The organism is Arthrobacter sp. P1_B4 (genome assembly GCF_056406555.1).
Window position 1 is genome coordinate 1 of record NZ_JBFTZW010000013.1, and the last position, 55886, is coordinate 55886.

The window sequence follows — 55886 nt, forward strand, 5'->3', positions numbered from 1 at the left end:
CCATCGCCCTGGACGGTTTCGACGATCACCGCTGCGGGCTTATCGATGCCCGATCCCCTGTCCTCCAGGGCTTGCCGGAGCCACAGAAAGTCCGGCATCTGACCATTGAAGAACCCGTCATAGGGCATGCTCGATGTGTTCGTCAGCGGGACGCCGGCTCCCTGCCGTTTCATTGAATTGCCCGTGACCGACAACGATCCCAGGGTCATCCCGTGAAACGCGTTGGTGAAGCTCAGGACATGCTGCCTGCCGGTAACCTTCCGGGCAAGCTTCAGGGCTGCCTCCACCGAGTTTGTTCCCGTCGGTCCGGGGAACATGACTTTGTAGTCCAAATTCCTGGGCTCGAGGATCAACTCCCGGAAGGTTTCCAGGAATTGCCGCTTGGCCGGTGTTTTCATGTCGAGTGAATGAACGATTGCGCCGGAGAGAAGATAGTCCACCAGCGGCTGCAGCAGCACCGGGTTGTTGTGCCCGTAGTTCAGTGCTCCGGCGCCGGAAAAGAAGTCCAAATATTCTCTGCCGTCTTCACTGTAGAGGCTGCTGCCGGACGCACGTTCAAACACGGTGTCCCAGCTGCGGCAGTAGCTGCGGACCTCGGACTCCAAGCTTTCGAAGATATCCATCTGTCGATGTCCCCCGTACTTCCGACTGGCGAAGATGCCCGAGCGCAAACACAACCCGGGTTTTCCGGATGACGGGCGCGGGAAGGGGACAGTGCAGCGCCTGCGGCGCACTGACGGTTGCTTTCACGGGGCCCGTATGTACTCCCGTATAGAGGTGCTCTAGGCGGGAACTGGGCAGATCCTAGACGCCTGCCCAAATGCTTTTCCGTTTCTTATCGTAAACTCAGGAAACTCACAGCACCTGAGTAGCGGGTACCTGTCTTTTCCCCTCAAACGGCTGATTAACTACCCGATTCGGCAGCGTTTCTCACCTTCGGCAACCCCGGGCTACTCGGAAAAATGCGGGCCGCCGGGCATCCGGCGGACATGGGCGCCGGCGCCATGGACATCCGACTTCCTCGGCCAACGGGGACGGCGAACGCGGCGAGGGACGGGACACCGTTTTGAGAGTCGTTTGATTTGATAGTCGTTTGAAAGGCGAAGCTGGTGTTTAGCCGGTCTTGGCCATCGCGTAGGCCACGGTGCCGTAGGCCAGGGCGCCGGACATTTCGGTGAGCAGTTCCGGGTTGGTGTTGGCGATCGTGTCACAGGCCTCGTGGTAGCAGGGATCAAGTACCTTGCCGGCCGCCCCGCCAAAGGACTGTGCCTGGGCCTGGGTCTTCTTCTCGACATCGCCGGTGAACAGCCCGCCGCCGGGAATGCCGGCCGAGAGGAAGGCGTCGTAGTCCGAGCCGCCGTCAAAGGGCGTGGTCTCGGCCGGCAGCGCGTTCTCCTGGAAGTAGCGGAAGAAGACGTCCTCGATCGCCTTGGACCCGGCCGGGCCGGCGTCGCCGAAATCCGATCCGTCCCCGTCATGAACGGACCGCACACCGTTCGGCGAGGCCGCCATGTCCACGTTCAGGTTCGCCGCGGTCTGGCCGATCTCGGCCGCACTGAGTTCATCGACGTAGTGCTGGGACCCGTACAGGCCGTCCTCCTCGCCGCCCCAGAACGCGAACCGGACCCGGTTGGCCGGGGTGATCCCGGCCTCCTTCATCCACCGCGCGGTCTCCAGGACCGCCGCAACCCCGCTGCCGTTGTCGTTGATGCCCGGGCCCTCCTGCACGGAATCCAGGTGCGCGCCCACCACCACGGTGTGCCCGGCATCGCCAACCGTGTCGGCGAGGATGTTGAAGGACTCTACCCGCGCCTTGCCCCGGCCATCACGCCGAAAAGAGAAGCTCTGCCGCACCGGTGAGTATCCGGCCGCCCGCAGCTGTTCCTCGACGTAGCGGGCCGACTCCTCATACCCCGAGGTCCCCGCGGCCCGGTTCCCGCCGTTGGCGTCAGCCACCCGCTGCAGCGCCTGCAAATGCCCCACCATGTCCCGGGACTTGAAATCCTCCAGCACGGCACGCGCATCCACCGGACTCGCCGGGGCCAGTACGGTAGGTGCCGAACATCCCGAAACCAAAAAGCCGATTGCCACCAGGACAGCCGCGGCCGCCGTCCGCCCCCGCTGGTACCTCCGCCTACCCGTCACGCTAAGAACATACTTCCTCAGTCGCCGGGGAGGAAGGCCACCCCTAGTGCGAGCCGGCCCTAAGCGGTGCGGCGGCCACGGCCGCCGGATCGGAGAAGGCCAGACGGGGCACCATCACCAGCGCGGCAGCCGCAGCAAGCCCGGTGACCCCGCAGATGGTCCATACCGTGAGGTAGCCGGCGAGCGGCGCCGCGGTCTGACCGGCGTCCCCCGCGCCGGCCCCGGCCTCGGCCAGGACGTGGCTGACCAGGGCGATGCCGAACACCGCGGACGCGAAGGCTCCGCCGATGGTCTTGGTGGTGTTGGTCAAACCCGTGGCCATCGCGGTCCGGTTGAGGGGGGCGGCCGCGGCGGCCGCCGAAGGCAGCGCCGCCACGAGGGCCCCGGAGCCGACACCGGCGATCGCCATGTTGGCCAGCGCCTGGATCAGACTGCCGTGGAACGGCAGGAACAGCAGGTAGCCCAGGCCCACGAGCGTGGCGGCGCCCACGAGGGTCCAGCGCGGAGTGAGCCGGCGGGTCACCACCGGGTACAGCAGCGCGCCCACCAGCAGCGCCAGCACATAGACGCCGATGATGATGGAGACGTGCCCGGCGCGCAGCCCGAGGCCGTAGCCGTGCAGCGCGGGATCTGTCCGGGCGAAGGTGGACAGCGGGGCCTGCGCGCCGAGCACCGAGACACCAAAGAGCCCGGCGGTCAGCTGGACGGGCCACATGGACTTACCCCGCAGCATTCGGATGTCGACGAGCGGATCGGCCGCGCGCAGCTCGAACCGCGCGAACGGAACGAACACCAGAATTCCGGCTCCCACCAGCGCCCACGGCCACCACGCGCCGGCCCCGTTGAGGCGCATGAAGGTCAGCCCGGACGTGATGAGCAGCAGCCCGAGGGCGAGGAGCGTGAAGCCACGGGTGTCCACGCGTCCGCCGCTGCGCTCCCGCGACTCCGGCACGCCAAACCTGACGGCGAACCAGCATGCGGAGACGGCCACCGAGGGGACCAGGAGCACCAGCTGCAGCTGGCCCGCGAACACTTCCACGAGCGCACCGGCGGCGAGCGCCCCGGCGATGACACCGGCTTCCAGCGCCCCGACGAGGACGCCGGCCGCGCGCCGCGTGCGGGCGGCGCCGTCGGGCAGCTGATGGACGCGGCTGAAGATCAGGGCAATTTCCAGGGGCAGCCAGACCACGTAGAAACCCTGGAACGACCACGCGGCCAGGAAGGTCCAGAAGTCCGGGGCGAGCGCGACGACCCAGGAGGCCATGGCGGTGACCAGCGTGGAAACCAGCAGGATCCTCTTGTGCCCGTACATGTCCCCCAGCTTGGCCAGCACCGGCACGGCGAGGGCGCTGACCATGAGCTGCGCGGCCTCGAACCAGTTGACGTCGGCGTCGTGGATTCCCAGGTGCCGGGCGATATCGGTGAGGATGGGCGTGTAATAGCCCTGCAGGATTCCACTGGTGAGCTCCACCAGACACAGAAAAGCTACAACACGGCGCATGGCGGCCTTCCGGGAGGGCGGGCACCTCGCGGCCAGCCGACTGATTGCATCCTAGGCCCGCGCCGTCGCCGAAGGCGGGAACGCGGCCGGCAACGCGGCCGGGAAGACGGGGCGGGAAACCCCGGCGGAACGGCGCGGGAATATTCGTCCGCGACGGGCGTTATACCGGTCGATAGATGCAAATGCATCTAAATCGGCTATAGTAGAACCAGATCCCGGATCCACCCCGGCCACGGAAAGGCACACCATGCAGATCGGCGTATTCAGCGTCAGCGACATCACTACCGACCCCACCACGGGCCGCACCCCGACTGAGCACGAGCGCATCAAGGCGTCCGTGGCGATCGCCAAGAAGGTCGAAGAGATCGGCATGGATGTCTACGCCCTCGGCGAGCACCATAACCGGCCGTTCTTCTCGTCCTCCCCCACCACCACGCTGGCGTACATCGCGGCCCAGACCGAGCGCATCATCCTGTCCACGACCACGACCCTGATCACCACGAACGACCCCGTGAAGATCGCAGAGGACTTCGCGATGCTCCAGCACCTCGCGGACGGACGCGTGGACCTGGTCCTGGGCCGCGGCAACACCGCCCCCGTCTACCCCTGGTTCGGCAAGAACATCCAGGACGGGATCGAACTCGCGATCGAGAACTACTCCCTACTGCGCCGCCTCTGGGACGAGGACACCGTCAACTGGTCCGGCAAGCACCGCACCCCGTTGCAGAACTTCACCTCCACCCCCCGCCCGCTCGACGGCGTCGCCCCCTTCGTGTGGCACGGCTCGATCCGCACGCCGCAGATCGCCGAAGTGGCGGCGTACTACGGTGACGGTTTCTTCGCCAACAACATCTTCTGGCCCAAGGAGCACTACCAGCAGCTGATCGGCCTCTACCGCGAACGCTATGAGCACTACGGCCACGGCAAGGCGGACCAGGCGATTGTGGGCCTCGGCGGCCAGTTCTTCATGCGGAAGAACTCCCAGGACGCCGTCAAGGAGTTCCGTCCCTACTTCGACAACGCCCCGGTCTACGGCCACGGCCCCTCGCTGGAGGACTTCACGTCCCAGACCCCGTTGACCGTCGGCAGCCCGCAGGAAGTGATCGAAAAGACCCTGTCGTTCAGGGAGTACTTCGGCGACTACCAGCGCCAGCTCTTCCTGATCGACCACGCCGGCCTGCCGCTGAAGACCGTCCTGGAACAGCTGGACCTGTTCGGGGAGGAAGTGCTGCCGGTGCTGCGCAAGGAATATGCCGCGCTCAAGCCGGCGCACGTTCCCGAACCGCCGACGCACGCCGGCCGTGTTGCCGCCGCGCTGGCAGCGGGCACCGTCGACGCCGCCGCGGAGACCACCATTCAGGGCTCATGATGCCCGCCAAGACTACCGAATCGCCGGTACGCCTGGCCGCGGAAACCTGGGAATCCCTGTTCCGGGCCCAGGTGGCGGTGATGCGCAAGCTGCAGGCGGCGCCGGCATTCAAAGCCCTGGCGCTCAATGAGTACGACGTCCTGTTTACGCTCTCCCGCTGCCCCTCCGGGTGGCTGCGCCTGAACGAGCTCAACGACAACGTGCTGCTGAGCCAGTCCAGCCTGAGCCGGCTGGTGGAGCGGCTCGAAAAGCGTGGGCTCGTTGAACGGACTCCAGCCCCGGAGGACGGCCGCGGGATCCTCATCCGGCTCACCGATGCCGGACGGGACCTGCAGAAGCAGATCGGCCGGGAACACGTGCGCGACATCGCCGCGCTCGTGGGCCCGGCCCTCTCCGCCGCCGAACAGCAGGAGCTGCTGCGGCTGACCGAGAAGCTCCGCGCCGCGGTCTCCGTGCGCTAAGGCCGTGCCCTTGACAGCCCGGCCGTGCGCTGCCTAGTGGATCGCGACGAGCTGCGCCGGGTCTTCCTGTGGCAGGTTATCGACGACGGCGGTGACGCTGAGTTCCTTCAGGGACAGGCTGCCGCCCACGGTGGACAGGAAGGCGGTGTCCGAGGAATCGCGTCCTGCCGTGATCCGCAGCATGCTCTCCCGTGGCGCCAGCCCCGTGGGGTCGATGACGTGCCAGGTGCCGTTGATGTGCGCCTCGGCCACGGCGTGGAAGTCCATCGGGGTCAGTCCCGGGGCGTAGACGGCGGCCAGCCGGGCCGGGACGTTCTTGGAACGCAGCAGGGCAATGGCGAGGTGGGCAAAGTCCCGGCAGACGCCGCGGCGGTGCAGCAGTGTTTCGACCGCGCCGTCGGTCCCCCGCGAGGATCCGCTGACGTAGCGCAGCTCGTTGAAAACCCAGTCCCGGACCGCGTGGAGCAGCTCCTCGCCCTGGAGCCCGCCGAATTCGGCGTAGGCGGTGGGCAACAGCCGGTCCGATTCCGCGTAGCGGCTGGGCCGGACATAGCGGATCAGTTCCATGAGCCCGGGTTCCTCGGGCTGCGCGAAGCCGGTGACGGTGGCCGAATACTCAACCAGGACGTCGGTGGGTTCGGCGAATTCCATGTAGTGGAAGCGGCCGCCGTGATGGTCCGAGAGCTCGGTCAGCGGCACGTCCCCGCCTCCCGCGGTCACCCTGAGCGATTCGTCAATCGAGTCGTAGCCGGCGTTCCGGGCCACGGCCACGGCGAGAGCCACCTTGGTTTCGGCAACGGTCTTGAAGGCCAGGCGGGCGGCTACGGCGCGTTCCATGTATCTCTGTCTCCGGGATGTGGGATTGAGGTGGGTGCAGGGGAAGCCGCCGTCAACGGCCCGGGGATGTGCGGGGCGGGCGGGACTAGTTTTTGATCTTCAGAGACATTAGCATCCGCTGGACGTTCGCGAATTCGGACCCCTCGTTGACGTACTTGGCCGCCTGGTCGAGAGTGTCGAACGCCTTGGCGGGGGCAACCTTTTGGTCCGGCGCCAACGCCTTGAGCACTGTCAGGTCCCCGAACGAATAGTCCCCCTTGCCGGCCGGGCCACGGACCACGTTCTGCAACGCGCAGCTCTTGCCGCCCGCGCCGCCCACCACGTTGGTGATGCCGTAGGAGCCGAAGTACTTGTAGCCCTGGACCACCCGGAACACCACGTGCGGGTCAATGGTGCCCCCGCCGCCGGCGTGCGGCAGGTCAACCGGCACGCTGCTGACCACGACGTAGTTGCGGGCGGCGTCGTCCGGGCAGGCCGCGGCAGGCTGCGGGGGCAGGCCGGTCTGCAAGGTGGCCAGGTAGGCGCCGCCGGCGTCCTTGACGGTGATCTTCAGCGCCCCGGGCAGAGCACCGGCGTCGGGAGCTACGGACTGGACAATCCAGTCCTGCGGCACCTCAAAACTGACGGACTTTGCCGGGTCGGTAAAGACCTTCCAAGCCGCTGCGCTCGAGCCCGGGGTGGGGGAAGCGCTGGCCGAGGCGGCGGCATCAGTGGTGGCAGACGGCGTCGCACTCTCACTCGCACCGGGACCCGCACTGTCGGCCGGGCTGCTGCCCGCGGTCCAGACCGGCGTCCCCTTGCCGTCGCTGCTGCAGCCCGAAAGGGCTGCCACCGCGACTGCGAGCGCCGCGCCGGTGCGCAGCACAGCGCCCCGGATTCCTGCGGTGCCTGTTGAAGAAGGGGCCGTCCCAGTCATGGTGCCAGCGTAGCCGGGGCGCCGCATGACTCAGAGCTCCCGCATCAGTGTTTCGTAGAACCGGACCCCCTGCTCCAGCGTCTCCAGCCCGATCTTTTCGTCAACGGTGTGGATCGAGCCGCGGGCCCTGACGTCCATGAAGAAGGGCGCGAAGCGGTACACGGCACCGCAGATCCCGGTGAAACGGCGCGAGTCGGTGCCRCCCATCATGATGTAGGGGGTGATGATCGCCTCGGGGAAGACCTGCCCGATGCAGTCCGCCAGCAGGTCCCACTGGGCCCCCGAGGACGGCGACACCGGAGACGGGTCGTTGCCCTCCACGACGCGCAGTCCGACTTTCGGGTCGCGGATGATTTTCCGCAGCAGTGCCATGGTGCCCTCGACCGTCTCCCCCACCGCCACCCTGATGTTGGCGTTGGCCTTCGCCGTGGCGGCGAGGACGTTGGCCCCGGAGCTGCCTTCGAGCGTGGTGATGGCGACGGTGGTCCGGGTCATGGCGTTGGTCTCGCTGCCGAGCCGGCCGAAGAGCCAGGTGATGGGCGCCCGGAGCAGTGCCACGTTCGCGAACACGGCCCGCAGCGGTGGCGGGGTGTGCGGGCCGAAGCGGCGCAGCATCTCGGCGGTCACCTCCGGCAGCGACTGCGGGAACGGGCTGCGCTCGATCCGGGTGATGGCGCGGGCCAGCCGCCCTGTCGCCCCCATCCGCGGCGGCGTGGAGGCGTGTCCGCCCGGGTCCCGGGTCAGCAGCTCCACGTCCAGGATTCCCTTTTCGGCCACGCCGACGACGGCGGCCGGCCGGCTCACCCCCGGGAAGGCGCCGCCCGCGACGGCACCGCCCTCGTCCAGGACGAGCCAGGGCACCACGCCGCGGCCGGCCAGCAGGTCGGCGGCGGCCGCCGCGCTGTTGCCGGCTGTCTCCTCGTTGTTGCCGAACGAGAAGTAGAGGTCGTGCGCGGGCGAATACCCCGCCAGCAGCAGGCTCTCGGCCGCTTCCAGGATGGCCACGAGCTGGCCTTTGTCATCGAGCGTCCCGCGGCCCCAGAGGAACGTGCCGTCGTTGTGGCCGGAGAACGGCGGGTGTGTCCACTCCCCCGGGTCGTCTGCCGGGACGACGTCGTAGTGCGCCATCAGCACCGATGCCCGGTGCGCGGCCGCCGGGTCCTCCGCTGGTGCGGCGCCGGGCCAGCGGTACAGGAGGGCGTGGCCGTTGACCCGCTCCAGTTCCAGGGCAGCATGGACCGCCGGATACAACCGGGGCAGCGCCGCGATGAAGGCCTCGAACTCGGCTGTTTCCACCCCGGCCCCGGCCGCGGAGGACCCCTCGGCCCGGCTGGACACGGTCCGGTACGTCACGAGCTCCGCCAGCGACGCCGCCGCGCGCCCGGCGCCCGGCGGGTGCCCGGGGCCGCCCGGTGTTCCGCCGGGGCTCTTGAGGGTATTGCCGGCGGCCGCGTTCTGCAGGGGGTTGCGCATGCGCGAAAGTCTACGGCCGGAGGGTCCGCCGGAACGGGCTATTCCGCGCGCGGGTCCGGCCCCGGAATCCCGGGCACAATTCGGCGCACAAATTTCGGCCTCGGGAAAGCGGATACGCTGGGGGCATGGCCGAACAGAGCATTGACGGAACGCACTTTGGGGATCTGGGCGACGTGGCAGGCATGTCGGCCCTCGATATCGCGGACTGGCGGCTGCGGACCTTTGCCCTTTACGCCACCACGCGGAAGATTGCCGCGGACAGCCCGGCCGAGGCGCATTCCTACTGGCGCCAGGAGCGGGACCGCATGTTCGGCACCCACCCGGCGTCCGCGCTGACGGCCGAGGCCAAGGCCACCTTCGGCGGCCTGAAGACGGCGGACTACGATCCGATCTACCGTTTCCACGTCCCGCTGACCCCCGAGGGCGCCGGGCGGGAGATGAACGTAGAGACCGGGACCGACGGTCTGGTCCGGTTTGTGCGGCTGGGCACCTTCGACCTGCCCGAGATGGGACAGCTCGCGGTCTGGAAGCTCAGGGGTTACGGCGGCGGTATCTTCGTGCCGTTCCGTGACGCCACCGCCGGCCAGCCCGGTGGCAGTTATGGCGCCGGACGCTACCTCCTGGACACCATTAAGGGAGCTTTCCACGGCGTGCGGGGCTCCGGGCCCCAGGCCGAATTCATCCTGGACTTCAATTTCGCCTACAACCCCTCGTGCGCCTACAACGAGGCCTGGGCATGTCCGCTGGCCGGCCCGGCAAACCGGCTGGCCGTGGACATCCCCGTGGGCGAGCTGTACTGAGCGGATGGAGTCCCAGCTCGAACAGCTTGACCCTGCCCCCGCCGTCGTCCTCGGGCCGAAGACCCGCCGGTACCGTGGAGTCCTGCGTTACCCCGTGGTCCGGCAGCTCATCCGGTTCACCGGCGTCGGCATTGTCTGCACCCTGACCTCCCTGGCCCTGTACGCCCTCTCCCGGCCCTGGCTTGGGGCACAGCCGGCCAACGCGGCGGCCCTGATCCTGACGTCGTTCATGAATACCGCCCTCAACCGGCGCCTGACGTTCAAGATCACCGAAAGCCGCCGGATGAAGCGCGACCACCTCAACGGCCTGATCGTAATCCTCGTCGCGCTGCTGATCACCGGCGGCAGCCTCGCCGTCCTGCACTGGGTCAACCCGGACGCCACCGTGGCGGAGGAGCTGTGGACCACCACCCTCTCCGGTTTCGCCGCCACCGCCGTGCGGTTCACGATGCTGCGGCACTGGATCTTCCGCCGCGCCCGCCACCGCTGACGTCGCCCACGGCCCCCACCCCGGGTTGAGCTAGCAGTTCAAGCCGCTATGGAGGCGGCCCGATAGGGACATGTAGTGACGGCTCAACCGGTGGAGGGGGTGCCGAGGGAGCGGACGCCGGCGACGGCGGTGCGGACCGCGGCCGCCGCCTCCTGCAACTGCGCTGCCGTCACGGTCGAGTCGAAGCTGAACCGCACCGCCGTCTGGGCGATCTCGGGCTCGATGCCCAGGGCCAGCAGCACGGGTGAGGGCGCATCCGAGCCGGCGGCACACGCGGAACCGCTGGAGCAGATGATGCCCTGGCGTTCGAGCTCCAGCAGCACGGACTCGCCGCTGGTGCCCGGGAAGCAGAAGGATGCCACCGAGGGCAGCCGCTCGGTGGGGTGGCCGGTGAGCAGTGCGCCGGGAACACCGGCCAGCACGGCGTCAATGAACCCGTCGCGGAGGGCAGCGACGTGCCCGGCCGGTTCCCGCGGCAGCGCCAGGGCCGTCGCCAGCGCCACGGCGCCGGCGACGTTTTCCGTGCCCGACCGGCGGCCGCGCTCCTGCCCGCCACCGTGGACCAGCGGTTCAAGCCGGACCCGGCCGCGCACAAACAGCGCGCCGCTGCCTTTGGGCGCGCCCAGCTTGTGGCCGGAAATGCTCAGCGCGTCCACGCCCAGTGCGCCGGTGTCCAGCGGCAGCCAGCCGGCGGCCTGGACGGCGTCGGTGTGGAACGGGACTCCGTGGGCACGGGCCAGCGCCGCGAGCCGGGCGATGGGCTGGACCGTACCGACCTCGTTGTTGGCGTACATGATGCTGACCAGGGCCGTGCCGGGCTGCAGCACGGCGGCGAGGGCCTCTTCGCTTACCTGCCCGAAGCGGTCCACGGGGATCACGTCGACGGCGAAGCCGTGGACCCGTTCGAGGTACCGGGCGGATTCTTCCACCGCGGGATGCTCGACGGCGCTGATTGCCACCCGGTCCAGGCGCGGATCGGCGGCGCGCCGGGCCAGGGCGATGCCCTTGACGGCGAGGTTGTCCGCTTCCGTGCCGCCGGAGGTGAAGACGACTTCCCCGGGGCGGCAGCCGAGGGCCTTGGCGGTTGCGGCGCGGGCCCCCGCGAGCGCCGCGGCAGCCGCCTCTCCCAGGGAGTGATGGCTTGCCGGGTTGCCAAATTCGCCCGTGAGGTAGGGCCACATGGCCTCCAGCACCTCGCGGCGGACCGGGGTGGTGGCCGCGGCGTCGAGGAAGATCATGGTGCGCCTCAGCCGGCCGCCGGACCGGCGCCGGAGTCGACGGCCGGCTCGACGTCAAGCTCAATGTCCAGGCCGAGGTCCAGGGCCGTGACACTGTGCGTCAGGGCGCCGATCGAGATGACGTCAACCCCGGTGGCCGCGATGTCCGCCACGGTGGAGAGGTTGACGTTGCCGCTGGCCTCGACGCGGGCCCGGCCGCCCACCAGTCCGACGCCGGCCGCGAGCTCGGCCAGGGAGAAGTTGTCCAGCATGATGGTGTCCACCCCGGCGGCAAGGACGGGCTTGATCTGCTCCATGGTGTCCACCTCCACTTCGAAGTGTGTTGTGTGGCCGAGCTGCGCCTTGGCGCCAAGGAGCACTGCGGTCAGCTTCGCCGGGTCGCCGCCGGTGAGGACGGCCAGGTGGTTGTCCTTGGCCAGGACGGCGTCGGAGAGGCTGAAGCGGTGGTTGGCGCCGCCGCCGCAGCGGACGGCGTAGCGTTCGAGCACCCGCAGCCCCGGCGTCGTCTTGCGGGTATCGGTGATCCGGGCCCGGGTGCCGGCCACGAGCGCCACGAACTCGGCCGTTTTGGTGGCGATGGCGCTCATCCGCTGGACCAGGTTCAGTGCGACGCGTTCGGCCAGCAGCACGGCGCGGGCGTTCCCGGTCACGCGGGCCAGGGCGGTTCCGGCAGCGAAGGCCTCGCCGTCGTTGACCAGCAGTTCGACGACGGCGCCCGGGTCGGTCAGCCGCATCGCCGCGGCGAAGACCTCCCCGCCGCTCAGCACGCCGGGAACCCGGGCGTTGAGAACCGCCGTCGCCCGCGCCTGCGCGGGGATGAGCACCTGCGAGGTGATGTCCCCGGACGGGGCGTCCTCCTGCAGCGCCGTGCGGAGGACGGCGAGGACGGCGGCCTCGGGCAGGCTCCCGGCGAGGGCCGCGGCGCGGGAGGGCAGGGTTTCCGGGGCAGCGGTGGCGTGGGCAGTGGTGGTCACGAGGAAATCCTTTGCATGGAATGGGTGAGGGCTGAGGCGTCGTCCGTGTCCGCCCGGTAGTGGGCTCCGACGGACTGCGTGCGGTTCAGGGCAGCCGCCACAAGGAGGCGGGCCGCGAGGAGCAGGTTCCGGTCCTCATGGGCATCCTGGCAGAGCCAGTCACTGTGGCCGGCATCGGGAGCGGTCTCAGAATGGACAACGTCGTCCCAGGCCGCAAGCACGGTCTCCGCCTCCCGCAGTTGCTCCCCGCTGCGCATTACCCCGGCGTCCGCCGTCATCAACCGCCGAAGAGCGTCGCGCGAGAAAACCCCGTACGCGGATACCGACTTCACAAAATCTTCGGACACGCTCGCTAAAGTGTCCTCCCCTGACGTGAAGTCGTGCGACGGCGCTGCGGAAGCGTGCGTCAAGGGGAGGTCGCCCGCGGCCGTGGGCCCACACGATCCGGGTTCCCTGGCCGAGCTTGCGAGGCTAGGGGGATCGTGGGGAGCACGCGGAGCAGTGGTGTCGTGCGACGGGTCGGCGCGCAGGAAGTCCTCGACGGCGCGGCGGCCGAACACCAGGCCCTCCAGCAGCGAGTTGCTCGCCAGCCGGTTGGCCCCCTGCGCCCCGGTGCGGGCGACCTCGCCGGCGGCGTACAGGCCGGGAACGGACGTGCGGCCCCGCAGGTCGGTGCACACGCCGCCCATCCAGTAGTGCGCGGCCGGGGAGACGGGGACCGTTTCTGTGGTCCAGTCGTAGCCGGCGGCGAGGGTGGCCGCCGTGATGGTCGGGAACCGCCGGGCCAGGAAGCCCGCGCCCCGCGCTGCCTCGATGCCGCGGGCGTCCAGGTAGACCGGGCTGTCCGGCGCGGCCCCGGTGGCGGCCAGGTGCAGGGCGATGCTGCGGGAGACGACGTCGCGGGGGGCCAGTTCGGCGTCGGGGTGGTAGTCGGGCATGAAGCGGTATCCCGCGGAGTCCAGCAGCACCGCGCCCTCGCCGCGGACCGCTTCGGAGATGAGCAGGGCCGGCGGCCCGCCCGGAATCTCCTCGGCGGCAAGGGTGGTGGGGTGGAACTGGAAGAACTCGAGGTCCCGCACCGAGGCGCCGGCACGCCAGGCCAGGGCCAGGCCGTCGGCGGTGGCGACGCCGGGGTTGCTGGTGCGGGCAAAGAGCCGGCCCGCCCCGCCGGTAGTGAGCAGGACGGCGTCGGCCGCCAGTTCCTGGGGCCGTCCGCCGGCCAGGTAGGCCACTCCGGTGACCCGGGCCGGCGTCGGGGGCATGCTGCCGCGCTGTGACAGTTCGTCCGGCAGCGCTTCGGCCAGGTCGTCCGGTCCGGTCAGGAGTCCGGTGACGAACGCGCTGGTCTCCACCCGGAGCCGGCCGTGGCCGGCGCGGTCCAGGACGGCGCGTTCGAGGACGGCGGCGACGAGCCCGCGGGCGATGCAGGCGCCCGTCGCGTCCCCGCCGGCGTGCAGGATGCGGGGCGCCGAGTGTGCCGCTTCAAGGCCCAGGGCCGGTCCGCCGTCGGGAGCTGTGTCGAAATGCACGCCGTAGCGGCCCAGTCCGGCGATGTCCCGGACGGCCTCTGTACACAGGACCCGGACTGCCTCGGGGTCGTTGAGCCCGGCCCCGGCGGCGAGCGTGTCCGCGATGTGCGCTGCCACGGAGTCACCGGGGGCGGCATCCTCCGGGGCCAGCACGGCCGAGATGCCGCCCTGGGCGTAGAACGTGTTGCTTTGCTCCAGCGTCCCCTTGCTCAGGAGGACCACCTCGATGTCACGGCCGCCGGTGGCGGCGTCGTCGGTGGCGAGCAGCGCGGCGTAGAGCCCCGCAATCCCGCTGCCGACGATCACGAGCCGCCTGGTCACGGCCGCGCCGCCAGCATGCGCTCCAGGGCCACCTTGGCCGGGGCGGCCACGTCCTCGTCCACGGTGATGCGGTTCAGCACCTCGCCGCGGACGAGCGCTTCCAGGACCCAGGCGAGGTAGCCGGGGTGGATGCGGTACATCGTGGAGCAGGGGCAGATCACCGGGTCCAGGCAGAAGATGGTGTGCTGCGGGTATTCCGCGGCGAGCCGGTTCACCATGTTGATTTCGGTGCCGATCGCGAACGTGGTGGGTTCCGTGGCCGCGGCGATGGCCTTCTTGATGAAGTCGGTGGACCCGGCGGAATCGGCGGCATCCACCACCTCCATGGGGCATTCCGGGTGCACGATCACCTGCACGCCGGGGAACTCGGCGCGGGCCTTTTCGATCTGGCCCACGTTGAAGCGTTTGTGGACCGAGCAGAAGCCGTGCCAGAGGATTACCCGGGAATCGAGCAGGGCCTGTTCGTCGTTGCCGCCGAGGTCCTTGCGCGGGTTCCACATCGGCATCTGCTCCAGCGGCACCCCCATGGCTTTGGCGGTGTTGCGGCCCAGGTGCTGGTCGGGGAAGAACAGCACGCGCTGGCCGCGTTCGAAGGCCCATTCCAGCACCGTCGCGGCGTTCGAGGAGGTGCAGACGATCCCGCCGCGCTCGCCGCAGAAGCCCTTGAGGGCCGCGGAGGAGTTCATGTAGGTGACCGGGATGACCGGGACCCGGCCCTCGGCGTCGGGCTCGGTGCCGAAGACCTCCTCAAGCTGTTCCCAGCACTCGGTGACCGAGTCGATGTCCGCCATGTCGGCCATCGAGCAGCCTGCGGCCAGGTTGGGCAGGATCACGGCCTGGTCGGGGCGGGACAGGATGTCCGCCGTCTCGGCCATGAAGTGCACGCCGCAGAAGACGATGGCCTCCGCGTCGGGCCGGGTCAGGGCGGCGTTGGCGAGCTGGAACGAGTCGCCCACGAAGTCGGCGTATTCGATCACTTCGTCGCGCTGGTAGAAGTGCCCCAGCACGACGGCGCGGTCCCCCAGTGCCGCTTTGGCGGCGCGGATCCGGGCGTCGAGTTCGGCGTCGGAAGCGAGCTTGTATTCTTCCGGGAGCTGGCCCTGCCGGGGAGTGGAGGCCGGTGCGACGTCGGTGGAGGAGGCACCCGGCCCGTAGGCGGGCACGCCGGCGAGGGCCTCGGCGAGGTCGTAGTCCCAGGGCCCGCGGGCCAGCGCGGGGCTGCAGGTGGAGGCGGCCGCGCCCTGTGCCATGGTGGTGGCCTGCTCGCGCGTGATCAGCTGGATTGCCGTGTTGACGCTGCTCATGGTGTGCTCCTGTTGTCTGGGTCGAGGCCTGGGCGGCCGGTGAAGCGGTAGAGGCGGGGCGGGCGGTGCTTGCCGCCCTGCAGATAATGGTCGGTTTCTTCGATTTCCGGTGTGGCCTTGACCTGCCGGCGGAAGTTGGCGGGATCGAGTTCGCGGTCCAGGACGGCCTCGTAGACCTCCCGGACCTGGGCGAGGGTGAAGTACTCGCCCAGCAGGTGGTAGGCGATGGATCCGTAGGCCATCTTGTTGCGCAGCCGCCACAGCGCGTAGTCGACGATCGAGTTGTGGTCGAAGGCCAGCTCGTCCAGCCTGTCGGCGCGGAACCAGCGCACGTTCTCCGATTCGTCGGCCAGCGCGGCCTCCGTGGGCTGGACGAGTGCCCAGTACACGATCGAGACGACGCGCTGGGTGGGCGAGCGGTGCAGCCCGCCAAAGGCGTAGAGCTGTTCGAGGTAGTTCGGGGCCAGCCCGGTGGTCTCGCGCAGGTTCCGCGAGGCGGCGTCCTGGAGTGACTCGGAGTGCGTGAGCGGGCCGCCCGGCAGCGCCCAGAGGCCCTTGAACGGTTCGCGGATCCGGCGCACCAGCGGAATCCACAGCGTGGGCCGGCCGGACCGCTCGCTGGGACGCAGCGCAAAGATCACCGTGGAGATGGCCAGCGACGGCGGCGCGGTCTGGCGCTCCGAGACGTTGGCTGCTGTGGTGTAAACGGTGATCTACCCGCCCTCTGAGGTTCCGGGCGGGTCCGCGATGGACTGCCCGGCTGGATCCGGCACGACCGCCGGATTAGTTATAGTCACATTGACTAGAACTAATGATACGGCCGCGCCGCCCGGGCGCAAAATGTTTCAGGTCACACGGGCCGGACCGGGTTGTCGCCGGCGCACGGACGGGGCTTGTCCGCGGGTGCCGGCACCGGTATTAATCGAGGCTATGGACTCAGAAGTTATGGACCCGGAGGGTACGGACGCAGAGGCCGTCAGGGCCCGATACGCGGGGGCGGCCCAGGCATTCATGGAGCTCGCCGGGCAGGTACCGCACCAGGCGTGGTCGCGGCCGGCACTGGGCGAATGGGATGTCCTGTCGCTGACCGGCCACACGAGCCGTGCCCTGACAACCGTGGAAACCTACCTCGCCACCCCGGCCGCCGGGGCACGGGTGCCGGGTCCAGTGGAATACTTCCTGGCCGTCCGGGGCGCCACCTCGCCCGCCGCGATTGCGCAGCGGGGCAGGGAAACCGGGGAGGCGCTGGGCGAGGACCCTGCCGCTGCCGTGCGGGAGCTTGTCCAACGCGTCACGGCCCTCGTCAGGAACACGCAGGACGATGCCCTGGTGGCCACCCCTGCCGGAGCAATGACGCTCATCGACTACCTGCCGACCCGGACCTTCGAGCTGGCCGTGCACACCCTGGATCTGGCGCGCGCCCTGGGCCTGCCGCCGCCCGCCACCTTGGCCCCGGCGGTCGCGGCCTCCCTGGAGCTCGCCGGAGCCATCGGCTCCCGACTGCCGTCCGCCGGTGATTTACTGCTCTTGCTCACCGGCCGGACCGGCCTGCCCGAAAACCTGAGTGTCCTCTAGCCCGTGCCGGCGGCCGCGGTTTCCAGCAGCGGCAGGGTGCGGCCCTGGAAGTGCGTATTGAGCACGATCACGGAGGACGAGCGCAGGACCGATCGGGTGGCGATCATGGCATCGAGGACGCGCTGGAGGTCCGAATTGGAGCGGGCGGCTATCCGGGCCATGAGGTCCGAGCTCCCGGAGACGGTATGGATCTCGATCAGCTCGGGAATCCGCGCCAGGGCCTCCACGACGGCGTCGTGCCCGAGGTCCTGGTTGATCGTGAGGGAGCAGAAAGCCACGACGGGGTAGCCGAAATGCGCCGGATCGGGCTGGGGCACCCATGAGCCAATCACGCCGGCGTCCTGCATCCGGTCCAGGCGCGACTGCACCGTGGCGCGGGCAACCTTCAGTACCCGGGAGGCCTCCAGGACCGAGGCCCGGGGGGAATCCGTGAAAAATCGGACAATCTTTGCATCAAGCGGATCAACGTCCACTGATTCTTCCTTCCCAAGCGGGACCGGGCCGGACAAACAGCCACCGATGCCCCGATTCAGTTAGCAAACTGCCACCATGCTCTCACGGCGGAGGCGCCCCGGCGGCCGGGGGCCGGCCCCAAATCCGGTAAATTCAATAGGTCCCATAAGGACGAAAAGATCCAAACCACACGAAGGTTCGCCATGACGATGAAGTCCACCGCGACGCTACCCACCGCGGTTCCCGCCCCGAGCCTGGGGCACAGCATGAAACCACGCCAGCTGACAATGATGGGACTGGGCAGCGCGATCGGCGCCGGCCTGTTCCTCGGCTCGGGAGCCGGAATCCAGGCGGCGGGACCGGCCGTGCTGATCTCCTACCTCGTCGCCGGAACCCTGATCATCCTGGTGATGTGGGCGCTCGGGGAGATGGCCGCGGCCAATCCCAACAGCGGCGCCTTCTCCGTGTACACGCAAAAGGCCATGGGCAAGACCGCGGGCGCCACCGTCGGCTGGCTCTGGTGGCTGCAGCTCGTGGTGGTCATCGCGGCCGAGGCCCTCGGTGCGGCCGGGCTCCTGTTCACGGTGTGGCCGGTGATCCCCGTCTGGGCACTCTCCCTGATCTTCATGGCCCTGTTCACCGCCATCAACCTGGCGGGCGTGAAGAATTTCGGCGAGTTCGAATTCTGGTTCGCCATCCTCAAGGTGGCTGCCATCGTGATATTCCTGGCCATCGGCGGGGCCCTGCTGCTGGGCTTGCTGCCGGACGTCCCGTCCCCTGGCCTCAGCAACTTCACGTCCGGCTTCGCCCCGGCCGGCCTGGGCGGCATCGCAACCGCACTCTTCGTCGTCATCTTCGCCTTCGGCGGCACCGAGATTGTCAGCGTGGCCGCGGCCGAGACGGAAAACCCGGAGCGCAGCGTCGCCCAGGCGATCCGCACCGTCGTCTGGCGGATCCTCGTGTTCTACATCGGCTCGGTATTCGTCATCGCGGCCGTCCTTCCCTCGACCTCCGCGGCCCTGAAGTCCCCCTTCGCCGGCGTCCTCGACGTCGCCCGGATCCCCGGCGCCGGCGCCGCGATCACCCTGGTCGCCGTCATCGCGCTGCTCTCCGCCCTGAACGCCAACCTCTACGGCGCGTCCCGCATGGTGTACTCGCTCTCTGAGCGCGGCGAAGCCCCCAAGTTCCTCTCCAAGCTCAACACGGCCCGGGTCCCGGTCGTGGCGGTGAGCGTCTCCGTGGCCTTCGGCTTCCTGGCCGCCGTTCTCGAACTGCTCTTCCCGGACCAGATCCTGCCGGCGCTGTTCCAGCTGGTCGGTTCCACCTGCCTCGTGGTGTGGGGCTCGGCCCTGGTGTCCCAGCTGATCCTGCGCCGCCGGGCTGACCGCGACGGCACTGCGCTGCCGCTGCGGATGAAGGGCTTCCCGGGGCTGACGATCTTCGGGCTCGTGCTCCTGGCTCTGATCTTCGCCGTCGGCTTCAGCAGCCCGGAGAGCAGCAAGCAGCTGGTCAGCACCCTGGTACTGGTGGCCGGCATCGCGGTGGCGTGCTGGACCGGCGCCCGGATCACCCGGAACCGCAACGCCGCCGCCGGCGCGAAAGCCGACCAGGCGGAACAGCCCAGCCGCTAGACAAATTGCCAAGCTCACCGGCGCTCGGGGCGGCATAAGTGTGCAGTCTGGGCACCCCAGCCTAGGCTGATTGCCCACCCCGCCGCCGGTGACTAGGGTCACAGGCATGGACACACTTCTCCCCGTGGCTTCCGGCAGCGCTGCCGGGCCGCTCACAGCCGATGAACTCCGCGAGCTCTATTCGCTCATGGTGGCCGTCCGGCACCTCGACACCTCGGCCATCGCCTGGCAGCGGCAGGGCATCATCCCCGGCTACGCCCCCGAACTCGGCCAGGAAGCTGCCCAGGTGGGCAGCGGCTACGCCGTGGACACCACCCGGGACTTCGCCTTCCCCACCTACCGCGAAATGGGCGTTGCCCGGACCATGGGCGTGGACATGGTGGCCTACATGTCCACCCACAAGGCCACGTGGCACGGCGGCCTCTACAACCCGATGGAATCCCGGCTGGCCCCGATCCAGGCGGTCGTCGCCGGCTCCGTCCTGCACGCCGTCGGCTGGGCCCACGGCCAGACGCTGGACAAAAAGGACGGCGTCGCCCTGACCTACTTCGGCGACGGCGCCTCCTCGCAGGGCGACGTGCACGAGGCGATGAACTTCGCCGCCGTGATGAAGGCGCCCGTGGTGTTCTTCGTCCAGAACAACGGCTGGGCCATCTCGGTCCCCACCGAACGGCAGGTGGCCGGCGGCTCCGTCGCGGCCCGCGCCGCGGGTTACGGCATGCCGGCGCTGAAGATCGACGGCGATGACGTCGTCGCGGTCCTCGAAGCGACCCGCCGCGCCTTTGCGCATGCCCGTTCCGGCAACGGCCCGGTGCTCATCGAGGCCATGACCTACCGCCGCGGCCCGCACTCCACGTCCGATGATCCGGGCCGCTACCGCTCCCTCGACGAGGAACGCGACGGCGCAGGCACCGACCCGCTCGAGCGGCTCCGGCAGCGGCTTCTGGCCGATGGAATTGCCGACGAGGCGTTCTTCGCCGAGGCGCTGGCCGCGGCCAAGGTCGAAGAGGAGCAGATCCGTACCGGCATCCAGGCCCTGGGCTCCCGGCCCGGGACCGAAATGTTTGACCTGGTCTTCCAGGAAACCACCCCTGCCCTGCAGGCCCAGGCCGCCAACTGGCGCGAGGAGTCCGAACATGTCTAACTCGATTCTCGAAAGCGAAAGTGCCAGCGGCAACAACACTGCCGACAACACTGCCGGCGACACGATCACCAACCCGGCCGGAAGCGAGCCCGCCACCACGGTGATGTCGATGCAGCAAGCACTCAACCGCGCCCTCGACGAGGTCCTCGCGGAGAACCCCAAAGCCGTCATCTTCGGCGAGGACTGCGGCCGGCTCGGCGGCGTCTTCCGCATCACCGACGGGCTGCAGGCCAGGCACGGTGCGCAGCGCGTCTTTGACACCCCGCTGGCGGAATCCGGCATCCTGGGCATGTCCGTGGGCCTGGCGATGGCCGGGTTCCACCCCATTCCCGAGGTCCAGTTCGACGGCTTCGCCTACCCGGCCATCAACCAGATCGTCTGCCAGATCGCCCGGATGAACTACCGCAGCCGGGGCACCATGCCGATGCCCATCACCCTGCGGGTGCCCAGCTTCGGCGGCATCCGCGCCCCCGAACACCACGGCGAAAGCCTGGAGGCGCTCTTCGCCCACGTACCGGGCCTGAAGGTGGTCTCGCCGTCGAACCCGCATGAGGCCTACCACCTGCTCAAGTACGCCGCCACGCGGCCGGACCCGGTGATCTTCATGGAGCCCAAGTCGCGGTACTGGCAGAAGGGTGAGGTGGACGCCGCCCGGCACGATGCAGGCGGCGGCTCCCCCACCGGTGCCAAGGTGATGCGCGAAGGCCGCCACCTCACGCTGATCGCCTGGGGCGCCATGGTGGCCCRCTGCCTGCAGGTGGCGGAGCTCGCGGCCGAGGACGGGATCGACATCGAGGTCCTGGACCTGCGCTGGCTCAAGCCGATCGACGCCGAGGCCCTCGCCGCCTCCGTGCGCAAGACGCGCCGCGCCGTCGTCGTCCACGAGGCGCCGCTGACCTCCGGCCTCGGCGCCGAAGTGGCGCAGCTGATCACGCAAAGCTGTTTCGACACCCTCAGGGCGCCGGTGGAGCGCATCACCGGCTTCGACGTCCCGTACCCTTCGGGCGACCTGGAAGATGAATACATCCCGAACATTGACCGGATCCTCTTCGGCATCCAGCGAGTATTGGAGTACAAACGTGGCTGAAATTTCTTTCCCGCTCCCGGATCTCGGCGAGGGCCTGATCGAGGCCACCGTGCTGGAATGGCTGGTTTCCCCGGGCGAGCAGGTGGAGCGCAACCAGCCGCTCGTGGAGGTCGAAACCACCAAGTCGGCCGTTGAATTGCCCAGCCCGCAGGCAGGTAAGGTAGTGCGTATCTACGGCGGGCCCGGCGACAAGATCAATGTCGGCGAGCCCCTGATTGTGTTTGAGGTGCCGGACAACACCGCCGGCATCGTGGGCACGGTCCCGAAGGAAGAGGCACCTAAGCGCCGGGTCCGCCTGAGCGCCGTACTTGATGAGGACTGAGAGCATGAGCGGCAGACACACCGGCGAACAGCATTCGCACACCGTTGAGGGCACCGACCCCCAGCTGTACGTGCAGGTGCATGAGCCCCAGAACGACGCCGGGCTCCGTCCCGTCCTGCTGCTGCACGGCTTCTCCTCCTCCTCCAAGCTCAACTGGGAAGACAGCGGCTGGCTCACTGCGCTCCTGGAAGCCGGCCGGCGCGTCATCACCGTGGATCTGCCCGGCCACGGCCGCAGCGGCGCCCCGGAGGACATGGACTCCTACTCCCCCAGCCGGATCCGTGCGGACCTGCTGCAGATAGTGTTCGACGCCGGCGCGCGGCCGCTGCGCGACGGGGACCCGTCCAGCGGGCTCGACGTGATCGGCTATTCGCTGGGGTCCCGCCTCGCCTGGGAGTTCGGGGCCACACAGCACGAGCTGGTGCACCGGCTGGTCCTGGGCGGCCCGAACGTCGCCGACCCCCTGGCGGACTTCGACCTGATCGCCGCGCAGCGGTACCTGGCCGACGGCACGCCGATCGCGGACGAGTCGACCGCCGGGCTGCTGAAGATGGCCATGCTGCTGCCCAGCAACAACATCTTCGCGCTGCTGTCCCTGGTCGAGGCAATCAAGACCGAGCCGTACGACCCCGCCGAAGCGGTCCCCCACATGCCGATGCTCCTAGTGGCGGGGGAAAACGACGACCGGGCCGCCACCATGCCGGAGCTCGCAGCCCTGGGCGCCAAGGCCGGCGGCCTGGTCGAACAGCTCGTGCTGCCGGGCCGCAACCACACCAACGCCATCACCAGCCGCGCCTTCAAGCAGGGCGCCATCAGCTTCCTGGGCGTCTAAACCCACCGTACAAAAAGCAACGCGGGGTCACTTACGGCCCATCCGAATGATCTGGATGGGCGCGCAGTGACCCCGCGTTGCTCTTTAACCCAGAGGGGCACGGACCTTGCGGTCCGCGCCCCTCGTGCTTGCCTGGTTGCTAGTGCTTTGCGGCTTCGGCCGGCGCGTGGTGCGCGACGCCGAGCGGGCGGCCCCTCGTTTCCCCGGTCAGCAGGACGCCGACGGCGGAGATGACGCAGAGGATCATGATGTAGATGCCGATGGAGCCGGTCCAGTGGGTGCCCTGCAGGAGGACTTCCGCGATGGTGGCCGCGAACGCGCCGCCGAGGATCGCACCGAAGGCGTAGCCGATCGAGATGCCCGAGTAGCGCACCTCCGGCGGGAACATCTCGGCGTACATGGCGGACATGGGGCCGTAGGACAGGCCCAGGCCGACCGTGAGGACGAACAGCGCGACGCCGTAGAGCAGGATGTTCTTGGTGTCGATCAGGGCGAACATCGGGATCATCCAGGCAAAGACAATGCCGTAGCCGATCAGGAAGGTCTTGACGCGGCCGATCTTGTCCGAGAGCCAGCCGCCGACCAGGGTGAAGATCAGCCAGCCGAAGGAGGCCAGCGTTGTGGCGAGCAGGATCTGCGGGGTGGGCATCTTCAGCGTCTTGGTGGCGTAGGAGATGAAGAAGGCAATCAGCAGGTAGCCGGCGGCGTTGTTGCCGATGAAGATCATCGTCGAGTAGAGGACGGCCTTCTTGTGCTTGCGGAGCAGCTCGCCCAGGGGCGCCTTGCTTTCTTCCTTGCGGTCCTGCATCTCCTTGAAGACGGGGCTCTCGGCGACCGCCCGGCGGATCAGGTAGCCGACGATGATCAGCACGATGGAGAGCAGGAACGGCACACGCCAGCCCCAGGACGCGAAGTCTTCCTTGGACATGGAGGTGTTGAGGAAGTACAGCAGGCCGGTCGCGAGGATCATGCCGACCGGAACGCCGATCTGCGGGTAGGCGCCGAACAGGCCGCGCTTGCTCTTGGGAGCATGCTCCACGGCCATCAGGGCAGCGCCGCCCCATTCACCACCGGCGGAGAAGCCCTGGATGACGCGGAGCAGGATCAGGAGGATCGGGGCCCAGACGCCGATCTGCGCGTAGGTGGGCAGCATACCGATCAGGGCCGTGGCGGCGCCCATCATGATCAGGGTGAAGACCAGCATGGCCTTGCGGCCGAGGCGGTCGCCCAGGTGGCCGGCGACGATCGCGCCGAGCGGGCGGAAGAGGAAGCTGATGCCGATCAGGGCGAAGGACAGGATCTGCGCCAGGCCCGGGTTGGAGTCGTTCAGCGGGGCGAGGAACAACGGCGAGAGCAGCGTTGCTGTCAGCTGGGCAAAAATGAAGAAGTCGTACCACTCGATGGTGGTGCCGACCAGGGTCCCGGCGAGGACCTTGCGTTCCTCATGTTTGCTGCTGGGACCCGCCTCAGAATCTACGGATGAAGTTACGGTCATTGGAACTCCGTTGCTGGGGGCAGAGGTACTGCCCGGGGTGGGTGCGAAGTGGATAACTGATGCCTCGTTAATTACTGATCGAACGGTCAGTTAGTATTCTGAATACTACTATGAAAGATGTGATAAGGCACACACATTCCCGGAAAGTGTCTTCCGCGGGTCAGTCGGTGCGGTTGAGCAGCTCGCGGACCCTGGCCCGGACCGGCTCGCGGTCGTAGGTGTTGACCAGGGCGCCAGCCATGCGGACGGGGTCTCCGAAGAAGAAGTACTCGTAGAGCGACTGGCGTCCGGAGAACCCGGAGATCGAGGCATCGAAGGCCAGTTTGAACAGCCGGACGCGCTCGGGGCCGGTCAGGGTCTTGCCCTGCAGGTACAGCTCGATGTCCTCCCGGGCCTCGCTGTTGACGTCCGCCTCCCCCGGCAGGGCCATGAGGCCCGACGCCGAGAACTTCCGGATGATCTGCGGGAAGCGCTGGGCGATCTTCGGGTACCAGTTGCGGGCGGCGTTCAGGGTGGACCACTTCGGCAGCATGACGCCGGCGTCGTTGAGTCCGGCGTCGGCCTCGGACGCGCGGACCAGAGCCTTGCCGATTTCGACGTCGATAATCAGCTCTGCGATGTCCTCCTGGATGTGCTGGAATCCGTCGATGCCGATCGATTCGGCCAGTTCCGATGCCAGGCCCAGGTAGAACTCGCTCTTGGCGATCGTGCGGGTGACCACCTGGTGGGTCATGAGCGCGCCGGCCCCGGTCTCGGTGTAGAAACTGTTGCACAGCTGCGGGTGGCCCAGCATGAAGATGCGCTCGTTGGGCACGAAGACGTGGTCAAAAACAGCGACGGCGTCCATTTCCTCATAGCGCGAGGCCAGCGGCTCGTCGTGGGTGCTGCCGCCGTTGTACAGCGAGGTGCGGCAGAGGTAGCGCAGGCCAGGGGCGTCGTTGGGGATGGCGAACGCGTACGAGTAGGGGGCGTCCTCCGGGGTGCCCCGCAGGACCGTGGACGGAAACACGAGCAGTTCGTCGGCGATCGGGGCGATGGTGGCGAGCATGCGCGCGCCCTGGATGACGATCCCGTCCCCGCGCTCCTCCACGATCCGGGCCGAGAGCTGGCCGCCGAGCTGTTCCGAACCGGAAACGGACCGGTTGACCTGCGGCGGGATGAGGGTGTGGGTGGCGAGCACGTCGTTTTCCCGGGCCCACTCGTAGTAGTTGCGGATGTTCTCGCCAAACTTCGGATCCGCCTGCGCGAACCACTTCCCCGCCGTGCCCAGCGCGGTCAGCGCGGAGTTCATATAGTCCCCGGAGCGGCCAAGGAAGCCGTTGGAGGACTCGGCCCAGGTGGAGATGGCACGGCGTCGCCGCTGGAGGTCCTCGATGGTCTTCGGCACCAGGAAGGAGGCACTGACCAGGTCCCCGGTGCTGGGTGAGGCGTAAGTGAGCGCCTCCTGGTACAGCGGATCATGCTGCATGTCGAAGAGCCTGGCGTAGGAGCGGGCCACATTGCGGAAGGCCAGGTGCTCGGCGATCTTCTCGCTGACCACCTCGCCGTCGATCACCACATGCGGCGTCATGGCATTGAGCTTGTCCAGGTACTGCCGTCCGGTGCGGATACCCATTGGTCGTCCTCCAGTCGTCGTTGAGCTGAATTGCCGGGAAGGAATGTGGCGCTAGCGCTAGAGCAGGTCCTCCATGCCCAGCAGGCTTTCCGGAATGGTGGTGAAGGTGCCGTTGGCGAACGCCAGCGCATCGCCGTTGCGGTAGTTGAAGTCCACTACCTCGCCGATGTACAGGGTGTGGTCGCCGCCGTCGTACGCCGCCCAGGGCTTGCATTCGAAATAGGCGAGGACATTGGACAGCCGCGGCGCGGTCTTCCCCTCCACCCACAGCGGCTCGGGGCCGGGCCTGCCGGCGAAGTGCATGGCCAGGTACCGCTGCTCGGCGCCAAGGATATTCACGGTGAAGGGCCGGCCGGCGAGCTCGTCGTGGGCCCTGGCCGTGCGGGCGATGCTCACCAGCACCAGCGGAGGGTCCATCGAGACCGAGGTGAAGGAGTTCACGGTGATGCCGTGGCGTTTCGTGGCCCCGTCGAAGGTCACGATCGCGACGCCGGTGGCAAACCTGCCGAGGCTGCCCCGGAAGTGGTTGGCCCGCGGTGCCGACAGGGGGCCCTGGGCGCCCCCGGCGTGGCCGCGCGGCGTGGCAATCATCATAGATCCCTTGCGTTCGTTGCGTTTCCCGACCGTGGTGTGGGTGTGCTTTGGATCAGCCGTGTTCTCTAGTCGGATTCTACAATTGTGTTCTATAATCGAACAAACAGTTCCCATATAGAACGCTAGCTGACCATGAGCCGGAACACAAGGGTAGCCCGGCGTCCAGTAACCCCGCACCTAGGATGGACCCCATGACCCCGAATGCCGGCACCGCCCAGGCTTCCCCGTCCCAGACGCTGTCCCGCGGTATCAGGGCGCTGGAGATCCTCGCCGAGGCCCAGCAGCCGCTGACCATTGCCGAACTCGCCGACGCCATGGGCGTCCACCGCTCCGTGGCCTACCGGATCCTGCGCACGCTCGAGGACCACTCGCTGCTGGTGCGTGACGACGGCGGCCGTGTCCAGCCCGGCCCGGGCCTCGCGGTCCTGGCCCGCGGGGTCTCCCGGAACCTGCAGACGGCGGCGCTGCCGGAACTGACCCTGCTGGCCAACACCCTGACCATGAGCGCCTTCGTGGCGGTCTGGGACCGGGAGGAGTGCGTGACGCTGGTGACCGTGGATCCGCGGCACAGCGGCGCCGCGGTGGTGCAGCACCCGGGGTCGCGGCACCCCATCAGCGCAGGAGCGCCGGGCATTGCGATCCAGTCAGCCTTCCCGGAGCAGGAGTGGCGGGCCCTGGTCCCGGGCATCCCGTACCGGTCCGAGGCGGCCGAGGCCCGGCACCGCGGCTATGCCGCCAGCCATGATGAAGTGATCCCCGGTGTGTCCTCGATTGCGGTGCCGCTGCGTGTTCCGGGCGGGCGTCCGGCCGCCCTCGCCGTCGTCTATATCCGCGCCGCGCAGGATCCGGACGAGGTCGCCGCGGCCCTGACCGAGGCGGCGCGTCGCATCGAGGCGCAGCTGGGCTGAGCCCGCGCCCCGTCCCGCAGGGCGCTGTCCCGTCGGGGTCTATGCGGCCGCGGCCGTCTTCTTCCCGCGCTGCCGCAGTACGACGGCGGCTGCCGTTCCGAGCAGGAACAGCGCCGTGGCGGCGCATACCGGAACCAGGAAGGCCGTCGAATACCCCAAGTTCTGCGCCAGCTGTCCGGCGATGGAGGATCCGAGCGCGGTGCCGGCCACAATGCCGCTGGCCAGGGCCGTCATGACCGTGCCGAGCTTTCCGGCCGGGGCCACGAGGCCGCCGATCGCGAAGACAGTGACCATGAGCGGACCAACGGGCAGGCCCAGGACCAGCAGCACAAGGACCATGGGCAGCGCCGTCGAGGGCAGCAACAACAGTGATGCGAAGCCGGCCATGAGGGCCGCGCAGGCAATCCAGCGGGCGTTCACCGTGAAGCGCCGGGGCCAGTACGCGACCGAGAGGGCTGCCGCGGCGGAGCTCAGTCCCATGACGGCGTAGAGCAGGCCCGCGAGTTCGGAGGTGGCGAAGCTGGCGGAGAAAGAGCTCAGTGCTGTCTGGGTGGAGCCGAAGAACGTGCCCATGCACACCATCGCCAGCACGGGGAGGGCGACGGCGGCGAAGGTTTTGACGCGCTGGGCTGCCGTGCGGGTTTCCCTGTGGTTGTCCCCAGCCGTAGTGGCCGCCGGGCCGGCCGCGTGTCCTGCGGCCGGACCGGCGGGCCGGCGCTTCGTTGTGCGGACCACCGCAAGGTGCGTGGGGTGGACGGCGAAGGCGGGTACGAGGACCACTGTCAGTGCCGCGGCGAGGGCCAGCGGCAGCCACGGCGCGAGCAGGCTGGCGAGGATTCCGACGAGTGCGGGGCCGAGCACGAAGGTGAGCTCGTCCGCGGTGCTCTCATAGGAAAGGGCGGTGTCCAGGTCCGCGGGGTCTCCGGCCGCACGGGTTCCGGAGCCGGACGTCCGGGACGTCAGCGCCATCCAGCGGACGCGGGCCAGCGGACCGACCTGCGGGCAGCTCACCCCGGCCACGAAGGCCGCGGCCAGCACGGGCACCGCGGCGGCAAGGTCGTGGACCCCGGGGATGAGGTAGGCCGTGAGGATCAGGGCAACGATGGCCACGGTGTTGGCGATGGCGGATACGAGCAGGACGCCGCGCTGGCCGAGCCGGTCAGCGAGGACGCCGAGGACGGGGGCACCGAGTGCGGAACCGATGCCGACGGCGCCGGCCGCGGCGCCGCCCACGGCGTACGAGCCTGTGACGGCGGTGACGAGTGTCAGGGCGCCGACTGTCAGCATGGCAAGCGGCAGGCGGGCGAAGAGCCCGAGGGGGATGAAGCTGCGGCCGGCGAGCAACGGCAGCTGCGCGTAGCGGCCGCCCTTTGCGGGCGCCGGGGCAGGCAGAGCGTCGGTCGAAATTGCGGGGGCCTGCTGCGCGTAGGTCGGCGGCAGTGGGGCGTCAAGAGTAGACACCAAAGACGTCGGTGAAGGGTTCATGGTTTCCGGGTTCGCTAAATACTGCGCATCGTCCCTCCTCCCGATGCGCGCGACCCGGTAACAGAGCAATGATACCCGATCCCGGGGCGCCGGCCCGGGGACCGGCTCAGGCCCGGGTGTCGTCGCTGATGTGCAGGGTGGAGCCGCTGCGGCCCTTGACCACCTGGAGYTGGGTGCCGATGCGCTGCTTCATTTCGGCGACGTGGCTCACGAGCCCCACCACCCGGCCGCCGTCGCGGAGGCTTTCGAGGGCGTCCATGACCTGTTCCAGCGCCTGTTCGTCGAGGCTGCCGAAGCCCTCGTCCACGAAAAGGGTCTCGATGTCCACGCCGCCGGACTCATGCTGCACGACGTCCGCCAGCCCAAGGGCCAGCGCCAGTGAGGCCATGAAGGACTCGCCGCCGGAGAGGGTGGCGGTGTCCCGGCGCTGGCCGGTCCACTCGTCCACGACCTCCAGGCCAAGGCCGGACTTCGCGCCGCGTGCTGCCTTGGCGTCGGTGTGCTGCAGCGTGTAGCGGCCATCGCTCATACCGATCAGGCGTTCGGAGGCAGCGACGGCCACCTGCTCGAGCCGGGCCGCGAGGACGTAGCTGTTCAGGCTCATGCGGTAGGTGTTGTCTCCGCCGCCCTTGGCCGCGTCCGCGACCGCGGTGAGCATCGCGGCCCGGTCCCGCGGTTCCCTGCCGGCGGCGGCGAGGTCCGCGTAGTCGCCGGCGATGCGCCCGAGTATCCGGAGCGAGTTTTCCGCCAGCCCGGCAGCAAGCATGGCTTCCCGGGCTTTGCGTTCAGCCGCCGCCGATTCCGTCCTGAGCTCCTCGAGGGCGGCGTCGCTGACGATGTCCCCGGCGGCCCGCTCGGCTGCCGCCAGGGCCAGGTCCTCTCCGGCGAACAGTTCCTGGATCCTGGCGGCCTCGTCCTGTCCGGCCCGGATGGCCGTTTCGAGGCTTGTCGCCACCGGCGCTGGCAACAGCGCTTCCCGCGCCGCGGCTTCGGTGCTGAAACCGGCTCCGGGAAGGGCCTCTTCAAGGTTCCGGCGTGCCTCCGCGGTGCGGGCGGCGGCCTGTTCGTGGGCCGAGTGTGCGGCGTCGGCGTGCTCCAGGACCGCCGTGGTTGCCGTCAGGGCGGCGATCCGCTGTTCGAGGGTCGCGTGGCCGGCACGCAGCTTGTCCAGGGTGGCTTCGAGGGCCTGTGCCTGTTCGTCGATTTCGGCGATCGTCGATTGCGTCTGCGCGATGCCGGAGACGGCGTCGGCCTGCGCCCGCTCTGCGTCGGCGATCTCCGCTTCGAGTTCTGCCATCCGGGCCCGGCTGGCAGCAAGGTCCGTGGCAGCGCGGACCGCGTCATCAGCCCGTTCCCGGGCCAAGGCTGCCTCCTCACGGGCTTCCCCGGCAGGTGTGTTGCCGCCTTGGGCGGCCAGGACGGCGACGTTCTGTTGGGCCTCGGCGAGCTCACGACCTAGGGCGGCGACGGTTTCTTCTGCCGTGTCGCTGGCCTGTTGCGCGGCTTTCTCGGCCTCGGCGACGGCCAGGGCGGAGGCTGCTGCGGGGGCAGGCGCCGGGTGTTCAGGGCTGCCGCAGACAGGACATGGGACCCCGGCCAGGAGCTGGGTGGCGAGCTCGGCGGCGGCGTTGGTGAGCCGTTGCTCACGGAGGTCCAGCCAGTGCTGTCTCCGGTCCTGGTGCGTGCTGAGGGCAGCGGCGTGCTGTCCGGCGGTTGCCGCGCATTCGGCCTCGGCGGCGAGGAAGCGGCCAACGATGGTCACGAGTTCGTCCGCTGCCGTGGCTTCCTTGGTGCGCAACTGGACTTCCGCGGCCAGCTCCTCGAGGGGGCGGATGCCGGCGGACAGGGCCGCCGACTCAGTGCGCAGGGTGTCCAGTGCGGCGGCACCGGCCAGCCGTCCTTTTTCCAGCTCCTGCAGTTGCAGGCGCAGCCGGCCGCCGCGCTGTGTGAGCCCGAGGAGCCGGGCTTCGTCGGGCAGGCGTTCGGTGAGCACGGCGTTCAGGGACCGCAGCCGGGCGAGGGTTCCGCGGACGGCCGCGCTGTCCAACATGACGGATTTACCCGCCCGGACAGGGTCGGCATCGTCGTCGTCGGCGGTGGGGACGCCGGCGTCGAGGACGTCCTGCCCGGCGAGCTCCGGGTCTGTGGCGGCCGCGGACCGCAGCTGCCGCGCCGCATCCAGCAGGGCCGTTCCTGCCAGGTCCTCGGCTGCCGCGGCGCTTTCGACCGCCTGCAACTGGCCGCCGAGCATTTCGGCCTGGCGGTGCAGGCCCAGTGTGACGGCCTTGCCCGCCAGGACGGGGGCGGCGGCGTCGGCGTCGATCCGCCGCTGTTCCGCGGCGGCGAGTCTGGCGTGGCGGTTGGCCCGCGCGTTCGCCGCCTCCAACAGGGACGCCTGGTCGGCGGCCTGCTTCTCGGCTCCCCCGGCAGCGCTGCGCCGGCCCTCCACGGCGGCTGCCGCTGCGGCGTCGAGCCAGGCCAACAGGGCATCGGGTTCATCCCGGCCGGGGGCGCCGTCGGGGTCGAGTTCGAGCGCCGCTGTTTCGGACTCCGCCTGTGCCAGCAGCAGGTCCAGCTTCGCGTTGAGGTTGGCGACCTCGGCCTTGGCGGTCTGCGCCTGCCGGGACAGTTCCTGTTCCACGGCTTCAAAGCGCTGCGTACCGAACAGGCTCTGCAGCAGCTCCAGACGGTCGGACGCCTTGGAGCGCAGGAACGCGGCGAAGTCCCCCTGCGGCAACATGACGACGCGCGTGAACTGGTCCCGGTTCATGCCCAGGACGTCGGTGATCTCGGCGCCGGCCTCATCATTCCTGCCCGATTTCTCCACCCACGCGCCGTCGATGCGTTCGCGCAGCAGCGTGTTGGCCTGCTGGACCGTGAAGCCGTTCCGGCCCCGGGCGCTCGGCTTGTCCCACGCGGGCGAGCGGGAGACTTCGAAGTGCCGGCCCTTGGCCGAGAATTCGCAGGTGACGCGCGGCTCGGCGGCGGCCTCCGCGTGGTCGCTGCGCAGCCGCTTTCCGTCCTGGCGGGCCCCGGGAACCGATCCGTAGAGGGCGAAGCAGATGGCGTCCAGGACGCTGGTCTTGCCCGCGCCGGTGGCGCCGTTCAGCAGGAAGAGCCCGTGTGCGCTCAGGCGGTCGAAGTCGATCCGCTCCGTGCCCGCAAACGGGCCGAACGCGGAAATCTCCAGGCGGTGGATCCTCACAGGGACGCTCCTTCCAGGCGCACGACGTCGAGCGCCTCGGCGAGGACTGCGGCTTCGGCGTCGGAAGCCGGCCTGCCCCGGACGTGCTCGAGGAATCCGCAGCAGACGGAGAGGTCGTCCTCGGCTTCGGCCAGCCGGCTGCTGTAGCTGGCTTTGGGCGCCGCGCCGGGACCATCGGGATCGAAGCCGAGCACCAGGGTGTCGGGGAACCGTGCCCGCAGGCGGTCCATCGCCTGGGCCGGGCGGGCCTCGTCAGTCAGCGTGATCTGGCAATACGCAGTCTCGGCCCACGCGAAGTCCTCCGACTCCAGAAGCTCATCCAGCTTCCCGCGGAGCACGGCGAGGGTCCGGGGCGCATCCCACAGCACCTCGCGCACGCCGCCGATCCCCTCGGCGTCGACCTCCACGAGCCAGCTGCCCTTCCTGTGCTTCGCCTCCGAGAACGAATACGCGAGCGGCGAGCCGGAGTAGCGCACTGCCGGCGAGAGCTCCTGCCTGCCGTGCAGGTGGCCCAACGCGGTGTAGCCAAAGCCGTCGAAGAGATCCAGCGGGACCGCGCCGACGCCGCCGATGCTCAGATCCCGTTCGCTGTCGGAGCTGATGCCGCCGCTGGCGAAGGTGTGCGCCAGCACCACCGAATGGACGGTCCGGGTCTGACTCCGCTGCCGCACGTCGGCACGGATCCGTTCGGTGGCGGCGCGGGTGACCTCGAAGTGGCTCGCGGTCTCGACGCCCAGCTGCTCGGCGACCAGCCGGGGCTCCAGCCAGGGGATCCCGTAGATGGCGAGCACCGGCGCTGCCTCATTCCCGGCATCGTCCCCGAGCGGAAAGAGAACGGGAACGTCCAGTTCATTCAGCCGTGTGCGCAAATGCACTCCCCCGCGCTCGAGCAGCCGCGACGCGAACCCCAGCCTGATAGCGGAGTCGTGGTTGCCGCTGGTCAACACAACTTCGGCGCCGGCCCCGGTGAGGCGCACCAGGGCGTCATCCAGCAGGCCGACGACGTCGACGCCCGGCAGTGCGCGGTCATAGACGTCCCCGGCGATGAGGACGACGTCGACGCTCTCATCCCGGACAAAGGCCACAAGCTGGTCGATGAAGGCGCGCTGGGCATCCAGCATACCGATGCCGTGGAAGGACCGGCCCAAGTGCCAGTCGGAGGTGTGCAATAACCGCATATTCCTACGGTATCGGCTGCCACCGACACTCTTGCGCCACCACCCCGGAGGTGTGACGGAGGTTAAAAGTGGTCAGCAGTAGCTACTTCCCGCCCTTGCGGTCGAAGAAGCTGCGGGCCTCGTCGTTGCCGGCGGGGGCGGCCGAAGCAGAAGCGGTGGCGGCGGTGACGCCGGCCAGCCCAGCGTCATCGAAATCGGCGCCATCCGCATCGGCTTCCGTGAGCTCTCCGTCGGACTGGGCGGCGGGCCTTCCGTCGGACTGGCCGGCGGTCTGGGCGGTGGGCTGGCCGGTGACCGCGGCAGTGGCCGGGTCACTGGTCCGGGCCGACTGGACGAAGCCGCGGCATACCAGCCCGGCGATGGCCGCACCGACCACCGGTGCCACCCAGAACAGCCACAGCTGCCCGAGCGCGTCCGGGCCGCTGAAGATGGCCGACGCCGTTGCCCGGGCCGGGTTGAACGGCACATTGCCCAGGGCCTGGCCCAACTGCAGGAGCATCGCCGTCGTCAGGCCGACCGCGAAGGGCGCAGCCGCCCTGGACGGATTCCGGCGGGCGGTCGTGGCAAGGAAGATGGCCACGAGCAGTGCCGTGCCGAGGACCTCCACGAGCAGGACGCCTGCCATGGGCACCTGGATGATCGAGTGCTCGCCGAATCCGGCAGCCACGGTGGCGAATGCGCCCTGGGAGTCGTTGATGGTCGGCACGGTGCGCAGCACGCCGTACAGGGCGACGGCCCCGAGCATGGCGCCCACCAGCTGCGAGCCGATGTAGGCGGCGGCGTCGGCCAACCGGATCCGGCCGGCGATGGCGCTGCCTACGGTGACGGCGGGGTTAAAGTGGCCGCCGGAGACGTAGCCGACGGCGAGCATCGCCGCCGTCAGGGCCAGGCCGGCGGCCAGGGCGGCGGGCAGCGGGCTCGACTGCGGAATGGTGAAGAGCGGCACGCCCAGGCCAGCAACCACGACGATCAGGGTCCCCAGGGCCTCGGCGGACAGCCGGGCGACGAGCCCGGGCCGGGGCCGGGGCGGGACGTCGCTGGCGGCCGGTGGCTGGACGTCGACGGAGTCGGGGGCTGGCACAAGCAGGGTCATGGTCAGGATTCCTTTGCTGGCGGCGCGCCCAGGGCTGCAGTTGCGGCGTCGCTGGACCGCCGCCGGGTTCGTGGTCCGGGGCGGCCTCGGCCGCCTGGAGACTGGGTCCGCCAGCAGTCTGCCAGCGCAATCTGGATGTTGGCTGGATTCCGGCTGGGTGGCCGTTCCGGCCCGCCGCTCAGTGCCCCAGGGCGACCGCGGCCACGGCGCTGGCGGCCAGGACCACGACGGCGGCGGCGGCCCAGCGCAGCAGCGGCGCCGCCGGCGCAGCGTTGGACCGTCGGAGCTCGCGCCCGCGGACCAGCACGCACACACCCAGGACCAGCGTAGCGGCCATGGCGGCCAGCGCGCAGAGACCAAGGAAATCAACAGGACCCGCAGCGCCGCCCCGGGACCCTGCGAGCGCCCAGCTGCGCCAGACCAGCAGGTCCGCCACGATGAGGGCCAGCAACGTCCGGCGCCAGGCCAGGGAGGTCCGCTCGGGCTGCAGCCCGGGGTCCCTGGCCGCAGCCGGTTTCACCTCGCCACCAGGATCAGGACCGCGAACACCAGGGCCGCAGCCGCGACGCCGATGGTCATCACCAGCATCACGGCGGAGAACGGCAACTCCCTGTTGTTCCGCATGGCAGCCTCCATGAGCCCCCACCGGTGATAGGACAGGGCGGCCAGGCCCGCGCCCAGGAACGCGAGGATGACGCACAACACGATCCGCACGGGGCCGGGGGCGATCTCCGGGGCCAGCTGGTCGATCGCCAGGGCTCCGGCAATCAGGGCCAGGGACGTGCGGATCCAGGCCAGGAACGTCCGCTCGTTGGCCAGGGAGAACCTGTAGTCGGGGGTGGTCCCGGTCTTCCGCCACGCTGGTTCGCGCATTCGTTTCCTCCGCTGCCCGGCGGTACGGCGCCGGCGGTTGCCTCGTCTGACCGCTGGACGGGTCCTACCAGCACCCTACCGGCCTTCCGCATCCGCCGCCGCCCGGCACCCAGGCGGCGGCGCTAACTCCCCGGCRGGCGCCGGCATTGCGGGGTGCGGTGCAGCGCCGGGTAAATTTGAGGGCATGAGCACCGAGCCCGGGACCAGCCCCGCACCCGCCCCAACACCCGGCCAGCCACACTCCCCTGCCCACGGCTCGCGCATCCACGGCTGCCTGCTGGGCGGCGCGCTCGGAGATTCGCTGGGCTACGCCGTCGAGTTCGACAGCATTTCCGCCATCCGCGCCCGGTTCGGCCCCGCGGGCCTGCAGGATTTTTCCGCGCTCGACGCCGGCAGCCCGTTTTCGGACGACACGCAAATGACGCTGTACACCGCCGACGGCCTCCTCGAGGCGCTGGAATGGGCCAACGACGGCGTGGCGGCGGACATCAACGCGTGCCTGTGGCTCGCGTACCTGCGCTGGCTGGGCACCCAGGGCGTCGCCGTGCCGGCGTCGGCCCCGTTCCAGCCGCCGCGCTGGATCGATGCCCAGGATGTCCTGAAGAGCCGGCGTTCGCCCGGCAACGCGTGCCTGACCGGACTGGCCACGGGCGAGATGGGTACCGTGAAGCGGCCGGTCAATCCGGATTCGAAGGGCTGCGGCACCGTGATGCGGTCGGCGCCCTTCGGCCTGATCCCCCACCTCGAAGCGGAAACGGTCTATAAGCTCAGTGCCGATGCCGCGTCCCTGACGCACGGCCACCCCGCGGCACGGCAGAGCGCCGGAGTTTTCAGCCTTCTCATCCATGCCCTGTCCTCCGGCCACGGGCTACGCGAAGCGGCGGAATCCGCCCTCGGGCAGCTGCTCGGCGGCATCCTGCGCAAGGGCGAAAATCCGGATCCGGAAGTGGTGGCGCGGCTGCAGGCGGCCCTGCGGTTGGCCGGAAACCTGCCCGGCGGCGGAGACGTGCTCAGCCCCGAGGACCTGGTTGGCGAACTCGGCGAGGGGTGGGTGGCCGAGGAAGCCCTCGCCGTCGCGCTGTACGCCGTGCTGGCCACAGCCCCGGGAACCGGGACAGGAACGGGGACGGCGGACACCGGGACTGCCGACGCTGCCGGGACCGACCCCGCCCAGACGCATTTCCGTGCCGCGATCGCGGTGGCGGTGAACCACAGCGGGGACAGCGATTCGACGGCGTCGATCGCCGGGAACATCCTGGGCGCGTTCTACGGCGAGCGGTGCCTGCCGGCAGACTGGCTGGCGGCGCTGCAGGCGCCGGAGGTCATCCGGGGCATGGCCTCGAAGCTGACCGCCGTCACTGGCTCATAGCTTCGGCGGCCAACACTCGGCCGGGCCAGTGAACGCCAGGTGTCGAGTCTCCGGCATTTGCGCAACGCAGCCAGCTGCGTCCGGAAGCCGCGGCCCGGCTTGTCCGCGGGACATGCCCCGTACCGCCCCGCCGCGAAGGACATGCCCATCCCTGGCCGCGGCATCCTCAGGACATGCCCATTTCCGGCGGCGGGGACTGGACATAGTGCCACCATGTTCACCCGTCAGAGCCTCCAGAGGACATGCCCAGCCCTGGCCGCGGCATCCTCAGGACATGCCCATCTCCGGCGGCGGGGACTGGACATATTGCCACCATGTCACCCGTCAGAACCTCCGGAGGACATTTCCGCCCCTGACGGCAGCGCACCCAGGGACATGTCCGGTCGCCCCATGGCTCGAAGGACATGTCCATCCCCAGGCCGCGGTATCCTCAGGACATGCCCATTTCCGGCGGCGGGGACTGGACATATTGCCACCATGTCCACCCGTCAGAGCCTCCGGAGGACATGTCCCCTGGCGGCAGCGCACCCAAGGACATGCCCAGCCCTGGCGGCCGCTTCGGCGGAACCCAGGCGCCGCGGACCTAAGCGCCCCGGATCCTAGGCGCCGCGGAGCGAGATGTTGTTGCAGGCTTCGCAGACGTCCTCGGGGATGAGCCCGCGGCGCTGCAGGAAGCCGAAAATGGTGCAGCCGAGGCAGAACCCGGCGAACGCCTCAAGGGACGCGGCGGCGATCAGCACGGCGAGCAGCACCCACGCCGCCGGAGCGAGGCCGGCGGCCAGCAGCACCGCCGACGCCGTCGACACGGCAGCGCCGATGCCCTGGGCGAACCGCTTGGGCGGACCGGGGACAAGACGGGTCCGCCCGAGCCAGGGCGTCAGGACCTTGACCGAGAGCTGGGCCAGGGGCGAGATCCGGGGACCGAACAGCACGCGCAGCCAGAAACCGGCCGCGATGACGGCGAGCCCCCACCCGAAACCGGTCAGCAGGGTCACGGCGGACAGCGCCACCACCAGGGCCGCGGTGATGCGGGCGGCGTACTCATTCACCGGGTTCGGAAACGCGAACACCCGATGCCAGTCAATTCCGCGCGTCGCCGGTGCTGACTTCGCGGGCGCCGAGTCCGCCGGCATTGACGCCGACGGCGCTGACTTGGCCGGCGCTGTGGGGACCTGTGCATCCGTGGGTTTGCTCATCCGCCAAGGCTACGAGCGGGCGCGCCGTGGGAGGAATGATTGTTGCGCCGTGTGACCGCCGGACAGGCAGGACCCCGACAGGCGGGGCCGGGTCAGGCAGGTGCGGCAGCCAGATGTCCGCCGACCATCTGGAGGAATTCGCCCTCGGACAGGACCTCGATGCGTTGCCCGCGTTCGTGCAGTTCCAGGACGCGGCGCGCCTTGCCTGTCAACCGGCCGGAGCGCAGGTCCGCGGCCACAAAGCCGTCGCCCACCACCAGAACGGTAGTACGGGCTGTCACCCGGCTTTCAGGCCTGGCGCCGAGCTCTGCGGAACGGACCTTTGCTTCGGGGCGGGGAATTGCCAGTTCGCCGGTGAACACCACGGTCTGGCCGAACAGTGGGTGGTCGGGGCTGGCGGCGGCGTTGGGTGTCGGGTTGGGGCCTTCCTCCGGCCACCCGGCCACGAAGCGCCGGCCCGGGGCCGCGCCGTTTGTTCCCCCGGCGAGCGCCTCCATTGCGGCCAGGGTGGCCTTGGACAGCGGGTCGCGCCGGGGGTCGAACGCCGGCTGGTGGGACACCGTCAGGCCGAGGGACAGGTAGAGTTCCGCGATGCTTGCTGCCCCGTTGCGGGCGGCGATGTCGATCAGGATGCCGGCACAGGCCCGGGCGTCCTCGGCGGCATCGTGGTGGTTGATCAGCGGGACCCCGGCCTCTTCGGCGGCGTACGGCAGCGAATTGGACACCAGGGAGTAGCAGCGCCGGGACAGTATCACTGTGCAGACGTAGTCGTACGCGGGTCCGGCCATCCCGGAGACCTCCAGGCCGGAGCGGATCACACCGAGATCGAACCCTGCATTGTGGGCCGCCAGCACGTCGCCGCCGATGAACGCGCCGATCTCCGGGAACAGCTCCCCGAACCGCGGCAGTCCCGCCACCTGGTCCGGCCGGATGCCGTGGATCCGGACGTTGTGGTGGTCGAAGGTGTCATGGTTTTCCGGTGGCCGCATGAGCCAGGAGGCTTCCTCAACGACGACGCCGCCGCGGACCTTGCTCAGGCCAACAGCGCACGGTGAACCGCGGAAGCCGTTCGCGGTCTCAAAGTCGATCGCCGTAAAGTCCAAAGTCACGGCCCAACTTTACCGCCCGCGGACGGATCCTCCCGCACCGGGAACGGTCCCCGGGGCTGGGCCCCCGGGCCTGCAGCCTGCCGTCAAGTACCCTTAACAGGTGAACGTACTAGCAATGAGCGACCTCGCCGTGTCCGCCCTTGGCGGCGCCGGCCCCGTCCAGCCGCACCTGGCCTCCTTCCTGCCGGACTGGCTCAACCCCCAGGTTTTCCTGGCGAATCCGGCCTTTGCGCCGTGGGTGGTCCTGCTGGTCTGCGGCATCATCTTTGCCGAGACCGGGCTGCTGATCGGATTCTTCCTGCCTGGGGACTCCATGCTGTTCACTGCCGGGCTGCTCGTGGCCACCGGCACCATCCAGGTCAACATCTGGGTCCTGACCGCGCTCATCATCGTCGCCGCGATCATCGGCAACCAGGTGGGCTACCTGATTGGGTCCAAGGCGGGACCTGCCCTGTTCAACAGGCCCAACTCCAAGCTGTTCAAGCGTGAAAACGTGGATAGTGCGCATGCGTTCTTCGAAAAGCACGGCGGCAAGGCCCTGATCCTGGCCCGGTTCGTTCCGATCATCCGCACCTTCGTCCCGGTGATCGTGGGCGTTGCGCAGATGAGCAAACGCAAATTCTTCACCTACAACGTGATCGGCGCGGTGCTGTGGGGCGGCGGCGTCACGCTCCTGGGTTACCTGCTCGGGGACAAAGTGCCGTGGGTCAAGGACAACCTGGACATCATCTTCATCGCCATCGTGCTGGTCTCCGTGATCCCGATCGCCATCGAGGTCATACGGGGCGCCATCGCCAGGCGCCAGGCCGAGAAGTACGGCACGGACGCCGTGGACGAATTCATCGAAGAGCATGAGCCCGAAGAAGAGCGCCGGACCCCGTAGCGCACTGCCGCAGTAAACGCAGCAGATAACAAGGAAGGCGCCCCACCGTGTGGGGCGCCTTCCTTCGTCCTGAGCCTGGCCGGGCAGGCTACTTCCCGGCYAGGGCCTCGACGATGGCCGGCAGGAGCGCCCGGAACGCATGGCCCCGGTGGCTGATGGCGTTCTTCTCCTCGGAACTGAGCTCGGCGCAGCTGCGTTCCAGCCCGTTCGGCTGCAGGACGGGGTCATAGCCGAAGCCGCCCTCCCCGCGCGGCTCCCGCAGGAGTGTCCCTTCCAGCTGCCCGTATTCCACGACTTCCCGGCTGCCGTCGGGCGAGGACCCGGGCACCGCCAGCGCTGCCGCGCAGACGAACGCGGCCCCGCGGTACCCGTCCGGCACGTCGGCCAGCTGGGCGAGCAGCAGCTGCAGGTTCGCGGCGTCGTCGCCGTGCCGGCCGGACCAGCGCGCCGAGAATATCCCGGGCGCGCCGCCGAGGACGTCCACGGCCAGTCCGGAGTCGTCGGCGATCGCCACGAGCCCCGTGGCCTCGGCCACCGCCCGGGCCTTGAGCAGCGAGTTTTCGGCGAAGGTTACGCCGGTCTCGGCGACGTCGGGGGCACCGACGGCGCCGGCGTCCACCACCTGCGTGTCGACGTCGAGCCCGGGAACCTGGCCGCGGAGCAGCTCACGGAGTTCCCGGAGCTTGCCTTTGTTGTGGGTGGCCAGGACAAGCCGCGGGCCCGGGCCGTCGGCTTCCGGCCGGTCCGCGAGGGGCGTCTCCGTCACGGGGCCTCCGCCAGGGTGTCGCGCTGGATCGCGGCGAGCTGCTCCGTGCCCAGCAGCGCGAGGTCCAGCAGCTTGTTCAGTTCGTCACGGTCGAACGGTGCGCCCTCGGCGGTGCCCTGGACTTCGACGAACTTACCGGAGCCTGTCACCACGACGTTCATGTCGGTCTCGGCGCGCACGTCTTCGACGTAGGGCAGGTCGAGCATCGGGACGCCGTCGATGATGCCCACGGACACCGCGGCGATCGTGTCGATCAGGGGCTGGGCGTTGCGGGCGATCATCTTCTTCTCGCGGGCGAACCGGATGGCGTCGGCCAGTGCCACGTAGGCGCCGGTGATCGCCGCGGTGCGCGTGCCGCCGTCGGCCTGCAGGACATCGCAGTCCAGCACGATTGTGATCTCGCCGAGGGCCTTGGTGTCGATGATGGAGCGCAGCGAGCGGCCGATCAGCCGGGAGATCTCATGGGTGCGGCCGCCGATTTTGCCCTTGACCGACTCGCGGTCGGACCGGGTGTTCGTGGCCCGGGGCAGCATGGCGTACTCGGCCGTGACCCAGCCGCGGCCCTCGCCCTTGAGCCAGCGAGGCACGCCCTCGGTCAGGGAAGCCGTGCACAGGACCCGGGTGTTGCCGAACTCGATCAGGGCCGAACCCTCGGCCTGCTTGGACCAGCCGCGCGTGATGCTGATGGGGCGAAGCTGGTCGGGGGTACGGCCGTCGGCGCGGATGACGGGGACACTGGGAGCTTGGGAAGTCATGCCTTTAGCTTATCGACTCACCCGGTCCCGACCGCGCGGGCCGCCTGCGCGCGCTAGACGGTGTAGTGCACGCCCGCGACGGCGACCGCCACGTCCTTGCCGAAGATCTCCTTGGCCTCGGCCATGACGGTGGTCGGCGACGTCCAGACGGGAATGTGCGTCAGCAGCAGCCGGCGCGCGCCGGCGGCGACGGCGGCCTCCCCCGCCCGCTTGCCCGTCAGGTGCACGTCCTTGATCCCGTCGTCGCGGCCTTCCTCGAACGCCGCCTCGCACAGGAAAAGGTCGGCGTCGCGCGCGGCGTCCTCCAGGCCCGCGCAGGAGTCCGTGTCCCCGGAGTAGCTCAGGACGCGGGTCACGGGCGTGCCGTCCTTGGCGGGCTCGGTGACCTCCACGCGGAGGGCGTAGGCCTCCTCGACCGGATGGTTCACCGCAAAGGGCGTCACTGTGAACGGGCCGACGCTGACCGGCTTGCGCTCGGACCAGTTGCTGAAATCGAATTCCTCGTGCATGCCCGGATCCAGGTCCAGCCCGTAGGCCGTGGCCATCCGGTCGGCCGTCGCGGCAGGCCCCCACACCGGAATCCTGCCCCGTCCCCAGCCGCCCGGCTTCCAGCGCACGGCAACATGGAGCCCGCACAGGTCCATGCAATGGTCCGGGTGCAGGTGGGTGAGGAAGATCGCGTCAATGTCCTCCAGGTCCGTGTAGCGCTGGATGGCGCCGAGCGCCCCGCTGCCGAGGTCCAGGACGATCTTCCAGTTCCGCTCGCCGTCGTTGGCGGTCAGCAAATAGCACGACGCCGGCGAGCCCGGCCCCGGGAAGGAGCCGGTACAGCCCACGATGGTCAGCTTCACAGCAGTGGTCCCCCGCCCGCGGATCCGCCCACGAAGTTGGAGATCCGCGGCCGGCCCGCGCCGGCCCGGGCGGCGGCGATCATCTCCGGGGTGATCCGGGCGAGGCTGCCGGTGGGGTACTGCGCCGCGACGTGGTCCACGTGGCGGACACTGAGGACCTCGGGGCCCAGGAAGCGCCGGGCGAGGTGCTCAAACTGGGCGGCGTCGCCGGTGGCGATGAAATTGTGCTCCGGCGCCGCGGCGTCCGTGCGCTCCAGGCCCCGGGAGGCCAAAGCCCGGTAGACGTCCTTGGCGGTTTCCTCAGCGCTGGAAACCAGCGTGACGTCCTCACCCATAACGAAGGAGATCACGCCGGTGAGCAGCGGGTAGTGGGTGCAGCCGAGCACCACCGTGTCCACCCCGGCGGCAATGAGCGGTGCCAGGTAGTCGCGGGCGACGGCGAGCAGTTCCGGTCCGGTGGTAATCCCGGCCTCCACGTACGGCACGAACGCCGGGCAGGCCACGGACGTGATCTCCAGGTCCGGGGCCGCGGCGAAGGTGTCCTCGTAGGCGCGTGAGCCCACCGTGGCCGAGGTCCCGATCACACCCACCCGGCCCGTCCGGGTCGCCGCGACGGCGCGCCGCACGGCCGGCTGGATCACTTCGATCACGGGGATCCCGTACCGGGCCGTGTACCGTTCGCGGGCGTCACGCAGCACGGCGGCGGACGCGGAGTTGCAGGCGATGGTCAGCAGCTTCACGCCGGAATCCACGAGCTCGTCCATGACGCCGAGGGCGTTGGCCCGGACTTCGGCGATGGGAAGGGGGCCGTAGGGGCCGTGCGCAGTGTCACCGACATACAGGATGGATTCGTTGGGCAGCTGGTCAATGATCGAGCGGGCCACCGTGAGGCCGCCGACTCCGGAGTCGAAGACGCCGATGGGGCGCGACGCCAGCCCGGCATTTCCGGCGCTGCCCGCTGCGGTCTCCGCCGCAGCTGGCGCTGCCGGATCCGTATTTGATGCTGAAGTCATGATTATTCGAGGATAGGGCTTCACTACAGGCACGGCCATCACATTGTGTCCTGCAACTCGTGTCTGATGGGTCACACAGGTTTCCGGCGGATGGGCAAGGCGCGGAAGACCCTGCCTTCCAACCGATCTATGACGCCGTTGCTGGTCGCGTATGGGGCTCCGAGGCACTGGTCAGAGGCTTGACGGGAGAGGGGGCTTTTCACGTCCTGTCCAGAGTCGCACCTGAGCAAAAGTACCGTTTCGACCAGGACTGCCGCGTCAAGGCAATCGAGCTGGCATCGCGGCTGTTTCCTGCCGGTGAGGACTTGATTCTCTCCATCAACTTCATGCCGAACGCGGTGTACGAACCGGCCGCGTGCCTTCGTGCGACGCTGCTTGCAGCCAGGCGTTGCAGCTTTCCGACGTCGTCGATCATGTTCGAGTTCACGGAGAATGAGGAGGTTTCCGACACCGCCCACCTCACGAACATCATCACCGAATACCGCAAGCATGGTTTCACCACCGCCATCGACGACTTTGGTGCCGGTCATGCAGGGCTGGGGCTGCTGGCCGATTTCCAGCCGGACCTGGTCAAGATCGACATGAAGCTCATCCGGGGAATCGACACCAGCCCGGCCTTCCAGGCTGTCGTTGCTGGCATCGTCGGCATCGCCAAGGAGCTCGACATCACGGTGCTCGCAGAGGGCACCGAGACGGAGGCGGAGTTCCGGATTCTGAAGGAGGCCGGCATCCGCTTGTTTCAGGGATATTGGTTCGCAAAGCCGGCCTTCGAGAAGCTTCCTCAGATACAGTCCGTGCCTGTTTCTGACGCCACCGCTGTCGCTTAGCGGCCCTACCTATCGAGCGAGTGCGCCATGGCCTGGACCAGCGACTCCTGCAGCCAGGTGGTGAAGTTGTACACCAGGGCCAGGTAGCTTTCGACGTCCTCGGCCTGGGCCCAGTCCTGCATGAGGTGGATGTTGTCGGCGTCGGCGTCGTCACGGATGTCGAGGCGTTCGGCCAGCACCAGCCGGACATCGTTGAGCGCGGTGGCCCAGTGCCGGGCGTCGTCCGGGGTCAGGACGAGGTTGTCCCGGTCCAGGCTCAGTGCGGCCGCCTTCAGCGCGCCGATCTTGCTTTCGCGCAGCGACCGCTCGGTGTAACGGCGGAACTCCAGGGAGGCGGCGTCGTCGTTCTTCATCACGTTCGGCAACAGCCGCCGCATGGCGCGGTCAGAGGGTTCGCGGGCTTCGGTGTCAAGGCCCACCAGGGCCGCCAGCGGGTCCTCGTTGGCGCGCTGCTCCGGCTCCAGCATGGAGATGACGTCATCGAAAAGGCTGCGCAGCAGCTCCCGCTCGGCCGGCTCCAGATGGCCCTTGATGCCCTTGAGCCCGTACTTGAATGCCTTAGCCACGTTTTCCCTTGCCTTTGCCGGAACCGCCCGCGGTGCCGCCGGTGGCCTTTTCCACCGTCGCCCAGAGGCCGTAGCCATGCATCGCGACGGCGTGCTGCTCCACCTGTTCCTTGCTGCCGTGCGCCACGATCGAGCGGCCCTTCTTGTGGACCTCCATCATCAGCTTGTTCGCTTTCGCCTCCGAGTAGCCGAAATAGCTGCGGAACACATAGCTCACATAGCTCATCAGGTTCACGGGATCGTTCCAGATCACGAGGTTCCAGGGGACGTCCGGGGCGGTCAGGACGTCGCCGGACGTCACTGTTCCGGTCTGGGTACTCTCCCGTGTGTCGGGGCCGAGCGCAACGCTGAGGGTCATCTGTCCATTCTATGGGGATGCACACTAGAGTGAATTTGTGAGTACCTCCGCTGGCTGGGACCGTCCCCGCACGTCCCTGTACACAGACCACTACGAGCTGACCATGCTGCAGGGTGCCCTGCAGTCCGGCGCGGCGCACCGCAAATCGGTCTTCGAGGCCTTCGCCCGGCGGCTCCCGGACGGGCGCCGCTACGGCATCGTGGCAGGCACCGGCCGCCTCCTGGAAGGGATCGCGAACTTCCGCTTCGGCGAGCCGGAACTGGACTACCTGCGCCGGACCAAGGTGGTCAACGACCAGACACTGGAGTACCTGGCCGGCTATAGCTTTTCCGGCGACATCTGGGGCTATCCGGAGGGTGAGGCTTACTTCCCGAACTCCCCCGTGCTGATCGTTGAGTCCACGTTCGCCGAGGCCTGCATCCTGGAGACCTACCTGCTCTCCGTGCTCAACCACGACTGCGCCATTGCCTCCGCCGCCTCCCGGATGATCTCCGCGGCCGGGACCCGCCCGTGCATCGAAATGGGATCGCGCCGGACGCACGAGGAATCTGCGGCCGCCGCTGCCCGGGCCGCGGTCATTGCCGGGTTCGACAGCACCTCGAACCTGGAGGCCGGATTGCGCTATGGGCTGAAGACGGTGGGCACGGCCGCCCATTCCTTCACGCTCCTCCATGACACCGAGCGGGAGGCCTTCGAGGCCCAGATTGCCGCCTTTGGGCCGGACACCTCCCTGCTGGTGGATACGTACGACGTCGAAACGGCCGTCCGCACCGCCGTCGATCTCGCCGGGGACAAGCTGGGCGCTGTCCGGCTGGACTCGGGCGACCTCGTGGCCCAGGCCCAGTGGGTGCGCCGGCTGCTCGACGAGCTCGGCAACGACCACACCAAGATCGTGGTGACCTCAGACCTCGACGAATTCGCCATCGCGGCGCTGGCGTCCGCGCCGGTGGACTCCTACGGCGTGGGCACCTCGCTCGTGACCGGGTCCGGGGCCCCGACGGCGAGCATGGTCTACAAGCTCGTCAGCCGTACCGACGACGCCGGCGATTTCATCTCCGTCGCCAAGGCCGCCAAGAACAAGGCCAGCAAGGGCGGCCGGAAGTACGCGCTGCGCAAGCTCAATGAGCGCGGGACCGCCACGGCCGAAATCGTCGGCGTCGGCCATCACCCGGAGGACGACGGCAACGACCGTCCGCTGCTGCAGCAGTTCGTCAAGAACGGCGAGCTCCTCCCCGGGTGGACGGGCCCGGAGGGGGTCCAGCGCGCGCGCCGGCGCCACGCGGAAACCATGCGGGAGCTTCCCGCGGTGGTCAACCGGCTCCAGCGCGGCGAGGCGGCCATCCCCACCATCTACGAGGAGGACTGAATGTCCCGCGCCTTGATCATCGTTGACGTCCAAAACGATTTCTGTGAGGGAGGTGCCCTGGCTGTCCCAGGCGGGGCAAGCCTGGCCGGGGAAATCAGCGAGTACGTTGATGCCCACCACGGCCAGTTCGACCACGTCGTGGCCACCCAGGACTGGCACATCGATCCGGGTGAGCACTTCTCGGAGAAACCCGATCTCGTGGACAGCTGGCCGCGGCACTGCGTGGCGGGCACCCGCGGGGCCGAACTGCATCCCGATCTTGATCCCGAACACATCCAGGCGTACTTCCGCAAGGGCCAGTTCGCCGCGGCGTACTCCGGCTTCGAAGGGCTGCTGGCCCCCGAGGACGACGTCCCCACCGGTGACCGCCAGCCCGGCGCCATGCCCGTTACCGGCGCCGGAGGCCCCGGAGACTCCGGAGACTCCGACGACTCCGACGACTCCGACGACTCCGACGACTCCGACGACTCCGACAACACAGTGAGTCCCTTCGCGGGCAGTGATTTCGCCGCTGGCGAGGACGCGATCGGGCTGGACGACTGGCTGCAGAGCCACGACGTCGAGGACATCGTGGTGGTGGGCATCGCCACGGACTACTGCGTCAAAGCGACCGCCCTGGATGCCGTCCAGGCCGGCTACTCCGTCACGGTGCTGCGCGGCCTGACGGTCGGCATTGCCGAAGACCTGGACGATGCCGTGGCCGAGATGGAGCTCGGCGGCGTCGATGTCCTCTGAGCCAGTAGACTCGAAATCCTTGCCCCCATCGCCAGTCTTGCCATATCGACAGACCCGTAGAACCCCGGAGTACACCATGAAGAAGACCCTGACCGTCCTGATTGCCGCCGGAGCGCTGCTCGGCGCGGCCGGCTGCTCTGCCACGCCGCAGCTGACCAACGAGGAAACCTGCGCCCGGGTCAAGACCGTGGTCTCCGCCCAGTCGGCCACATCGGACAAGACCGGCATGACCCGGGTCGCCAACCAGCTGCGGCCCATCAAGGCGGCGGCATCCGAGGACCTGCGGGCCCCGCTGCAGACCATCATCGAATACTTCGACGAGTCAGCCAAGCCCTCCCCGGACACCGCCAAGCTCGAGGACATGAAGGCCGACTACACCGCGGCAGGCCAGACCTACGGCCAGGTCTGCGGCGCCGGCCAGTAGCCGAATCAAAGTTCAAAGCAGAGTAAACAGCAGAGGGACCAGTTCACAGTGAACTGGTCCCTCTGCTGTTGCCCGGCGCCTATTGGCCTGAGCCCATAACCCTGTGCCCTTAACCCCGTGCCATAACCGCCTGCGCGGGGCTACTTCCGGCCGATGAACCAGTCCTGGAGCTTGCGCAGGCGGGTCTGCAGCTGTTCCTCGTTGGCCTGGGCGACGGCCGGGCCGCCGCAGACGGTCCGGAGCTTGGTATGGATGACGCCGTGCGGGGTCCCGGTGCGGGCAGACCAGGCCGCGACGTTTTTGGCCAGCTCGGTGCGCAGGTCCATAAGCATCCGGTGGTCCGGCACGGCCGGGGCCGCAGCCGCGGCTGCCTCAGTCTGCGGGGAGCGCCTGTTCTTCCGGTTCAGCTGCTCGTGCTGGCGCTGGCGCAACAGCGTGCCGACCTGTTCAGCGTCCAGCAGTCCCGGGATCCCGAGGAAGTCGAGCTCGTCCTCCGAGCCCACCTCGCCGCCGGTGCCGAATTCGCCGCCGTCGAAGAGCACCCGGTCAAAGGACGCCTGGGAGTCGAGGGCCTCGAACTTGCCCTTCATCAGGGAATCGGAGGCCTTCTCCTCGCGGTTCGCCTCGTCCATGAGCGAATCCTCGGGATTGAAGAGGCCGTCGCTGTCTTCCTTCTCCGGGCGGTCCAGGGCGTGGTCGCGCTCGGCCTCCATCGAGTTGGCCAGGGCCATCAGCTGCGGCACGGAGGGCAGGAAGACCGACGCCGTCTCGCCGCGCTTGCGGGCACGCACGAAGCGCCCCACGGCCTGGGCGAAGAACAGCGGGGTGGAGGTCGAGGTGGCGTAGACGCCGACGGACAGCCGCGGAACGTCGACGCCTTCGGAGACCATCCGGACGGCCACCATCCAGCGCTTCTCGCTGGCGGTGAATTCCTCGATCTTGCTGGAGGCCTTCGCGTCGTCGGAGAGGATGACGGTGGGCGATTCGCCGGTGATCTTCTTCAGCTGGCCGGCATACGCGCGGGCGTCCTCGTGGTCCGTGGCAATGACCAGGCCGCCGGCATCCGGGACGCTGCGCCGGACCTCGCTGAGACGCTTGTCCGCGCCGGCCAGGACGGCGGGGATCCATTCGCCGGCCGGGTTCAGCGCGGTGCGCCAGGCCTGGGATGTGATGTCCTTCGTGACGGCCGACTCCCCGAGCGAGGCGGCCATCTCGTCCCCCGCGCTGGTGCGCCAGCGCATTTGGCCGGAGTAGGCCATGAACATCACCGGGCGGACCACGTGGTCGCGCAGGGCCTTGCCGTAGCCGTAGGTGTAGTCGGCCTTGGAGCGCCGGATCCCGTCCCGGTCCTCGGCGTACTCCACGAACGGGATGGGCGAGGTGTCCGAGCGGAACGGGGTGCCCGTCAGGGAGAGCCGCCGGGCCGCCGGGTCGAACGCCTCACGGAGGCCATCACCCCAGGACAGGGCCTCGCCGCCGTGGTGGATTTCGTCCAGGATCACCAGCGTGCGGGCGGCTTCGGTCTTGGCCCGGTGCAGCATGGGCTTGCTGGCCACTTGGGCGTAGGTCACGGCGACGCCGATGAATCCGCGGCCGTGCTGGCCGTCGGCATTCTTGAAGTTCGGGTCGATCGCGATGCCCACCCGGGCAGCGGCGTCGGCCCACTGGCGCTTGAGGTGGTCGGTGGGTGCCACGATGGTCACGCGGTTGACCACTCCGGAATCGATGAGCATGGACGCCACGCGCAGGGCGAAGGTGGTCTTACCCGCGCCGGGGGTTGCGACCGCAAGGAAATCCTTGGGATGGGTGCTGAAGTAGCTGTCCAGCGCCTCCTGCTGCCAGGCGCGCAGCTTGGGGGCGGTGCCCCAGGCGGCCCGCTCGGGATAGGCGGGGGGAAGCGTGGGTCCGCCGAAAAGTGTCTCCGTCATTAAGGCGCCCTCCATCCGCGCATGGCTGCAGCCGACGGAGAAACCCAATTAAGCACAAAAACACCAATCTTTTTGGATGGACCGTAAGGCAGTACCCGGACAGCATGGACCGGCAATCAGGAAAGCAGAAAATCAGGGGCGCGACGGCGCGCCGCCATAGGGAAGCGCCGTCAGACGACGGCTAACGGAACCTGTTGGTTCCGTTGATTGCCCTTACTTGTCGCCGGAGCCCTTGCCGCCGTCGTTTCCGGGGCGCAGGCCCTCGTAGACTTCCTTGCATTCGGGGCAGACGGGGAACTTCTGCGGATCCCGGCCCGGAGTCCAGACCTTGCCGCAGAGCGCGATCACCGGTTCACCGGTCAGCGCGGATTCCATGATCTTTTCCTTGCGCACGTAGTGCGAGAAGCGCTCCCGGTCACCGGGCTCAACTTCCTGGCGCAGTTCCTCGCGCTCGATCGTGGCCGTTGACGTCCCGGCTCCGGAGAGCTCGCGCATCGGATCGTTTTCGAGAGGATCGGTCATGCTAGTCATGACACCCATCTTAGCCGTTGGAAGGGCGCTGCCGGACCTGCGGGGTGCCGGCGGCGGGGCCTAGAGGCCCTGCCAGGCGGGTTTGTGGTCGTAGCTGTGGCGGTAGTAATCCGCCAGCCGCAGCGACGACGCCGCCGCCTCGTCCAGGAGGATGGTGGCGTGCGGGTGCAACTGCAGGACGGAGGCCGCACAGATGGCGGCGACGGGGCCCTCCGCGAGGTCCCGGACGGCCTGGGCTTTTTGCGCACCGGTGGCGATCAGGATCACGTGGCGGGCATCCAGGATGGTGCCCAGGCCTTGGGTCAGGACGTGGTGCGGCACGTCGGCCAGGCTGCCGAAAAACCGTGCGTTGTCCCGGCGTGTCTGCTCGATCAGGGTCTTGATCCGCGTCCGGGACGCCAGCGACGATCCCGGTTCGTTGAACCCGATGTGGCCGTCCGTTCCGACGCCGAGGAGCTGAAGGTCCACGCCCCCGGCATCGCGGATGGCATCTTCGTAGGCCCGGCAGGCTGCGGGGATGTCCGCCGCCGCGCCGTCGGGCACGTGGACGTTGGCCGGACTGATGTTCACCCGTGCGGTGAATTCGCGGGCGATCACCTCGCGGTAGGACTCCGGGTGGCCGGCCGGCAGCCCCACGTACTCGTCCAGGGCGAAGGCGCGGACCCGGCTGAAATCCAGGCCGGCGCGCTCGTGCCGCGCCGCCAGTTCGACATACACCGGCAGGGGCGTGGAACCGGTCGCCAGGCCCAGGACGGCGTCGGGCTTGCGGCGGAGAAGGGCCTCCACCGCATCCGCGGCAAGCGACGCGATCTGTTTGCTGCCGGGAAGGATGACAACTTCCATGATCCTGCCTTACTGGCCTACCTGGTTTCCGAGTCTGCGCACTCCCAGCATGCACCCGTCAGCGGTTGACAGCCAGTTGTGCCAGCAGCTCCGGCGCCCGCCGGTCCAGCCACGCTCCGCCGGTCCGGACACCGACGGCGAAGAGTGTGAGACCAAGCACGGGTCCGAGGGCCAGCGCGATCCAGCCCGGCACGGAGCTCCCAGTGATGAACTGCGCGGCCACGAGCGCCGCCTCGGGAGCCACGAGGACCAGAAGCACGGCCATGCCGCCGAACTGCACGGCGAGGGTCTGGGCCACGTTGCCCGGCGGCTTCTTGAACGGGCTGTCCCCCGGAAGCGGGACGCTCACGGTGTAGCGCGCCGAGATCACCGAGGCCAGGCCCAGGCCGGTGAAGAGGACGCCGAGGCAGAGGCCCAGGACCGCGGGCAGCTTGTCCCAGTCGCCGGTGAAGAAGAACGGCCCGACGCTGAACAGGACCGCCACCGGCAGCGCAAAGCTCAGGCATGCCAGCGCACGGCCGAGCCTGTCGTCGGCGCCGCGCACCCCCGTTGCCACGTGCAGGGCGAAGGCGGTGCTGTCATAGGAGACGTCCGTGGAGATCGACCACGCCAGGAGGAAGGCCGTCAGCGGCCCGACGAACTGGAACGGGCCGTAGAACCCGCTCTGGCTGCCCTGGAAGAGGAACAGCACCGGCAGGAGCGGAACGACCACGAGCGCGCCGGCGTAGCGGGGATCGCGCAGCCAGTAGTACAGGGACCTCGCGGCGACGGCGGCGGCCGGTGTCGCCGGGAGCAACCCGAACAGGCCCGTGCCGCCAGTCCGCCGCTTGGATGTCCCGGCGTAGGGCGGGGTCACCAGGGCGCGCTGCAGCAGGACCTTCCACGCCAGGGCCAGCCCCGCCAGGGTGGCCGCGGCGATGAGGAATTTCACGGTCGCGGCCGCGTAGCTGCCGGCAGCCAGCTCGCCGCCGAGCGAGAACGCCGCCCCGGCCGGCGTCCAGGACAGGGCCCTGGCCAGGCCGGTCAGGAAATCGCCGGAACCGGCGATTCCCCTCGCGATGCCCGCCACGATGGGCCCCGTGAGCACGAGCGGGATGAGGAAGGCGACTGAGCTGATGTCCTTGAAGCGCCGGGAGCTTGCCAGTCCGGCCGTGGCCGTGGTCACGACCTTGGAGAGAACGATGCAGCTCAGCACGCCCAGCACGGCACCGAGGAGGGCGCCGGCTGCGGCCGGCAGGCTGCGGGACCAGGTGCCCACCGTGGCGAGCGCAACGAGTGAGGTGGCGAGACCTGGTATGCCGATCAGGCCGCCGAGCGCCAGCCCGGCCAGCAGCTGCGGCATGGGCACGGCAAAGGTGGTGAACCGGGCAGGGTCCAGCGTCATGTCCGCGGCGGAGACAGCGACGGGAATGACGGCCCAGCCCAGCAGCGCCGTGGCGCCGCCCAGGACCACCACGGTCTGGGCGAGTTCAATCTCCACCCCGCGCAGGACGAACAGCCCGGCCACGCAAACAGCCACGATTCCCAGGGCATACAGGGCGCCGATCCCGAGGCCCACCAGCTGCCACGGGCTGCGCCGGACGCTGTTGCGCAGCAGGGTCAGCTTGAGCCTCAGAAGGTGCGCAACCATTCCAGCCCTTCCGTGTGGTTCCGGCCGCCCACGAGCTGCACGAAGCGGTCCTCAAGGGTGGCGCCGGCGCGGACTTCCTCCACAGTCCCGGCGGCGAGGACCCGGCCGCCCGCGACGACTGCGACGTGGTCGCACATGCGCTGGACCAGGTCCATGACGTGGCTGGAGACGATGACCGTTCCGCCCGAGGAAACGTAGCGGTCCAGGATGTCGCGGATGTTCGCCGCGGAGATCGGGTCCACCGATTCGAACGGCTCGTCGAGGACCAGCAGCCGCGGGGCGTGGATCAGCGCCGAGGCCAGCGCGATCTTCTTGGTCATGCCGGCGGAATAGTCCACCACCAGCGTGCCGGCGTCATTGGCCACGTCCAGGGCAGCGAGCAGTTCCGCCACCCGCGACGCCACCATTTCCCGGTCCATCCCGCGCAGCAGGCCGGCATAGGTGACCAGCTGCTCGCCGCTGAGGCGGTCGAACAGCCGGACGCCGTCGGGCAGGATCCCCATCAGCTTCTTGGCCTCCAGCGGATGCTGCCAGACGTCGACGCCGTGGACCAGCGCGGTGCCGAAGTCCGGGCGCAGCAGGCCGGTCGCCATGGACAAGGTGGTGGTCTTGCCGGCGCCGTTGGGCCCGACCACTCCGTAGAAGGAGCCGGCCGGAACGTCCAGGCTGATGCCATCGACGGCGATTTTGTCGCCGAAGCGCTTGGCGAGGCCAAGCAGGGACAGGGCAGGAACCGGCGGCGACGACGGACCGGCCGGGGCTGGCTGTCCCTGCTGGCCAGGGGGTTGGAATGTCATGACGCCAGACTAACCGCCGGACGGCGCGAAAAGGATAGTCCGCAAGGCGTACGTTTTCACTCGCGGGAACCGGCACAGCTGTTTCTGGAATGAATGCGGTTCTGGAATGGATGCCGGTTCTAGAACGAATGCCGGGGCAGGGCGCGCTCGTACTGCGGCGGCCACGCGAGGTCATGGCCGAGCTCAAACGCGGCCCGCAGCCACCAGTGCGGATCCCGCAGGGCGGCACGGGCGATGAACACGCCGTCCGCCTGGCCGGTGGCCACCGCGTGCTCGGCCTGCCCGGCGGACGTCAGGAGTCCCACCGTGCCGGTCCTGACCCCGGTTTCGCGCCGGATCCGGGCGGAGAACCCGGTCTGGTAGCCGGGGCCCACGGGAATCTGCTGGTGCGCCACGGCCCCGCCGCTGGAAACGTCCACCAGGTCCACCCCGCGCTCGGCGGCGGCAGCGGCCATCCGGACCGAGGCGTCGGCCTCGATCCCGCCCGGCGCCCAGTCCGAGGCCGAGATCCGCAGCAGCAGGGGCATGGAGTCCGGGATGACCGCGCGGACCGCGTCCACCACGGCAAGCGTCAATCGGTTCCGGCCCGCCTCGTCCCCGCCCCAGCGGTCCGTGCGGTCGTTGACCAGCGGGCTCTGGAACTGGTGCAGCAGGTAGCCGTGCGCGCCATGGATTTCGATCGTGTCGAACCCTGCGTCGACGGCCCGCACGGCGGACGCGGCGAAATCGGCGATCACGCCGTCGATCTGCGCTTCCGTCATGGCCGACGGCGGCGCGTAGCCGTCGAATGCGCCGGTGCCAGGACCCACGGTGTCCCAGCCGCCCTCGGACGCCGGCACGCTGCCCAACTTGCCCGAGAACGGCCAGTAGGAGGACGCTTTTCGGCCTGCGTGCGCCAGCTGGGTGCCGATCTTGGTCTCCGCGGTGCCGTGGCGGTGCACGAAGGCGGTGATGCGTTCCCAGGCTGCGGCCTGGTCGTCGTTGTAGAGGCCGGCGTCGCGGGGGCTGATCCTGCCCGCGGCGTTCACGGCGTTGGCCTCGGTGAGGACCAGGGCCGCTCCCCCGGTGGCAAAGGAGCCCAGATGCATCAGGTGCCAGTCTGTGGGCACGCCCTCCCCCGTTTCCGGGTCGCAGCTGTACTGGCACATCGGGGACACCCAGCCACGGTGCTGCAGCCGCAGGGACCTCAGATCCAGCGGCGCGAAAAGTGCCGATCCCACTAGAACAGCACCCGGGCCAGCCCCTGGCGGGCCTTGGCGACGCGGTCGTCGCCGGTGCCGACGACGTCGAAGAGTTCAAGCAGCCTCACCCGGGCGGTCTCCCGTTCCGGGCCGAAGTTGCGGCCAATGAACGTCACGATCCGGCCAAGGCCGTCCTCGATGTGGCCGCCGGCGATATCCAGGTCCGCAACCCCGAGCTGGGCCTCGAGGTTGTCCGGCTCGTCGGCCGCGAGCCGGCGCAGGGCATCTGCCTCGGGCCCGGAGAGGGCCTGCAGGCGATCCATAAGTTCCACCTGTGCCAGGCCGGCCTTGGCCTCCGCGTCGGCGGGCATCTCGTTCAGGGCCTGCCGGTAGGCGGCGGCCGCGGCCGCGTAGTCGCCGGCCTCGATCGCATCGAACGCCGCCTGGTGCAGCGGCGGCAGTGGCGGCGCCTCCGGTTCCGCGCCACCCGGGCCGCCGGCGCCGATCCGCCCGGTCACGCCGTTGGCGGCCGCGACCTTGAGAAGTTCATCGAACAGGCTGCGTACCTGCTGTTCGTCCGCGCCGCCCTGGAAGAGCGGCACGGGCTGGCCCTTGACCACCGCGACGGCGGTCGGCACGGCCTGCACCTGGAACGCCTGGGCAAGTTCCGGGAACACGTCGATGTCCGCGGCCCCGAGGACCAGCCGGCCGTCGTAGCTCTCGACGATGCCTTCAAGGACGTCCACCAGCTGGCCGGAGCCTGGCGAATAGGAGGCCCAGAGCGCGATCACCACCGGCACCTGGGCCGAGAGGTCCACGAGCTCCTGGAAGTTGCCCTCGGTCACATCCACGCGCAACGGCCGGCCTGCGTGGTCGGCCGGGCCGGATGCCGGGGCCACCGGGGCACCGGCAGAACCGGCGGAGGCCGCCGGGCCGGGGGCTGCGGCGCCGGGACGGGCAGGTTCCGGAGAACTCGGCGCCGGCCGCTGTTTTAGGGCGGAGAGATCGACGGCGCCGCGCAGGTTCAGCGGGCTGGCGGCAACTGGCGGGACCGGGCGGGAAGCTGGCGTAGTCATAGCTCCACTCTAACCATTGAAGTCCCGCCCGGCGCCACCATGCCCGCCGGCGAAGGCTACTTGAAGGACGCCCCGACCAGGCCGCGGGTGGCGGCCACGAGCTTCATCGGATCCTTGGAACCGGCCGGCGGAACATAGACAGCCACGGACTCTGCGAAGTCCAGCACCATGCCGGTGCTGGTCTCCTTGCCGCCGGCCAGGGCGGCCGCGTCGTCGCCGATGGTGAGCTTGTCCCCGTCGGCCTTCGGAGTGCCGTCGAACGAGAAGTTCAGCCGTCCCAGGACCAAGGCCCCGCCGTCAGCGGTTCGGAACACGACAGTGTTGTCCGCGGCCGCCTTGTGCGTGAAGGCGAAGGTGCCGTTGACGCCTGATTTGACGACGTCGGCCTGGTAGGCGAGGGTGTCCGCGATGTAAGGGGAGGACTGGCCTTCGACGAGCTTGTCCTTGAAGGTGGAGTCGGCCTTGGTCAGGCGGTCACCGAGCCCGGCGAGGGCTTCGTCGCCGCTGTACGAGAGCCCGGTCTTGTCCGCGGGCGCCAGCGTCTCCGTACCGGCCCGGCCGATTCCCGGGAATGTGGCACCCGGCTGCAGCGGGGTGCTGCTGACCAGCTTGTAGTTATCCCGCGGGGACTCCTGGGTCAGGGTCAGCAGCTGCGGGACAACGTTGCCCTCGCCCTGCGTCACGGCCATGACCGAGCGCGGCCAGCTGCGCTTGTTGGTGACCACCGTGGTCAGCAGCTTGGTGGAGCGGACAGGCATGCGGGCCTCGTAGGAACCGACCTGCGAGCGGATCTTGTAGTTCTGTGTGCGCACCTGGAGTTCGGACTTGGCCACC

General features: G+C 69.1%; 55 protein-coding genes (1 of these 55 running past the window's edge). 18 read left to right on the forward strand and 37 right to left on the reverse strand.

What is annotated here, in order from left to right; translation table 11 throughout:
• The 3 genes from AC1D1W_RS07815 to AC1D1W_RS07825 form a co-directional block, all read right to left on the reverse strand.
• On the reverse strand, positions 1 to 623 hold a 623-nt coding region (locus AC1D1W_RS07815; RefSeq protein WP_476943397.1), incomplete at its 3' end, for an aminotransferase class III-fold pyridoxal phosphate-dependent enzyme.
• A 490-nt stretch (positions 624 to 1113) separates the two neighbouring features.
• Positions 1114 to 2013, reverse strand: a complete 900-nt coding sequence (locus AC1D1W_RS07820) for a M20/M25/M40 family metallo-hydrolase (protein WP_476943372.1) — start codon at positions 2011 to 2013, stop codon at positions 1114 to 1116.
• Between the two features lie 175 nt (positions 2014 to 2188).
• A complete protein-coding gene (locus AC1D1W_RS07825; RefSeq protein ID WP_476943373.1) occupies positions 2189 to 3616 on the reverse strand; it encodes an MFS transporter in 1428 nt (475 codons plus the stop codon).
• A gap of 277 nt (positions 3617 to 3893) precedes the next feature.
• On the opposite strand from AC1D1W_RS07825, the gene AC1D1W_RS07830 reads away from it, so the two are divergent.
• The gene (locus tag AC1D1W_RS07830) at positions 3894 to 5015 is read left to right on the forward strand and encodes an LLM class flavin-dependent oxidoreductase (RefSeq protein WP_476943374.1); all 1122 of its coding nucleotides are present in this window, start codon (positions 3894 to 3896) and stop codon (positions 5013 to 5015) included.
• A complete protein-coding gene (locus AC1D1W_RS07835) occupies positions 5015 to 5476 on the forward strand; it encodes a MarR family winged helix-turn-helix transcriptional regulator (RefSeq protein ID WP_243181330.1) in 462 nt (153 codons plus the stop codon). Before AC1D1W_RS07830 ends, AC1D1W_RS07835 begins: the two co-directional genes overlap by 1 nt.
• Positions 5477 to 5509: 33 nt before the next feature.
• Here the strand turns inward: AC1D1W_RS07835 and AC1D1W_RS07840 are convergent, their stop codons facing one another.
• The 3 genes from AC1D1W_RS07840 to AC1D1W_RS07850 all read right to left on the reverse strand — a co-directional run bounded on the left by AC1D1W_RS07840 (position 5510) and on the right by AC1D1W_RS07850 (position 8702).
• Positions 5510 to 6313 (reverse strand): transglutaminase-like domain-containing protein, encoded by an 804-nt coding sequence (locus AC1D1W_RS07840; RefSeq protein WP_476943375.1) that lies wholly within the window; start codon positions 6311 to 6313, stop codon positions 5510 to 5512.
• An 85-nt stretch (positions 6314 to 6398) separates the two neighbouring features.
• On the reverse strand, positions 6399 to 7229 hold the full coding sequence (locus AC1D1W_RS07845) for a hypothetical protein (RefSeq protein ID WP_243181297.1): 831 nt from the start codon (positions 7227 to 7229) through the stop codon (positions 6399 to 6401).
• A gap of 30 nt (positions 7230 to 7259) precedes the next feature.
• Positions 7260 to 8702, reverse strand: a complete 1443-nt coding sequence (locus tag AC1D1W_RS07850) for a M20/M25/M40 family metallo-hydrolase (protein WP_476943376.1) — start codon at positions 8700 to 8702, stop codon at positions 7260 to 7262.
• Positions 8703 to 8827: 125 nt separating this feature from the next.
• Here AC1D1W_RS07850 and AC1D1W_RS07855 point away from each other — a divergent pair, with 125 nt between their 5' ends.
• Positions 8828 to 9502: a DUF1684 domain-containing protein gene (locus AC1D1W_RS07855; protein ID WP_028277528.1), complete on the forward strand. Its 675-nt coding sequence runs from the start codon at positions 8828 to 8830 to the stop codon at positions 9500 to 9502.
• 4 nt (positions 9503 to 9506) lie between these two features.
• Positions 9507 to 9992 (forward strand): GtrA family protein, encoded by a 486-nt coding sequence (locus AC1D1W_RS07860; protein ID WP_243181295.1) that lies wholly within the window; start codon positions 9507 to 9509, stop codon positions 9990 to 9992.
• A gap of 83 nt (positions 9993 to 10075) precedes the next feature.
• Here the strand turns inward: AC1D1W_RS07860 and AC1D1W_RS07865 are convergent, their stop codons facing one another.
• The 5 genes from AC1D1W_RS07865 to AC1D1W_RS07885 are packed head-to-tail and all read right to left on the reverse strand — an operon-like array spanning position 10076 to position 16071.
• Entirely contained in the window at positions 10076 to 11230 is a 1155-nt protein-coding gene (locus AC1D1W_RS07865) for a cysteine desulfurase family protein (RefSeq protein ID WP_476943377.1), read from the reverse strand.
• A gap of 8 nt (positions 11231 to 11238) precedes the next feature.
• Entirely contained in the window at positions 11239 to 12165 is a 927-nt protein-coding gene (gene nadC, locus AC1D1W_RS07870; RefSeq protein WP_243181329.1) for a carboxylating nicotinate-nucleotide diphosphorylase, read from the reverse strand.
• A 35-nt stretch (positions 12166 to 12200) separates the two neighbouring features.
• Entirely contained in the window at positions 12201 to 14054 is a 1854-nt protein-coding gene (locus tag AC1D1W_RS07875) for an L-aspartate oxidase (protein WP_476943378.1), read from the reverse strand.
• Positions 14051 to 15358 carry a quinolinate synthase NadA gene (gene nadA, locus AC1D1W_RS07880; protein WP_243181292.1) on the reverse strand — a complete coding sequence of 436 codons (1308 nt, stop codon included), beginning with the start codon at positions 15356 to 15358 and terminating at the stop codon, positions 14051 to 14053. Before nadA ends, AC1D1W_RS07875 begins: the two co-directional genes overlap by 4 nt.
• The gene (locus AC1D1W_RS07885; protein ID WP_028277523.1) at positions 15355 to 16071 is read right to left on the reverse strand and encodes an NUDIX hydrolase; all 717 of its coding nucleotides are present in this window, start codon (positions 16069 to 16071) and stop codon (positions 15355 to 15357) included. Before AC1D1W_RS07885 ends, nadA begins: the two co-directional genes overlap by 4 nt.
• 217 nt (positions 16072 to 16288) lie before the next feature.
• On the opposite strand from AC1D1W_RS07885, the gene AC1D1W_RS07890 reads away from it, so the two are divergent.
• The gene (locus AC1D1W_RS07890) at positions 16289 to 16933 is read left to right on the forward strand and encodes a maleylpyruvate isomerase N-terminal domain-containing protein (protein WP_476943379.1); all 645 of its coding nucleotides are present in this window, start codon (positions 16289 to 16291) and stop codon (positions 16931 to 16933) included.
• Here the strand turns inward: AC1D1W_RS07890 and AC1D1W_RS07895 are convergent.
• On the reverse strand, positions 16930 to 17406 hold the full coding sequence (locus tag AC1D1W_RS07895; RefSeq protein WP_243181290.1) for an Lrp/AsnC family transcriptional regulator: 477 nt from the start codon (positions 17404 to 17406) through the stop codon (positions 16930 to 16932). The two genes, AC1D1W_RS07890 and AC1D1W_RS07895, sit on opposite strands and share 4 nt — an antisense overlap.
• Positions 17407 to 17589: 183 nt before the next feature.
• Between AC1D1W_RS07895 and AC1D1W_RS07900 the strand changes: the two genes are divergently transcribed.
• The 5 genes from AC1D1W_RS07900 (at position 17590) to AC1D1W_RS07920 (ending at position 22402) form a co-directional block, all read left to right on the forward strand.
• Positions 17590 to 19017: an amino acid permease gene (locus AC1D1W_RS07900; protein WP_476943380.1), complete on the forward strand. Its 1428-nt coding sequence runs from the start codon at positions 17590 to 17592 to the stop codon at positions 19015 to 19017.
• Between the two features lie 106 nt (positions 19018 to 19123).
• Complete coding sequence (locus tag AC1D1W_RS07905) at positions 19124 to 20161, forward strand: thiamine pyrophosphate-dependent enzyme (RefSeq protein ID WP_243181288.1); 1038 nt, start codon at positions 19124 to 19126, stop codon at positions 20159 to 20161.
• Positions 20162 to 20264: 103 nt separating this feature from the next.
• A complete protein-coding gene (locus tag AC1D1W_RS07910; RefSeq protein ID WP_476943398.1) occupies positions 20265 to 21248 on the forward strand; it encodes an alpha-ketoacid dehydrogenase subunit beta in 984 nt (327 codons plus the stop codon).
• Positions 21241 to 21570, forward strand: a complete 330-nt coding sequence (locus AC1D1W_RS07915; RefSeq protein WP_018775751.1) for a biotin/lipoyl-containing protein — start codon at positions 21241 to 21243, stop codon at positions 21568 to 21570. The genes AC1D1W_RS07910 and AC1D1W_RS07915 overlap by 8 nt, the downstream gene beginning before the upstream one ends.
• Positions 21571 to 21574: 4 nt before the next feature.
• Entirely contained in the window at positions 21575 to 22402 is an 828-nt protein-coding gene (locus AC1D1W_RS07920; RefSeq protein ID WP_243181287.1) for an alpha/beta fold hydrolase, read from the forward strand.
• Positions 22403 to 22541: 139 nt separating this feature from the next.
• Here AC1D1W_RS07920 and AC1D1W_RS07925 read toward each other — a convergent pair whose 3' ends face one another.
• The 3 genes from AC1D1W_RS07925 to AC1D1W_RS07935 form a co-directional block, all read right to left on the reverse strand.
• Positions 22542 to 23897, reverse strand: a complete 1356-nt coding sequence (locus AC1D1W_RS07925; protein ID WP_243181286.1) for an MFS transporter — start codon at positions 23895 to 23897, stop codon at positions 22542 to 22544.
• A gap of 160 nt (positions 23898 to 24057) precedes the next feature.
• Positions 24058 to 25512 (reverse strand): 4-hydroxyphenylacetate 3-monooxygenase, oxygenase component, encoded by a 1455-nt coding sequence (gene hpaB, locus AC1D1W_RS07930; protein ID WP_476943381.1) that lies wholly within the window; start codon positions 25510 to 25512, stop codon positions 24058 to 24060.
• A 57-nt stretch (positions 25513 to 25569) separates the two neighbouring features.
• Positions 25570 to 26106 carry a flavin reductase family protein gene (locus AC1D1W_RS07935; RefSeq protein ID WP_476943382.1) on the reverse strand — a complete coding sequence of 179 codons (537 nt, stop codon included), beginning with the start codon at positions 26104 to 26106 and terminating at the stop codon, positions 25570 to 25572.
• Between the two features lie 191 nt (positions 26107 to 26297).
• Between AC1D1W_RS07935 and AC1D1W_RS07940 the strand changes: the two genes are divergently transcribed.
• Positions 26298 to 27014, forward strand: a complete 717-nt coding sequence (locus AC1D1W_RS07940; RefSeq protein ID WP_243181283.1) for an IclR family transcriptional regulator — start codon at positions 26298 to 26300, stop codon at positions 27012 to 27014.
• A gap of 39 nt (positions 27015 to 27053) precedes the next feature.
• On the opposite strand, the gene AC1D1W_RS07945 is transcribed toward AC1D1W_RS07940, so the two are convergent.
• The 6 genes from AC1D1W_RS07945 to AC1D1W_RS07970 all read right to left on the reverse strand — a co-directional run bounded on the left by AC1D1W_RS07945 (position 27054) and on the right by AC1D1W_RS07970 (position 34848).
• Complete coding sequence (locus AC1D1W_RS07945; RefSeq protein ID WP_476943399.1) at positions 27054 to 28478, reverse strand: MFS transporter; 1425 nt, start codon at positions 28476 to 28478, stop codon at positions 27054 to 27056.
• Positions 28479 to 28605: 127 nt separating this feature from the next.
• Positions 28606 to 31704 (reverse strand): AAA family ATPase, encoded by a 3099-nt coding sequence (locus tag AC1D1W_RS07950; protein WP_476943383.1) that lies wholly within the window; start codon positions 31702 to 31704, stop codon positions 28606 to 28608.
• Positions 31701 to 32882: an exonuclease SbcCD subunit D gene (locus AC1D1W_RS07955; protein WP_243181280.1), complete on the reverse strand. Its 1182-nt coding sequence runs from the start codon at positions 32880 to 32882 to the stop codon at positions 31701 to 31703. Before AC1D1W_RS07955 ends, AC1D1W_RS07950 begins: the two co-directional genes overlap by 4 nt.
• 82 nt (positions 32883 to 32964) lie before the next feature.
• Positions 32965 to 33975 carry an MIP/aquaporin family protein gene (locus AC1D1W_RS07960; protein WP_476943384.1) on the reverse strand — a complete coding sequence of 337 codons (1011 nt, stop codon included), beginning with the start codon at positions 33973 to 33975 and terminating at the stop codon, positions 32965 to 32967.
• Positions 33976 to 34153: 178 nt separating this feature from the next.
• Positions 34154 to 34495: a DUF202 domain-containing protein gene (locus AC1D1W_RS07965; protein ID WP_476943385.1), complete on the reverse strand. Its 342-nt coding sequence runs from the start codon at positions 34493 to 34495 to the stop codon at positions 34154 to 34156.
• On the reverse strand, positions 34492 to 34848 hold the full coding sequence (locus AC1D1W_RS07970; RefSeq protein ID WP_028277508.1) for a YidH family protein: 357 nt from the start codon (positions 34846 to 34848) through the stop codon (positions 34492 to 34494). Before AC1D1W_RS07970 ends, AC1D1W_RS07965 begins: the two co-directional genes overlap by 4 nt.
• Before the next feature lie 184 nt (positions 34849 to 35032).
• Here AC1D1W_RS07970 and AC1D1W_RS07975 point away from each other — a divergent pair, with 184 nt between their 5' ends.
• Together AC1D1W_RS07975 and AC1D1W_RS07980 are read left to right on the forward strand one after the other, a co-directional pair.
• On the forward strand, positions 35033 to 36217 hold the full coding sequence (locus AC1D1W_RS07975; RefSeq protein WP_476943386.1) for an ADP-ribosylglycohydrolase family protein: 1185 nt from the start codon (positions 35033 to 35035) through the stop codon (positions 36215 to 36217).
• 437 nt (positions 36218 to 36654) lie between these two features.
• Entirely contained in the window at positions 36655 to 36804 is a 150-nt protein-coding gene (locus tag AC1D1W_RS07980; RefSeq protein ID WP_476943387.1) for a hypothetical protein, read from the forward strand.
• Between the two features lie 12 nt (positions 36805 to 36816).
• On the opposite strand, the gene AC1D1W_RS07985 is transcribed toward AC1D1W_RS07980, so the two are convergent.
• Together AC1D1W_RS07985 and AC1D1W_RS07990 are read right to left on the reverse strand one after the other, a co-directional pair.
• On the reverse strand, positions 36817 to 37413 hold the full coding sequence (locus AC1D1W_RS07985) for a DUF4395 domain-containing protein (RefSeq protein ID WP_476943388.1): 597 nt from the start codon (positions 37411 to 37413) through the stop codon (positions 36817 to 36819).
• 92 nt (positions 37414 to 37505) lie between these two features.
• A complete protein-coding gene (locus AC1D1W_RS07990) occupies positions 37506 to 38522 on the reverse strand; it encodes a 3'-5' exonuclease (RefSeq protein ID WP_476943389.1) in 1017 nt (338 codons plus the stop codon).
• 115 nt (positions 38523 to 38637) lie between these two features.
• Here AC1D1W_RS07990 and AC1D1W_RS07995 point away from each other — a divergent pair, with 115 nt between their 5' ends.
• Complete coding sequence (locus AC1D1W_RS07995; protein ID WP_243181326.1) at positions 38638 to 39405, forward strand: VTT domain-containing protein; 768 nt, start codon at positions 38638 to 38640, stop codon at positions 39403 to 39405.
• An 88-nt stretch (positions 39406 to 39493) separates the two neighbouring features.
• Here the strand turns inward: AC1D1W_RS07995 and rdgB are convergent, their stop codons facing one another.
• Genes rdgB through murI form a run of 4 tightly spaced genes read right to left on the reverse strand, consistent with a single transcriptional unit; the run spans position 39494 to position 42790 of the window.
• Complete coding sequence (rdgB, locus tag AC1D1W_RS08000; RefSeq protein ID WP_243181275.1) at positions 39494 to 40171, reverse strand: RdgB/HAM1 family non-canonical purine NTP pyrophosphatase; 678 nt, start codon at positions 40169 to 40171, stop codon at positions 39494 to 39496.
• Positions 40168 to 40926, reverse strand: coding sequence for a ribonuclease PH (rph, locus tag AC1D1W_RS08005; protein ID WP_028276043.1), 759 nt, complete (start codon positions 40924 to 40926; stop codon positions 40168 to 40170). The genes rdgB and rph overlap by 4 nt, the downstream gene beginning before the upstream one ends.
• Positions 40927 to 40979: 53 nt before the next feature.
• Entirely contained in the window at positions 40980 to 41777 is a 798-nt protein-coding gene (locus AC1D1W_RS08010) for an MBL fold metallo-hydrolase (RefSeq protein ID WP_243181274.1), read from the reverse strand.
• Complete coding sequence (gene murI, locus AC1D1W_RS08015) at positions 41774 to 42790, reverse strand: glutamate racemase (RefSeq protein WP_028276045.1); 1017 nt, start codon at positions 42788 to 42790, stop codon at positions 41774 to 41776. Before murI ends, AC1D1W_RS08010 begins: the two co-directional genes overlap by 4 nt.
• A gap of 59 nt (positions 42791 to 42849) precedes the next feature.
• Between murI and AC1D1W_RS08020 the strand changes: the two genes are divergently transcribed.
• A complete protein-coding gene (locus AC1D1W_RS08020) occupies positions 42850 to 43617 on the forward strand; it encodes an EAL domain-containing protein (protein ID WP_476943390.1) in 768 nt (255 codons plus the stop codon).
• A gap of 5 nt (positions 43618 to 43622) precedes the next feature.
• Here the strand turns inward: AC1D1W_RS08020 and AC1D1W_RS08025 are convergent, their stop codons facing one another.
• Positions 43623 to 44183, reverse strand: coding sequence for a DUF2017 domain-containing protein (locus AC1D1W_RS08025; RefSeq protein WP_243181272.1), 561 nt, complete (start codon positions 44181 to 44183; stop codon positions 43623 to 43625).
• Positions 44176 to 44541: an ATP-dependent Clp protease adapter ClpS gene (gene clpS / locus AC1D1W_RS08030; protein ID WP_243181271.1), complete on the reverse strand. Its 366-nt coding sequence runs from the start codon at positions 44539 to 44541 to the stop codon at positions 44176 to 44178. The genes AC1D1W_RS08025 and clpS overlap by 8 nt, the downstream gene beginning before the upstream one ends.
• Before the next feature lie 37 nt (positions 44542 to 44578).
• Between clpS and AC1D1W_RS08035 the strand changes: the two genes are divergently transcribed.
• The 3 genes from AC1D1W_RS08035 to AC1D1W_RS08045 all read left to right on the forward strand — a co-directional run bounded on the left by AC1D1W_RS08035 (position 44579) and on the right by AC1D1W_RS08045 (position 47066).
• A complete protein-coding gene (locus AC1D1W_RS08035; protein ID WP_459385190.1) occupies positions 44579 to 45907 on the forward strand; it encodes a nicotinate phosphoribosyltransferase in 1329 nt (442 codons plus the stop codon).
• A complete protein-coding gene (locus AC1D1W_RS08040) occupies positions 45908 to 46642 on the forward strand; it encodes an isochorismatase family protein (protein ID WP_476943391.1) in 735 nt (244 codons plus the stop codon).
• A gap of 76 nt (positions 46643 to 46718) precedes the next feature.
• Positions 46719 to 47066, forward strand: coding sequence for a hypothetical protein (locus AC1D1W_RS08045; protein ID WP_223915998.1), 348 nt, complete (start codon positions 46719 to 46721; stop codon positions 47064 to 47066).
• A gap of 140 nt (positions 47067 to 47206) precedes the next feature.
• Here the strand turns inward: AC1D1W_RS08045 and AC1D1W_RS08050 are convergent, their stop codons facing one another.
• The 8 genes from AC1D1W_RS08050 to AC1D1W_RS08085 form a co-directional block, all read right to left on the reverse strand.
• On the reverse strand, positions 47207 to 48994 hold the full coding sequence (locus tag AC1D1W_RS08050; RefSeq protein WP_079554437.1) for a DEAD/DEAH box helicase: 1788 nt from the start codon (positions 48992 to 48994) through the stop codon (positions 47207 to 47209).
• 213 nt (positions 48995 to 49207) lie between these two features.
• On the reverse strand, positions 49208 to 49525 hold the full coding sequence (locus tag AC1D1W_RS08055; protein WP_370122952.1) for a DUF3039 domain-containing protein: 318 nt from the start codon (positions 49523 to 49525) through the stop codon (positions 49208 to 49210).
• A gap of 60 nt (positions 49526 to 49585) precedes the next feature.
• The gene (gene nagB / locus AC1D1W_RS08060; RefSeq protein ID WP_028276050.1) at positions 49586 to 50368 is read right to left on the reverse strand and encodes a glucosamine-6-phosphate deaminase; all 783 of its coding nucleotides are present in this window, start codon (positions 50366 to 50368) and stop codon (positions 49586 to 49588) included.
• A 58-nt stretch (positions 50369 to 50426) separates the two neighbouring features.
• On the reverse strand, positions 50427 to 51998 hold the full coding sequence (locus AC1D1W_RS08065) for a transporter (protein WP_243181267.1): 1572 nt from the start codon (positions 51996 to 51998) through the stop codon (positions 50427 to 50429).
• Positions 51980 to 52795 carry an ABC transporter ATP-binding protein gene (locus AC1D1W_RS08070; RefSeq protein WP_476943392.1) on the reverse strand — a complete coding sequence of 272 codons (816 nt, stop codon included), beginning with the start codon at positions 52793 to 52795 and terminating at the stop codon, positions 51980 to 51982. Before AC1D1W_RS08070 ends, AC1D1W_RS08065 begins: the two co-directional genes overlap by 19 nt.
• Positions 52796 to 52914: 119 nt before the next feature.
• Positions 52915 to 54015 (reverse strand): NADH:flavin oxidoreductase/NADH oxidase, encoded by a 1101-nt coding sequence (locus AC1D1W_RS08075; RefSeq protein ID WP_243181265.1) that lies wholly within the window; start codon positions 54013 to 54015, stop codon positions 52915 to 52917.
• Positions 54015 to 55052: a co-chaperone YbbN gene (locus tag AC1D1W_RS08080; RefSeq protein WP_476943393.1), complete on the reverse strand. Its 1038-nt coding sequence runs from the start codon at positions 55050 to 55052 to the stop codon at positions 54015 to 54017. Before AC1D1W_RS08080 ends, AC1D1W_RS08075 begins: the two co-directional genes overlap by 1 nt.
• A 56-nt stretch (positions 55053 to 55108) precedes the next feature.
• Positions 55109 to 55886: the end of a hypothetical protein gene (locus AC1D1W_RS08085; protein ID WP_476943394.1), read on the reverse strand. It continues 1124 nt past the right edge of the window; only the last 778 of its 1902 coding nucleotides appear in the window; its start codon lies off the right edge, out of view; the stop codon is at positions 55109 to 55111.

What these genes read in the sequence shown, in the direction of transcription:
- AC1D1W_RS07975 (WP_476943386.1), top strand. Translation starts at nt 35,033, where the DNA reads ATGAGCACCGAGCCCGGGACCAGCCCCGCACCCGCCCCAACACCCGGC.
- AC1D1W_RS07970 (WP_028277508.1), bottom strand. Translation starts at nt 34,848, where the DNA reads ATGCGCGAACCAGCGTGGCGGAAGACCGGGACCACCCCCGACTACAGG.
- AC1D1W_RS08070 (WP_476943392.1), bottom strand. Translation starts at nt 52,795, where the DNA reads ATGACATTCCAACCCCCTGGCCAGCAGGGACAGCCAGCCCCGGCCGGT.
- rph (WP_028276043.1), bottom strand. Translation starts at nt 40,926, where the DNA reads ATGACTTCCCAAGCTCCCAGTGTCCCCGTCATCCGCGCCGACGGCCGT.
- AC1D1W_RS07980 (WP_476943387.1), top strand. Translation starts at nt 36,655, where the DNA reads ATGCCCATTTCCGGCGGCGGGGACTGGACATATTGCCACCATGTCCAC.
- nadA (WP_243181292.1), bottom strand. Translation starts at nt 15,358, where the DNA reads ATGAGCAGCGTCAACACGGCAATCCAGCTGATCACGCGCGAGCAGGCC.
- AC1D1W_RS07995 (WP_243181326.1), top strand. Translation starts at nt 38,638, where the DNA reads ATGAGCGACCTCGCCGTGTCCGCCCTTGGCGGCGCCGGCCCCGTCCAG.
- AC1D1W_RS07955 (WP_243181280.1), bottom strand. Translation starts at nt 32,882, where the DNA reads ATGCGGTTATTGCACACCTCCGACTGGCACTTGGGCCGGTCCTTCCAC.
- AC1D1W_RS08045 (WP_223915998.1), top strand. Translation starts at nt 46,719, where the DNA reads ATGAAGAAGACCCTGACCGTCCTGATTGCCGCCGGAGCGCTGCTCGGC.
- AC1D1W_RS07905 (WP_243181288.1), top strand. Translation starts at nt 19,124, where the DNA reads ATGGACACACTTCTCCCCGTGGCTTCCGGCAGCGCTGCCGGGCCGCTC.
- AC1D1W_RS08055 (WP_370122952.1), bottom strand. Translation starts at nt 49,525, where the DNA reads ATGACTAGCATGACCGATCCTCTCGAAAACGATCCGATGCGCGAGCTC.
- AC1D1W_RS07860 (WP_243181295.1), top strand. Translation starts at nt 9,507, where the DNA reads ATGGAGTCCCAGCTCGAACAGCTTGACCCTGCCCCCGCCGTCGTCCTC.
- hpaB (WP_476943381.1), bottom strand. Translation starts at nt 25,512, where the DNA reads ATGGGTATCCGCACCGGACGGCAGTACCTGGACAAGCTCAATGCCATG.
- AC1D1W_RS07900 (WP_476943380.1), top strand. Translation starts at nt 17,590, where the DNA reads ATGACGATGAAGTCCACCGCGACGCTACCCACCGCGGTTCCCGCCCCG.
- murI (WP_028276045.1), bottom strand. Translation starts at nt 42,790, where the DNA reads ATGACTTCAGCATCAAATACGGATCCGGCAGCGCCAGCTGCGGCGGAG.
- AC1D1W_RS07855 (WP_028277528.1), top strand. Translation starts at nt 8,828, where the DNA reads ATGGCCGAACAGAGCATTGACGGAACGCACTTTGGGGATCTGGGCGAC.
- AC1D1W_RS07865 (WP_476943377.1), bottom strand. Translation starts at nt 11,230, where the DNA reads ATGATCTTCCTCGACGCCGCGGCCACCACCCCGGTCCGCCGCGAGGTG.
- AC1D1W_RS08050 (WP_079554437.1), bottom strand. Translation starts at nt 48,994, where the DNA reads ATGACGGAGACACTTTTCGGCGGACCCACGCTTCCCCCCGCCTATCCC.
- AC1D1W_RS07960 (WP_476943384.1), bottom strand. Translation starts at nt 33,975, where the DNA reads ATGACCCTGCTTGTGCCAGCCCCCGACTCCGTCGACGTCCAGCCACCG.
- AC1D1W_RS07845 (WP_243181297.1), bottom strand. Translation starts at nt 7,229, where the DNA reads ATGACTGGGACGGCCCCTTCTTCAACAGGCACCGCAGGAATCCGGGGC.
- AC1D1W_RS08080 (WP_476943393.1), bottom strand. Translation starts at nt 55,052, where the DNA reads ATGACTACGCCAGCTTCCCGCCCGGTCCCGCCAGTTGCCGCCAGCCCG.
- AC1D1W_RS07940 (WP_243181283.1), top strand. Translation starts at nt 26,298, where the DNA reads ATGACCCCGAATGCCGGCACCGCCCAGGCTTCCCCGTCCCAGACGCTG.
- AC1D1W_RS07840 (WP_476943375.1), bottom strand. Translation starts at nt 6,313, where the DNA reads ATGGAACGCGCCGTAGCCGCCCGCCTGGCCTTCAAGACCGTTGCCGAA.
- AC1D1W_RS08065 (WP_243181267.1), bottom strand. Translation starts at nt 51,998, where the DNA reads ATGGTTGCGCACCTTCTGAGGCTCAAGCTGACCCTGCTGCGCAACAGC.
- AC1D1W_RS07920 (WP_243181287.1), top strand. Translation starts at nt 21,575, where the DNA reads ATGAGCGGCAGACACACCGGCGAACAGCATTCGCACACCGTTGAGGGC.
- AC1D1W_RS07835 (WP_243181330.1), top strand. Translation starts at nt 5,015, where the DNA reads ATGCCCGCCAAGACTACCGAATCGCCGGTACGCCTGGCCGCGGAAACC.
- AC1D1W_RS07890 (WP_476943379.1), top strand. Translation starts at nt 16,289, where the DNA reads ATGGACTCAGAAGTTATGGACCCGGAGGGTACGGACGCAGAGGCCGTC.
- AC1D1W_RS07935 (WP_476943382.1), bottom strand. Translation starts at nt 26,106, where the DNA reads ATGATGATTGCCACGCCGCGCGGCCACGCCGGGGGCGCCCAGGGCCCC.
- AC1D1W_RS07925 (WP_243181286.1), bottom strand. Translation starts at nt 23,897, where the DNA reads ATGACCGTAACTTCATCCGTAGATTCTGAGGCGGGTCCCAGCAGCAAA.
- AC1D1W_RS08040 (WP_476943391.1), top strand. Translation starts at nt 45,908, where the DNA reads ATGTCCCGCGCCTTGATCATCGTTGACGTCCAAAACGATTTCTGTGAG.
- nagB (WP_028276050.1), bottom strand. Translation starts at nt 50,368, where the DNA reads ATGGAAGTTGTCATCCTTCCCGGCAGCAAACAGATCGCGTCGCTTGCC.
- clpS (WP_243181271.1), bottom strand. Translation starts at nt 44,541, where the DNA reads ATGACCCTCAGCGTTGCGCTCGGCCCCGACACACGGGAGAGTACCCAG.
- AC1D1W_RS07985 (WP_476943388.1), bottom strand. Translation starts at nt 37,413, where the DNA reads ATGAGCAAACCCACGGATGCACAGGTCCCCACAGCGCCGGCCAAGTCA.
- AC1D1W_RS07830 (WP_476943374.1), top strand. Translation starts at nt 3,894, where the DNA reads ATGCAGATCGGCGTATTCAGCGTCAGCGACATCACTACCGACCCCACC.